The sequence below is a fragment of the Frigoribacterium sp. 9N genome, from assembly GCF_902506305.1.
Classification (GTDB): domain Bacteria; phylum Actinomycetota; class Actinomycetes; order Actinomycetales; family Microbacteriaceae; genus Frigoribacterium.
Map to the genome: position 1 here is coordinate 1,585,384 of NZ_LR733392.1, position 55,768 is coordinate 1,641,151.

A 55,768-nucleotide genomic window follows, 5' to 3' on the forward strand; every position below is an offset into this window, starting at 1 on the left:
GCCACCACCACCCAACCGCCCTCGACCCCGCAGGCCCCCGCGGCGCTGCGGGCCGGCGATCGACTCCCCGTGGCGGGTCGCTCGCTCGTCGTCCTGCGTGCCACGGCCGAGGAAGAACTGTGACCCGACACGAACCGACCATGCACCCGCGCTCGACGTACCGCCTGCAGGTGCGCGCCTCCTTCGATCTCGACGCGGCAGCCGAGCTGGTGCCCTACCTTCGCGACCTCGGTGCCGACTGGGTCTACCTGTCCCCGATCCTCGCCGCCGAACCGGGCAGCGACCACGGGTACGACGTCGTCGACCACAGCCAGGTCGACCCCGAGCGGGGCGGCGCCGAGGGGCTCGACGAGCTGTCGACCCGCGCCCACGCCGCAGGACTCGGCGTCCTGGTCGACATCGTGCCGAACCACGTCGGCGTCGCCACCCCGAAGGCGAGCGTCTGGTGGTGGGACCTCCTGACCCACGGCCGCGCATCCCGCTACGCCGACGCGTTCGACGTCGACTGGGCCGCCGGCGGCGACAAGGTGCTGCTGCCGGTGCTCGGCGAGCCCGCCGCGGCGGACGGCTCGATCGAGGGCCTCACGGTCGACGGCGACGAGCTGCAGTACTACGACAACGTCTACCCGATCGCCCCGGGCACGAGCTCGCCCGGCGACGACGCCGCCACCGTGCACTCGCGGCAGCACTACGAGCTCGTGCACTGGAAGCGCGCCGACACCGACCTGAACTACCGCCGCTTCTTCGCGGTCAACACCCTCGCGGGCATCCGCGTCGAGGACGAGGGAGTCTTCGCCGAGTCCCACGCCGAGATCGGCCGCTGGTTCTCGGAGGGCCTGGTCGACGGCCTCCGCGTCGACCACCCGGACGGACTGGCCGACCCGAAGGGCTACCTCGACCTGCTCGCGGCCCTGACGGGTGACGCCCACGTGCTCGTCGAGAAGATCCTCGAGGGGGACGAGCGCCTGCCCGAGGACTGGGCGACGGCCGGCACGACGGGCTACGACGCCCTCGCCGACCTCGACCGCCTCTTCGTCGACCCGAACGGCGCACCCGCCCTCGACGCCCTCGACGCGCGCCTGCGCCGGGCCCGCGGCGTGGACGCCGACGAGCACGCCGCCGGGGCGGACGAGACCACCGGCGACGAGCCCGTCGACTGGCACGAGATGATCCTCGGCACGAAGCGCGGCATCGCCGACGGCATCCTCGGCAGCGAGATCAACCGCCTCGCCCGGCTGATCGCCGAGGGCGACACCGTCGACCCGTCCGTGGTCGACGCGCTGGCCGAGCTCGCCGCAGCCTTCCCCGTGTACCGCAGCTACCTGCCGCAGGGTGCCGAGTGGCTGACCGAGGCCGCCGAGGTCGCCACGACCCACCGCCCCGACCTGGCCGACGCCGTCGGACGCGTCGTCGCCGTGCTGCGCGACGAGTCGCACCCCGCCTCCGTGCGCTTCCAGCAGACGAGCGGCATGGTCATGGCCAAGGGCGTGGAGGACACCGCCTTCTACCGCTACAGCCGACTGGCCACGCTGACCGAGGTGGGCGCCGATCCGAGCGAGTTCTCCGTCACGCCGGACGAGTTCCACGCGCGTCAGCAGGTCCGCCTCGCCGAGCGTCCCTTCGGCATGACGACCCTCTCCACGCACGACACCAAGCGCAGCGCCGACGTGCGCGCCCGCGTCTCGGTGCTGGCCGAGGTCGCCACCGAGTGGGCGGCGACCCTCGAACGCCTGCGCGAGCTGGCCCCGGTCGGCGACGGCCCGTTCGAGAACATCCTCTGGCAGACGATCGTCGGCTCGTGGCCCGCGTCGCGCGAGCGCCTGCACGCCTACGCCGAGAAGGCGTCCCGCGAGGCGAGCACGTCGACCACGTGGACCGACCGCACCGACGAGGCCGAGGCCTTCGAAGGGCGGATGCACGCCGCCGTCGACTCCGCGTTCGACGACGACGAGGTGCGTCACGAGGTCGAGCGCATCGTCGACGTGCTGCGTGCACCCGGTTACAGCAACTCCCTCGGCGTCGCGCTGATGCAGCTGACCGGCCCCGGCAGCCCCGACGTCTACCAGGGCGGCGAGCTGTGGGACTTCTCGCTCGTCGACCCCGACAACCGACGCGAGGTCGACTTCGCCCTCCGCCGGCGCCTCCTGGACGAGGTCCGCGGCGGCGCGACGCCCGCGATCGACGACACCGGTGCCGCCAAGCTCGTGGTGACGCACCACGCCCTGACGCTGCGCCGCGACCGACCCGACCTGTTCACGCGCTACGCCGCGTTGCCGGTCTTCGGCGAGCAGGCCGCGTCGGCCGTCGCCGTGGACCGCGGCGGGGCGCTCGCGATCGCGACCCGCCTCCCCGTGGCCCTCGAGCAGGCCGGCGGCTGGGACGACACCGTGGTCCTGACCGCAGGAGGCGCGTACCGCGACGTGCTCACCGGCCGTCGGCACGAGGGCGGTCGCGTCCGACTGGCCGACGTGCTCGACACGTACCCCGTCGCCCTGCTGATCCCCGCAGAGGACTGACCCCGTCGGGTCGCGCCCCGTCGCGCCCGACTACCGTCGCCCCCGGGCGAGACGTCACGACATGCCGCTCACCTCTCGACGTGAGCGGCATGTCGTGCCTTCTCGACCCCCTCCCCCGCCCCTTCCGAACCCGAGGAGACCGATGAGCGTCTACGACGTCTGGGCCCCGAAAGCGACCACCGTCCACCTGCACCTCGACGGCGAGCTGCTGCCGCTGTCCGCCGAGCCCGACACGGGCTGGTGGCGCGCCCCCGCCGACCTCGACCGGGGCCCGGGGCACCGCTACGGCTTCGTACTCGACGGCGGCGACTCCCCCGAGGGCGAGACGCCGCTGCCCGACCCCCGCTCGCGTCGCCAGCCCGACGGCGTGCACGGCCTGAGCGAGACCTACGACCCGGGCGCCTTCGCGTGGACCGACGACGCGTGGACCGGCCGCCAGCTGGCGGGTTCGGTCGTCTACGAGCTGCACGTCGGCACCTTCACGCCCGGGGGCACGCTCGACTCGGCGATCGAGAAGCTGCCCCACCTGGTCGACCTCGGCGTCGACCTGGTCGAACTGCTGCCGGTGAACGGCGTCAACGGCCGTTGGAACTGGGGCTACGACGGCGTGGACTGGTTCACGGTGACCGACAACTACGGCGGCCCCGAGGCGTACCAGCGCTTCGTGGACGCCGCGCACGCGGCGGGTCTCGGCGTCGTGCAGGACGTCGTGTACAACCACCTCGGCCCGTCGGGCAACTACCTGCCGCTGTTCGGGCCGTACCTGTCGAGCAAGCACGCGAACACCTGGGGCGACAACGTCAACCTCGACGACGACGGCGCCCACGAGGTGCGCGAGTTCATCCTCGACAACACGGCGATGTGGCTCGACGACTACCACGTCGACGGCCTGCGCCTCGACGCCGTGCACGCCCTCAAGGACGACAGCGAGGTCCACCTGCTGCAGGAGCTCGCCGAGCGGACCGCCGCGCTCAGCAGCCACCTGCGTCGGCCGCTCTCGCTGATCGCCGAGAGCGACCTGAACGACCCGCGCCTCGTCACGCCGCGCGACGGCGGCGGCTTCGGCCCCGACCACCGCCAGGGCTACGGCCTCGACGCGCAGTGGAGCGACGACTTCCACCACGCCGTGCACGTCGCCCTGACCGGCGAGACGACGGGCTACTACGCCGACTTCGAGCCGCTCGGCGCCCTGGCCAAGGTGCTGACCAAGGGCTTCTTCCACGACGGCACCTGGTCGTCGTTCCGCGAGGCGACGCACGGGTACCCGGTCGACACCGAGCACATGCCGACCTGGCGCCTCGTCGTGGCCAACCAGAACCACGACCAGATCGGCAACCGGGCGATCGGCGACCGCCTGGCCGCGACGCTCGACGACGGGCAGCTGATCATCGCCGCGGCCCTGACCCTGGCCGGTCCGTACACGCCGATGCTCTTCATGGGCGAGGAGTGGGGCGCCTCGACCCCGTGGCAGTTCTTCACCTCGCACCCCGAGCACGACCTCGGCGAGGCGACGGCGAAGGGCCGCATCGAGGAGTTCGCGAAGATGGGCTGGGACGAGTCGTCCGTGCCCGACCCGCAGGCGCCCTCGACGTTCGAGGACAGCAAGCTCGACTGGTCCGAGCTCGAGACCGGCCGCCACGCAGTGCTGCTCGACGCGTACCGCCGTCTGGGGGCGCTGCGCCGCAGCGAGCCCGCCCTGACCGACCCCCGCTTCGGCGAGACGGGCGTCGAGTACGACGGCGACGCCCGCTGGCTCGTGCTGACGCGCGGTGACCTGAGGATCGCGATCAACCTCGCCGACCAGGAGGCGCGGGTCGCGGTGAGCGCCGAGACCGTCCTGTTCGCCAGCGACGCCTCGATCGCCGCGGGGTCGAGCCTGCTGCTCCCGGCGCACTCGGTCGCGATCGTCCGCTGACGCGGGCACGGCCGACGCGGGCCCGACCGGGGCCACGACAGATGACGCGCGCCCGGGGCTGACCACCCCGGGCGCGCGCGTGCCGCCTCCCTGCTAGCGCGTCGACACGCCGCCACGCACGGGCCCGACCCGGTGCGAGGTCGCGCGGACGCTCGGCAGGCGACGGTGTCGCACGACCAACTCGACGACGGCGCGGGACCGTCGACGCAGACCCCACAGGGTCACCTTGGTCAGCGACTCCCGGACGATCGAGCCGCTCATCTTCGAGGCGCCGTGGATGCGCTCGGTGAACGTGATCGGAGTCTCGACGACCCGCAGGCCCGCCTGCAGCGCGCGCCAGAGCAGGTCGACCTGGAAGCAGTACCCCCGCGACTCGACCCGGTCGAGGTCGATCCGGCGCAGCGCGGACGAGCGGAACACCCGGAACCCACCGGTCGTGTCGGCCACGCGGATGCCCAGGGCTCCCCGCGTGTACCAGCTGCCGCCACGGCTGAGCAGCTCCCGGCGGAGGGGCCAGTTCTCGACGGCGCCGCCGGGCACCCACCGTGAGCCGAGCACGAGGTCGTTCTCGCGCAGCAGCTCGAGCATGCCGGGCAGGTACTCGGGGTGGTGCGAGCCGTCGGCGTCCATCTCGACGAGGGCGTCGTAGCCTCGCTCCAGCCCCCAGGCGAAGCCGGCGAGGTAGGCGGCGCCGAGGCCGGCCTTCTCGGTGCGGTGCATCACGTGCACGCGGGGATCGCGGTCGGCGTAGGCGTCGGCCAGCTCTCCGGTGCCGTCGGGCGAGCCGTCGTCGACGACGAGCACGTCGACCGCGGCGCCGGAGGCGAGGGTGCGCCCCACGATCCAGTCGAGGTTCTCGCGCTCGTTGAAGGTCGGGATGATGACGAGGGCGTCGTTCATGGTGGGGTCCTTTCCCGTCGGGTGGGAGTCGGAGGTGTCGGGTGTCGGGTGTCGTGTATCGGGTGTCGGAGGCGTCGGTCGGGCGTCAGCTCACGAGGCCACGAGGTCCGCGAACACGATGAGGTTGTCGACGTAGTGCCCGGTCGACCGGTCGAAGGTGCCGTCGCAGGTGATCAGCCGGAGGCCGGGGGTCGGACTGGCCCCGTAGACGTCGCTCGTCGGGAACGTCGCCTTCGGGGTGCGCTCGCTGCCCGTGACGCGGAAGGTCTCGACCGAGCCGGTCGACAGCGTCACCTGCACCTCGTCGCCGGGCACGAGCTTCGCGAGGTCGACGAACACCGCGGGGGCATCACCCGAGTCGACGTGTCCGGCGATCACGGCTGGCCCGACCGCCCCGGGCACGACGCCGTCCTGGTACCACCCGGCCGACAGCCACTCCTTCGGAGGGTCGAGCTCGCCCTTGGCGCCGAGGCCGAGGTCTTCGAGGCCGGAGTCGACCCCGATCGAGGGGATCTGCAGGCGGACCGGCGTCGCGTCGGCCGGGGGCGAGGTGTACGACGGGGCTGCCGGGTCCTGGAAGGCACCGGCCGCTCCGCTCGCCGCATCCGGCGTCGCACCGGTGGTGGCGGGGGCCGTGGCGACGGAGCCGGGTGCATCCGCGTCGGGCCGGGCGGCGACCGCGGCCACCGTCACGCCACCGGCCACGAGGACGACGGCGGCGACCGCGGCGAGGACCGCCGCGCGGTGACCGGCGACGAACGTCGAGAGGCTCATCCGTTCACCACCAGGGGGGTGCAGGCGCCGAGACTCGAACCCTCGAGTTGCAGGGCGGCGAGCGCCGCCCAGGCGCTGCCGTAGTAGGTCGGCGTCGACTGTGACAGGGAGTCGGCGGTCCGCAGGTCGGCCGTCGCCCGTTCGTGCTGGCCGTCGCTGGCCTCGGCGGCGGCACGGGCGGCGTAGGCGAGGGGGCTCTGGTCCGAACCGACCGACTGCCCGCCGAGGTCGAGCTGCATGGGCAGCTCGTCGTAGCGCTGCAGCACGGAGGCCATCGACGCCGAGAGCGCCACGTCCTCGGGCTGGCACGACTCGGCGTAGCGCAGGGCGAGCCGACCGGCGTCGTAGCTGTACTGCACGGTGCCCGACGACCCGTCGGCGCTCGGCAGCGGGACCGTCGTGCCGTCCTGCTGCACCTGGGCCCAGTCGCTCGGGAGGGCCGTCGAGGCGAGGATGTTCGTGGTCACGGCTCGCGAGCCGGTCTCGAGCTCGGCCCATCGGGGGTCGCCGCTGGCCTCGCCGAGCTGCGCGAAGGTGGCGGGCGACGCGTACGAGGGGTTGTACGACCACGGGCCGGAGCCCATCGCCCACGGTCCGGGCAGCAGGATGCGGCCGACGTCGGTCGAGACCGTCATCTCGTCGAGCACGTCGGTGCCGAGGTCGACGCCCTCGGTCGTGAGGTCGGAGCGGTCGAAGGTCGAGCCGGCGAGCACGAGGGCCCGCGCCGCGTCGACGTCGGCGTCGCTGGCCGGCATGTCGTCGACGACCTCGCCGTCCTTCCACTGCCAGGCCAGCAGGCCGTCCGGGCGCACCAGATTGCTCTTCGTCCAGTCCCAGATCGCATCGAAACGGTCCTCGTCGCCCACTCCGACGGCGACGAGCATCCCGTAGGCCTGCCCTTCGCTGACGGTGTCGTCGCCCTGGTCGCGACGCACGACGCGGCCGTCGTCGTCGACGTACCCGTCGAGGAAGTCCTTGCCGATCTCGGCGGCCGTTCGGGCCTGAGGAGTGGCCGTACCCGTCCCGGGGGTGCCGGTCGCGTCCGCGCCCGCCTGGTCCGTCGACGGGCCGCCGGCCCCTCCGACGACGAGGGAGGCGATGCCGGCGGTGATGGCGAGGGCCACCACGACGGCCGCTGCGAGCAGCGCCTTCGTCTTCTTCGTCATGTCGTTCTCTTCTCCTGCTCGGTGCTGCGGTCGGTCGACCCGGTCGACGCTCTGGACGCGATCGGGGCCGGGGAGGCGCGGTGCGACGGGTCGCTCACCGCGCCTCCTCGTCCTGTCGGGTGGTGCCGGGCGTCAGGCCCCGAACCAGCCGAGCACGGTGGCCCAGAGGCCCTTGGTCTCGCTCTTCTGCGGGTGCTCGGCGAGGTAGCCGCCACCGGTCTGGACGCCACCGACGGGCGCCTGCGCCGTGGCCGCGCTGTCGACGACCGGGACGACGGTCAGACCGCCGGTCGAGTTGTCGAGCACGAACAGCGTGTTGATGCTGCCCGCCGCGAGGTCGACGTCGCTCGTGCCGGTCACCTTCTTGCCGGTCAGGTCGAGGGTCCAGGGGCCGGCCGCGACCTGCGCGTAGCCGCTGGCGCTGCCGAAGGGCGCGTCCTCGGCGATGGTGGTGCCCGTGCTCGTCGCGACCGTCACGGTCTTGCTGACGTTCGCGGCCTGCACGAGGCGGACCTTGGCCTGGCCGTCGGCCGGGGCCGTCAGGTCGTCCGTGAAGACCTGGGTCTTCAGGTCGTCGTTCGGGCCGTAGGCGACGGCGGTGATCGGCTGGCCGCTGTCGACCGTGATGTTCGACGTGATGACCGGCTTGGCACTGGTGGGTGCGTCCGCGGCCGTCATCGAGACCACGTAGGTGCCCGCGGCCAGCGCCTGGTAGGGGCTGACCTGGCCGTAGGTGACGTCGTCGAGGTCCATGACGACCTGCCCTCCCTTGAGCGAGGTCAGCGTGACGTCGACGGCCTTCGTGTCGGGCGAGAGGTGGCCGACGCGGACCCAGCCGTCCCCGTCGGCGGCGTGCGCGGGCGACGTGCCCACGAGGGCGCCGGCGAGGGCGACCCCGGTGGCGGCGGTGAGGGCGAGCACCGTCGCGAGACGGCGGCGTCGGGACGGGACGCCGGTGACGGCGGCGGGTGCGGTGGTGGTGCGTGAGAGGGAAGCCACGATGGCTGGTCCTTTCCGGTCGGGTGTCCCACCCGGGACGGGTGGGACGCGGTGAGGAGGTGCCGGCGCCCGTGGAGGACGGACGCCGGCGTGGCGATCAGTTCGAGAGGACGCCCGTCGGTGCGACGGCCGAGAAGGTGACGCGCAGTCCGTCGCCCGAGGGGACGACCGACTCGGGGACGTAGACGCTGCCCAGGCCCTCGAGCGTGGTCTGCACCTCGTCGACCGACTGACCACCCTGCGGGGTGACGTCGAACTGCCGGAACAGGGCGTCCTGTTCGCCCGGCAGGGCCGCGGGGTCGGCGACCGAGATCGGCCCGAGGGCGGCGAGCTGACCGAGCACGATGATCGCGCGCGGGTCGAGGCGGCCGTCCGAGAGCGCCGTCGACAGGGTCGACGAGATCTGCAGGTTCGGGTTCTGGGCGAGTTCGGCACCGGCCTGCGAACGGGCCGACGCGGCGTCGTCCGCCTCGGTCTGCGCCTGCGCGGCCCCCTGGCTGTCGATCTGCCGGACGTTGACCTGCTGGTCGCCGTCGCCGAACGAGGCGATCACGGTCGAGTTCGCGAGGGCCTCGCGGATCTCGGGCGAGGTCGGCCCCGAGGTGCGGACCGACTCGGTCTCGAAGAGGTAGTCCGAGTCGCGCCAGCCGTTCGGCGACTGCGCCTGGACGGCACCGTCGGTGTCGATCTTGTAGAACCAGATCACGTTGTCGCGGGCGAAGCCGGCCTTGACGAGGTCGACCCAGACCGCGTCGTCGACCAGCAGGCGGCTGTCCTTCGGCACGTTCGTCTCGACCCAGCTCTCGGCGTTGCGCATGGGCGCGTCGAGGTCGCTGTCCAGGAAGCCGCGCAACTGCACGGCCCAGAGCGGGACGATCGCCACGACGGCCGCGAGGGTGAGGGCGAGCCAGGCCACCGAACCGGTGCGGGACGCCGCGGTCGAGAGCGCGCCGGCCCGACGGGCACGGAACGCCCGGACCGCATGGTCGGTGACGGCCGCGACGAGCAGCGCCGCGAACGGCAGCAGCATGATCACGTAGGGCACCGGCAGGTAGCCGCCGGGACGGAACATGAAGGCGATCAGGAACACCATCATCACGCCGAGCGGGCGCAGCCTCTTGACGAAGACCGCGACGACCGAGGCCAGCGTGCCGAGCACGATGAGCACCTGGTCGAGCTGCCACCACTGCGACACGGTCGCGAAGAAGAGGCTGCCGGTGTCGAACACCGAGCCGCTCGCCTCACGGGTCGCGAGCTGGAACTGGATGCCCTCGAGCAGGCTCACCCTGCCGGCACCGGGCAGCAGCTCGCCCTTCACCGCGGCGAGCGCGACGTAGCCGAGGCCGACGAGCACGAGCAGGCTGCCCGCGATCGACAACGTGTACCGACGGGTCGACTTGTCGGCCCCGCGCCACATGATCCAGGCCAGGAAGGGCAGCGCCAGCAGGTACGTCTCCTTCGAGAGCACCGCGATGCCGAACGAGAGGGACGCCGCCGCGAAGCCGGCGAGCTGGTAGCGCTTGCTCAGGGCGAAGACGAACGCGGCCAGGAGCCACGGGGTGGCGACGTTGTCGAGGTAGACCGTGCGGTGGAACTGCAGGGCCAGCGGCGACACGGCGAACACGAGACCGGCCACGGCGGCCGCGGGACGGCTGAGGCCGAGCTTGCGGCCGAGCAGCCAGACGAGGGCCACCGAGACGACCGTGAAGAACAGCATCGCCTCGCGAGCGGCGAGCACGGCGACGTCGTACCGCGAGAAGGCGCCGGTCAGGGCCGTGTAGGCCGAGATCTGCAGCCAACCGACCGGCGGGTGGTCGTACCAGTAGGTGTAGTGGGTGATCTCGCCGAGGTTCTGGATGGCCCAGGCCTGGGCGGCGTAGGTGCCCTCGTCGTCGATGCGTTGCGGCGAGCCGTCCATGTTGAAGGCCATGACGACCGCGGCGATGGCGAAGACGGGCAGCAGCCAGGCGAGGCTCGCGCCGTGTCGACGCAACCACGACGCGGGCCGGGCGCCCCGCGGGTCCTTCGTGGGGACCACGCGTGTTCCCGGTCCGTTCGACACCGTGGTGTCGGCCGCGCGGGGGCGGTTCAGCGTGCTGGTCATCGGTCACCTCCGGTCATGGCCAGGGCGGGCTCCGTCGAGGAGGCGCGGGGCGCCTCCTGCGGTTCGGTCGCGACCTCGTCGCGGTGCGCGCCGGTGTGCTCGGTCTTCTCCCAGGCGTTGAGGCCGCGCAGCTGGCGGAAGACCGCCCGGACCGCGGCGAGCGCGAGGAAGATCTGGTACGGCAGCAGTCCCCAGACGAGGCGGAAGTAGTCCCGGGCCCGGACCTTCTGGCCGTAGACCCGCCCGAACTCGCGCAGGCCGGTGAACTCGACGGCCAACAGCACGAGCGTCGGCGCCAGGGGCACGAACGACACGAGTGCGATGGCGGTCGGCACCTTCGTGGTCAGGATCAGGACGATCGAGACGGGGATGAGCAGACCGGTGGCGGCCTGGATGAACGGCATGGTCAGCAGGTAGCGGGCCATGAGGCGCTGGCGCAGGCGGGGCAGCTTCTTCCACTCGCCCTTGCCGTAGACCTGCATGAAGCCCTGGTTCCAGCGGGTGCGCTGCTTGAGCAGCGACACGAAGGTGCCGGGGGTCTCCTCGCGGGTGACGACCTCGGGGCTGTAGGCCACGACGACCTTGGCCCCGGCGCTCGAGAGGCGGACGCCGAGCTCGCAGTCCTCGGCGAGGCACTCGGCGTCCCAGCCCTCGGACCAGTCGAGCCAGTCCTTGCGCACGAAGACGGTGTTGCCGCCGAGCGGGATGAACTTCTCCTTGGCGTGGAAGTGCAGGCGCGACCGGAACCAGAAGTAGTACTCGAGCACGTTCCGCAGGCTCCACCAGCTGCTCTGGAAGTTCATCAGCTGAACGCCGCCCTGCACCACGTCGGCGTCGGTCTCGGTGAACCGGGAGTCGACGAGCGTCAGGAGGCGGGGGTGCACCTCGTCCTCGGCGTCGAACACGCCGACGATCTCGCCGCGCGACGACTGGAGGGCCAGGTTCAGCGCCTTGGGCTTGTTCTTCGGCACGCTCGAGTCGACCACCACGCGGATCAGCTCGGGGTGACGGGCGGCCGCCTCACGGGCGACCCGCTCGGTGCCGGGGTCGTCGTGGCCGACGATCGCGATGATCTCGAAATCGGGGTGGTCCTGCTGGGCGAGGCGGTCGAGGGTCTGGCCCATGACCTCCTCCTCGTGCCGGCCGGGCACGAGCAGGGTGAACGAGTGGGCGGCGTCGAGGGGGTTCTCGCTGAACTGGCTGTCGTCGAGGTTGTCCTTCGACCGCCAGGCGTGCAGCATCCACCAGAGGGTCGACACGGCGACCGCGGTCAGCAGGATCGTCACGACGATCAGCGACGAGTAGCCGATCCACTCGAGGGGCGACCAGTCGGGTAGCTGGAAGCCGATCATCGAGTCGGCGGCACCGGTCGAGCCACGGTTCGGGACGAACTGCGACGGGTCGGCGGGGGCTTGCGGGGTGAGCAACGGGGCGGGTTCGCCCGCTGCGAGATGTGATGTCGGGATCTGGGTCGGGTCAGTCGACACAGGATCACTCTCCAGTCAGGGGGTCGGGTGCAGGTGGGCCTGCGAGGTGGTCTTCGGGATGGGGTCGTCGGTCGGCCGGGGGCTGATGACGGTGGCGAGCGCGGCCGACGGGTCGGGGGTGTCGGCCGTGGTGGTGACCGCGGGCGAGCCGCGGAAGACGAGGTGGCGGTAGGCCAGGTAGCGGAAGGCGGTCCCGAGGACGAGACCGACCCCGTTGGCCGCGACGTTGTCGGCGAGCTGGCTCGTGAAGCCCAGCAGGTAGTGCGAGACGAAGAGGCAGGCCGAGGCGATCAGCAAGCCGCCCACGTTGACGAGGCCGAAGGTGACGGCCTCACGGACGACGGCCTGGTTGCGTCCTTCCCGGAAGGTCAGGTACCGGTTGCCGAGCCAGGCGACGGCCGTCGCGACGATCACCGAGACGACCTTGGCCCCGATGGGCTTGTCGTCGAGCAGGGTGGCGCGCAGCAGGTTGTACACGCCGACGTCGACGACGAAGGCGATCCCGCCCACGGCGCCGAACGTCGCGAGCTCCTTCACCCGTGCGACGAGGCGCAGGGGTGGCGTCGGGTTCGTCGTGGCGGCACGGTCGGGACGTGCCCCCTGGACGGGGGACTCTGGTTCGGGCATGACACCGGTTCGGGGGACGTCGCCGGATCGGTTTGGTCGGGGTACGCAGATCTGGGCCAACTGCCAGACAGGCGACATCTGCCGGTCATCCGACGGCGGATTCGTCGAGCCCGACGGGTCGCCCGGCGAGGACCGGGGCGCTCGTCGAGGGGCCGACGACCCGCGGGCGGACGATCGCGAGTTCCGCCGCGACCGCCGTGACGACCGCGCAGAGGGTGACCAGCCGGTCCGGCACCGAACCGACGACGACCAGGAGGCGCTCCCGGCTCGTCGCGCGCCGCCCCTGTTCCGCAGCCGCCTCCGTCGTGGCCCCGACGTCGAGGAGCTGCGAGAGCATCCAGGGCAGCACCGGGAGCGCCGCGAGCGCGACGACGAGGACGGGTGCACCGACCAGGACCGTCGAGGCGACCGTCGTGGCCGTGAGGACCGTCACGGCGGCGTCGACCAGCGGCTCGGTGAGGACGCCGAGGGCGCGGCGCCGCGCGCCCGGCCGGAGCCGACGCCAGTCGCCCTGCCCCAGAACCTGCAGGCAGCCGCGGACCCACGTCGCCCGGGCACGGGCCAGGTCGCGGAGCCCACCCGGCGACCGCTCGACCGTGGTCGCCTCGGCCGAGGTCGCGATGACGATCCGGGCACCGGCCGCCGTCATGCGCACGCCGAGGGCCAGGCCCGCCTCGACGCGGGAGGCGTCCCAGCCCCCCGCCCAGGCGAGCCACGCGTGACGCACGAAGAGCGTGCTGTCCGACAGCGGCACGAAGCCGGCGCGACCGTGGGAGCGGACCACCGACCGGGACCACCACCAGCGGTCGACGGTCGACCGGGGCGTCCACCAGGGGGTCGCCGCGAGCGCCGGGCGGCTGGCGTGCTGGACCGCGTCGGCGTCCGTGCGGGTCAGCACCGAGTCGACCAGGGCGAAGAGGCGGGGGTGCGGCCGGTCGCCCGCGGAGAAGACGCCGACGATGCCGTCACCGTCGGGGGCGAGTTCGTCCGCGAGGGAGGAGGCGGCCACGGGCGTCCGCCCGGCGAGCGGGCCGGTCCTGACGATCCGGACCCGCTCCGGGTGACGCCGAACGGCCGAGGCGGCGACGTCGAGGGTCAGGGCGTCGTCCGCGTCGACGGCCACGAGGACGCGCACGTCGGGGTGCCGCTGCCGGGCCAGCAGGTCGAGCGTCACGGCCAGGCCGGCCGGCCCGTGCGCGGGCACCAGGGCCGTGAACGCGTGCGCCGGGGGCAGCACCGGGCCGTCGAGGTCGCCGTGGCCGAGCTCCTCCTGCTCGCGGACGAGGTAGAGCCTGCGCACGATGCGACCGACGGTGACGGTCAGGACCAGCGCGACGAGCACGGCCAGCAGCACCGTGCCGGCCCACTGCAGGCTCGACCAGTCCGTCCACGGCAGGGCGGCCGAGACGTCCTCCCCCGGGACGGAGGGCAGGCCGCCCCGGTTCGGCACGAACGGTGTCGGCGTCGCGGGCAGCGTCGGCGTCAGGACGGGGCCGGGCGCCGCGAAGGCGGGTGCGGAGGTCACGGTGGTGATCCAGTCAGGTCGGGGCAGCGGGAGCCTCGGACGTCCGATCCCGCAGGGGACCGCGACGTCCGACGGATCGTGTCCCCCAGCCGGGGGACATGATCTGATGAATCGTCACTGTACGCCCCCTCAGTCGACCGCACGGGCCTTCGCCGCGTCCCCTGCGACGCGTAGCGTGGGGTCATGGAATTCAGACACCTCGGCGACAGCGGACTCAAGATCTCGGAGATCACCTACGGCAACTGGCTGACGCACGCGTCCCAGGTCGAGAACGACGTGGCGACGCAGTGCGTCCGTGCGGCCCTCGACGCCGGCATCTCGACCTTCGACACCGCCGACGCGTACGCGAACACCGCGGCCGAACAGGTCCTCGGCGACGCCCTCAAGAGTGAGCGACGCGAGGGACTCGAGATCTTCACGAAGGTCTACTGGCCCACCGGCCCTCGCGGGCACAACGACGTCGGCCTCAGCCGCAAGCACGTGCTCGAGTCGATCGACGGATCGCTCCGTCGCCTCGGCACGGACTACGTCGACCTCTACCAGGCCCACCGCTACGACCACGAGACCCCGCTCGAAGAGACCATGCAGGCGTTCGCCGACGTGGTCCGCGCCGGCAAGGCGCTCTACATCGGCGTCAGCGAGTGGACCGCCGAGCAGATCCGGGCGGGCCACGAGCTCGCCGTGAAGCACGGCGTGCAGCTGATCTCGAACCAGCCCCAGTACTCGATGCTCTGGCGCGTCATCGAGTCCGACGTCGTGCCGGCGAGCAAGCAGCACGGCCTCGGCCAGATCGTCTGGTCGCCCGTCGCCCAGGGCGTCCTGACCGGCAAGTACAAGCCCGGAGCCGAGCTGCCCGCGGGCAGCCGGGCGACGGACGACAAGGGAGGCGCGGACACGATCAAGCGCTTCCTCACCGACGAGGTGCTCACCGGCGTCGCGAAGCTCGAGCCGATCGCCGCCGACCTCGGCCTCTCGATGGCCCAGCTGGCCATCGCGTGGGTGCTGCAGAACGACAACGTCGCCTCCGCGATCATCGGGGCCTCGCGTCCCGAGCAGGTGGCCGACAACGTCAAGGCGGCGGGCGTCACGGTGCCCGCCGACGTCATGGCCCGCATCGACGAGGCGCTCGGCGACCTCGCCGAGAAGGACCCCGGCAAGACGGTCTCCCCCGAGCGCCGCCCGGCCTGACGCCCGTCCGGCCCGACGCCCGTCCGGCCCGACCCGGGCCGGTCCGCAGGACATCCCCTCGACATCGTCCGGACACCCCGGGAATGTTGTCCCGCTGGATGCGCTTGCATATACTCGTACCAGCTTCGATGACACGTCATCGACCTCGACCTCACAGATTCAGGAGAACACCATGACCATCACCGCAGAGAAGATCCCCGCCGGCACCTGGAACCTCGACCCCACCCACAGCGAGGTCTCGTTCAGCGTCCGCCACCTGGCCATCAGCAAGGTCAAGGGCTCGTTCGAGTCCTTCGACGCCTCGCTGGTCACGGCCGAGGACCACACCGCCTCGAAGGTCACCGCCTCGATCGACGTGGCCTCGGTCAACACCAACCAGAAGGACCGCGACGGCCACCTGCAGACCGGTGACTTCTTCCTCGCCGAAGAGCACCCCAAGATGACCTTCGTGTCGACCAGCATCGAGGAGAAGGGCGACGACGCGTTCCTCGTGCACGGCGACCTGACCCTCCGCGGCGTCACCAAGCCCGTCACCCTGAAGAGCGAGTTCGGCGGCCTCGTCGTCGACGGCTACGGCCAGACCAAGCTCGGCTTCTCGGCGACCACCAAGATCGACCGCACCGAGTTCGGCGTCACCTGGAACGCGGCCCTCGAGGCCGGCGGCTTCACGCTGGGCAACGACGTCACCGTCACGCTCGAGATCCAGTTCACGCTCGCCGCGTAGGCACCGGCACCACGAAGGGCCCGCTCTCGCTCGGCGAGGGCGGGCCCTTCCGCGTCATCCCGCGAGGACGCGCCGCAGCACGGCGCGCTCCCCCAGCGTCCAGGCGGCGCTCGTCACGAGGTAGAGGGCGGCCGCGAGCGGGGCGAACGCCGCGAACAAGACGCTGACGAACGGCAGCCAGCGCACCATGCCCGCCATGCCCGGGAGCGCCTCCTGCCCCGGTGCGGCCGACGTGACGGTGACCGCGCCGGTGAAGCGCAGAGTGGCACGCCGGCTCGTCTCGACCACGACGGCGAGCAGCGCGAGCAGCACCAGGTACGGCCAGATCGCCGGGAGTCCCACCGCGAGAGACGCGAACAGGTTGGCGCCGAGGGCGGCTCCGCCGAGGGTGTGCGTCAAGAGGGCGTTGGCGTGCCCGGCGATCTCGGAGTGCGCGAACAGCGAGTAGACCGCCGTGAGCACGGGTGCCTGCGCGAGCGTCGGCAGGCAGCCGGCCAGCGGGGACGCCTTCTCGGACGCGTACAGCGCCATCAGCGCCTTGCTGCGGGCCGCGGGGTCGGTGATCCGGCGGTTCAGGTCGGCGATCGCGGGGGCCAGGCGGCGACGGGCGACCTCGGCGCGCACCTGCGAGACGCCCACGGGCACGAGCACGAGCCGGACGAGCAGGGTGAGCAGCACGACGCCGAGGGCGGCGGCGGACGACCCGGCCACCGGTTCGACGAGCACGCCGAGGGTGGTGACGAGCGACTGCAGACCGCCGAGGACGACGGCGATCGGGGGGAAGGTGGACAGGTCCATGCGGACTCCTCGGTCAGAGAGACGGTGGGTGTCTTCTGGCCGCCGAGGGGCGTCGGGTCGACGCGGGCACGGGTGCGCTCAGGCGGCCGGGACGGCCCGCCCGGGAGCCCGGGACCGCACGTGCCCGCGGGCGTCCGGGTCGCGTCGCCACACGAGGAGGCGCGTGCCGGCTTCTTCACGGAGCGTCACCTCGGGCACCGCCCCGGCCAGCCCGCAGAGCGTGAGCACGACGCGGGCGACGCCGAGCGCGGCCACCGCGGTGGCGGCGCCGAGCAGGCCGACGAGCACGACCGCGGACAGCGGCGCCCCGCCGGACGAGAGCACGGCCTCGACGAACGCCGCGAGGGGCGCCAGCATCGAGAGGCCGAGGGTCATGCCGACGACCCTAGCCGACGGTCCTACCATCGGGGCAGTGCCCTCGGGAACACCGTGCCGTCCCACGCGGTTGACGCCGAGAGCCACCGCCCCGCCCCGAGAGGACTCCCCGATGACCGTCGACTGGATCACCCTGCAGAAGACCGCCCACGACGAGTTTGCCCGTCGCGTCGAGGCCGTGGCCGACTGGGACGCCCCGACCCCGGACACCGAGTGGAAGGTGCGCGACCTCGTGCGTCACGTCACGCGCGAGCAGCAGTGGGTGCCGCTGCTGCTCGAGGGCGGCGACCCCTCCGAGGCGGAGAACTCCATCGAGCCGCTCGGCGACGACCTCGTCGAGGCCTGGCACCGGTGGTCCGGTGCCGCCACCGCCGCCTGGAGCGCGGCCGACCCCCACGCCGAGGTGCGGTTGAGCGCCGACGTCGTGCCCGTCCACGAGTACCTCGCCGAGCAGGTCGCCGACGTGACGATCCACACCTGGGACCTCGCCCGTGCCGTGGGGACCGACGAAGAGCTGGACGACGCGCTCGTCGAGGCCGTCTGGGGCGTGTTCGCGCCGCAGAAGGACGCCCTCGAGGCCTCGGGCCTGTTCGCGTCCCCCGTCCCGGTCGACGACGACGCGCCGCTGCGCATCCGCCTGCTCGCCCTCACCGGTCGCGACGCCCGCTGAGCCGTCCGCCCACCCGGTGGGCGTCCTCGGCGACCCGACCCGCGCCTCCCGGGGGTTCATCACCCGGCCCTGCCAAGGTGGGGGCATGACCGCCCCGATCGATCGCCCGTGGCTGCACAGCTACGCCCCCGACGTCCCCGCCGACATCGAGCCCGTGACGGGCAGCCTCGTCGACCTCATCGACGACGCCGTGTCGACGTACCGGCAGAAGCCGGCCCTCGAGTTCTTCGGCCGCGAGACGAGCTACCGCGACCTGGGCGACCAGGTCGCCCGCGCGGCAGAGGGCCTCAGGAGGCTCGGCGTGGGTCGCGGCGACCGGGTCGCCCTGATCCTGCCGAACAGCCCGCAGCACGTGGTGGCGTTCTACGCGGTGCTGCGCCTGGGCGCGGTCGTGGTCGAGCACAACCCGCTCTACACCGACCGTGAGCTGCGCCACCTCTTCGAGGACCACGGCGCCACGATCGCCATCGCCTGGGACAAGTTGGTCGACCGACTGCGCTCCCTGCCCGCCGACATCGGCTTCTCGACCGTGGTCTCGGTCGACGTGACGAAGGGCATGCCCCTCGGCACGCGCCTCGCCCTCAAGCTGCCGGTGCCCGCCGCGAAGAAGAGCCGCGCGGCCCTCACCGACGGAGCCGAGGGCGACGTCACCTGGCAGGGGCTGCTCGCGAACCGTCCGCTGCGCAAGAAGCACCCCCGACCCGACGTCGACGACATCGCCCTGCTGCAGTACACCAGCGGCACCACGGGCTCGCCCAAGGGCGCGATCCTCACCCACCGCAACCTCCGCAGCAACGCTGCGCAGGGTCGCGCCTGGGTGCCGGGCCTCGTCGACGGCGACGAGACGGTCTACGGCGTGCTGCCCTTCTTCCACGCCTACGGCCTCACGCTCTGCCTGACGTTCGCGATGAGCATCGGGGCGCGCCTCGTCCTCTTCCCCAAGTTCGACGTCGACCTCGTGCTGAAGGCCGCGAAGAAGCACCCGCCGACCTTCCTGCCGGCCGTGCCGCCGATCTACCAGCGCCTCGCCGACGCGGCCCGCGAGCGCGGCGTCGACCTGTCGTCGGCACGGTTCGCGATCTCGGGCGCGATGAACCTGCCGAGCGCCGTCGTCCAGGCCTGGGAGGGCGTCACGGGCGGCATGCTGGTCGAGGGGTTCGGACTGACCGAGACCTCGCCCGTCGCCCTCGGCAACCCGATCGGCCCGACCCGTCGCGTCGGCACCGTGGGCGTGCCGTTCCCGTCGACCGAGGCCCTGGTCGTCGACCGCGACGACCCCGATCCGAGCCGCCCGGTCGTCGCCGGGGCCGCCGGAGAACTGCTGCTGCGGGGCCCCCAGGTGTTCCGCGGCTACTGGAACCGACCCGACGAGACCGCCGAGGCATTCCTCGAGGGCGGCTGGTTCCGTACCGGCGACATCGTCACGATGAGCGCCGACGGGTACGTCACGATCGTCGACCGCATCAAGGAGCTCATCGTCACGGGTGGCTTCAACGTCGCCCCCTCCGAGGTCGAGGAGGCGGTCCGCAACGCCCCCGGCGTGGCCGAGGTGGCCGTGGTCGGCCTGCCCCGGTCGGGCGGCGGCGAGGACGTGGTGGCGGCCGTCGTGCTCGAGCCGGGTGCCGCGTTCGACGCCGAGGCCATCCGCGACGCCTCACGCGGCCAGCTGGCGGCCTACAAGGTGCCGCGGCGGGTCGTCCGGCTCGACGAGTTGCCCAAGTCGCTGATCGGCAAGGTGCTGCGGCGCGAGGTGCGCGACCGGCTCATCGCCGCGGGCTGACCCTCCGGGCGGGTTCTGCCGACGGGGCCCCGTCGGCGGGTCCGGTCGGCGTGTCCGGTCTGCGGGTCCGGTCTGCGGGTCCGGTCGGCGTGTCCGGTCGGCGTGGTCAGAGGCCCCGCCACCGGTCGACCGGCCAGCTGACCACGAACGCCCGCCCGATCACGTCGTCGACGGGCACGAAGCCCGCGTAGGGCCCGGTCTGGTGTGCGCGGGAGTCCGCCGACCGGTCGCGGTTGTCGCCGAGCACCCAGAGCGCCCCCTCGGGCACGGTCACGTCGAAGTCGGTCGCCGAGGCGCGGGGTCCGCCGTCGGCGAGCGTGAGGTACGGCTCGTCGAGGGCCAGGCCGTTGACGAGCACGTGGCCGTCCGCGTCGCAGCAGCTGACGTGGTCGCCCGGCAGGCCGATGACGCGCTTGACGAGGTCCTGACCGGCGTCGTCGCCGTAGCCGAGCCACCCGCCCGGGTCCTCGAAGACGACGATGTCGCCGCGGTGCAACGGCAGGAGTCCGGGTGCCAGCTCGTTGACGATGATCCGGTCGCCGATCATCAGCGTCCGTTCCATCGATCCCGACGGGATGGAGAAGCTGCGCACGAGGAAGGTCCGCACGCCCCAGGACAGCAACAGCCCGACCAGGACGATCGCGAGCAACTCGAGCAGCCACCGGCCCGTGGGGTTCCGGCGGATCCCGGAGGCGCGGGTCCCCTCGCCCTCGTCGGTCACGTCCGCGAGGGGGCTGCTGTCGGTCACCGGCTCATCCTGTCAGCGCGTGCCCGCGCCCGCCCTCCCCGGTCAGGGGGCCGTGGGGCCACGGTCCCGCTGCCCCGGGTCGTCCGTCAGGCCGCCGTCCACCCGAGGCGGTCGAGCCGGGCGAGGGCGTGCTCCTCGGCGACGGGTCGCTTGCCGAGGACTCCCCCGACGCCCGCGAGCATGGCCTGCGCCGGCGCCCGGGTCGGGATGCCGATCGGGCCGACGTGCGGCGCGCGCAGCCCGAGCAACTCGCGGAAGCGCGGCTGCAGCGTGCCCACCGCGCCGTTGAAGAGCACGGGATAACCGACCTTGAGAGCGGGGAAGAGCGGCGGTCGCTTGATGAATTTGACGACGTCGTCGGTGCGCGCGGTGCGCTCGAGCACGCCCCGGCGGTCGAAGTCCATGAGCTGTGACTGCATCTCGGCGACGCTGCGCGGCGGGTTCGGCACGCCCATCAGCTCGCCGGCCGTCGCCCACTCGCGGACGTAGGCGTCGGGCCCCCCGGGGATCGGCTCTCGGCCCCACTCGAGGTAGGCGGCGAGGAACGAGTCGGCGAAGGCCATGTGCACCCAGCTGAGCAGCTCCGGGTCGTTGGCGGCGTAGTTGTGGGTCACGCCGTTCCGGTCGTCGTACGTGCCGACGACCTTCGTGTGCAGGCGTGACACCCAGTTCGACGCGTGGGTGGCGGCCTCGCGGCTGCCGTACGAGACGGTGTAGATCCAGCGGATGGTGCCGGCGAGACGGCCGAGCGGGTCCTCGCGGAAACGCGAGTGGTCGTGGACGCCGGCGAGCGCCCCCGGGTGCAGCGCCTGGACGAGCAGTGCCCGCACGCCGGCGGGGATGGTCGACATGGCGCCGTGCACGGCCCACACCGCCGAGCCCGGCAGGAAGAACCCCTCGTCGTCGCCATTCTCGAGGTCGGTGACCCACTCGGGCGTGCCCGTGTACTGACCGTTGAAGGTGTACTGCAGGCGGGCGCGGAGGGGTTCGGTCAGTGCGGGCATGCCTCGATCATGCGCCGCGGTGGCTGGACGCTCGCAGCGGACGCACGCCGCGCCTCCTGCGTCCCGGGGAGGGGCAGGAGGCGCGGCGTGCGACTCGGGGTGGGTCTCAGTTCCCGTGGGCCTCGATCGAGACGGGCTGCCACTCGTTCCAGGTCGCCAGACGCGACTCGTAGTCCTTCGTGGCGATCTCGAGCGGCGCCTTGCCGAAGAAGACGCGCAGCGGCGGCTCGTCGGCGTCGACGACCGTGAGGATCGCGGAACGGGTGGCCGTGGGGTCGCCGGGGTCGGCGGCCGAGGGACGCTTCGACGCGGCCTCACGGACGTCGGCGTAGGCCTCGAGTTCGTCGCTGCGCGAGGCGGAGGGGCCCGACCAGTCGGTCGAGTAGCCGCCGGGCTCGACGAGGGTCACCTTGATGCCGAAGCCCGCGACCTCCTGGGCCAGCGACTGGCTGAAGCCCTCGAGCCCCCATTTCGAGGCGTGGTAGATGCCGACCGTCGGGAAGGCGCTGATGCCGCCGATGCTCGACACCTGGACGATGTGACCCGAGCCCTGCTCGCGCATGATCGGGAGCGCCGCCTGTGACACCCAGAGGGCGCCGAAGAGGTTCGTCTCGAGCTGGGCACGGGCCTCGTCCTCGGTGATCTCCTCGATCATGCCGAAGTGGCCGAAGCCGGCGTTGTTCACGACGACGTCCAGCCGTCCGAAGTGCTCGGCGGCCTTCTGCACCGCGGCGACGTCGGCCGCACGGTCGTTGACGTCGAGCTGGAGGGGCAGGAAGGAGTCGCCGTACGCGTCCACGAGGGGTGTGACGTCGTCGATCTTCCGTGCGGTGCCCGCGACCATGTCGCCGCGTTCGAGGGCCGCCTCGGCCCACTCACGGCCGAAGCCCTTGGATGCACCGGTGATGAACCAGACCTTGCTCACGATGTGTCGTTCCTCTCTTCGTGATGTCGAGGACCATGCTGCGCCGCGCCTCCTCGTCCGCGGTCAGGTTGCCAGCCGGCACCGAGCCCACGGGGTACGCCCGGCGGTCGATAGAGTGGCCCGGTGACCACCGACAGCGCTCGTCCCTGGCTCGACTCCTACGCACCCGGCGTGCCGCACGACCTCGAACCGGTCGACGGCTCGCTGCTCGACCTGGTCGAGGCCTCCGCGGCGCGGTACCCCAGGGCGGTGGCGCTCGAGTTCTTCGGGGCGACGACCACCTATTCCGAGCTCGTCGACCAGATCGCGCGGGCGGCCGAGGGGCTGCGCAAGCTCGGGGTCGGCCACGGCGACACCGTCGCGATCGTGTTGCCGAACGGTCCGCAGCACGTCGTCGCGTTCTACGCGGTGCTGCGCCTCGGCGCGATCGTCGTCGAGCACAACCCGCTCTACACGCCGCGCGAGCTGCGTCACCAGTTCGAGGACCACGGCGCCAAGGTGGCCATCGCCTGGAACAAGGTGGTCGAGACCATCCAGGCCTTCCCCGACGACGTGGCCGTCGATCACCTCGTCTCGGTCGACGTCACCCGGGCGATGCCGTTCACCACGCGGGCGGCCCTGGCCCTGCCGATCAAGAAGGCCCGCCAGTCCCGTGAGCGCCTCACGACGACCGTGACGGGCACCACGCCGTGGGAGAAGGTCGTCGGCTCGTCCCGCATCAAGGCGAGGCACCCGCGACCGGCCACCGACGACCTGGCGGTCATCCAGTACACGAGCGGCACCACGGGCGCGCCCAAGGGTGCCCAGCTGACGCACCACAACCTCCTGTCGAACGCCGCGCAGGCCCAGGCCTGGGTGCCGACGATCGAGCGCGGCACCTGCGTCGTCTACGCGGTGCTGCCGATGTTCCACGCGTACGGCCTGACGCTCTGCCTCACCTTCGCGATGAGCATGGGCGCCCGACTCGTGCTCTTCCCGGCCTTCGACCCGGCGCTGGTGCTCAAGGTCATGAAGAAGCACCCGCCGACCTTCCTGCCCGCGGTCCCCCCGATCTACGCCCGTCTGCAGAAGGCCGCCGACGACGCCGGCGTCTCGCTGAAGGGCGTCGACGTCGCGATCTCGGGGGCCATGCCGCTCTCGGCCGACGTCGTCGAGCCGTGGGAGGCCGAGTCCGGCGGCTGGTTGGTCGAGGGCTACGGGCTCTCCGAGTGCTCGCCCGTCCTCATGGCCAACCCCGTCGGTCCGACGCGCCGCGCCGGCACGGTCGGTCTGCCCCTGCCGGGCACCGAGGTGCGCGTCGTCGACCCCGAGAACCCCACGGTCGACGTGGCGGCCGGTGAACGCGGCGAGCTGATCGTCCGTGGCCCGCAGGTCTTCAGCGGGTACTACCGCAAGCCGAAAGAATCGGGCGAGGTCTTCGTCGACGGCGACTGGTTCCGCACCGGGGACATCGTCACCATCGACGACGACGGGTTCGTCCGCATCGTCGACCGCATCAAGGAGCTCATCATCACCGGCGGCTTCAACGTCTCGCCGTCCGAGGTCGAAGAGGTCCTGACCCGGTTCGAGGGCGTCGCCGAAGCCGCGGTCGTGGGTCTGCCCACCCCCGGCGGCGAACAGGTGGCCGCCGCGATCGTCGTGAAGCCGGGCGCCCACGTCGACGTCGCGGCCCTGCGCTCGTTCGCGCGCAAGCACCTCACGCCGTACAAGGTGCCGCGGCGCATCGTCGTCGTCGACGACCTCCCCCGGTCGCTCATCGGCAAGGTGTTGCGCCGCAAGGTACGCGACTCGCTGGCCGAGCGCTGAGACCGGACCCGCGCCTCCTCGACCGGACGACGGTCGGCAGGTGCGGGTCGGTCCACCCGCGGCCGCGGCTCAGGAGGCGCGGCTCAGCTGGGCGAGACGCGATCCGTCATGCGACCCTCGGCCAACCAGGCCAGTCGCTGCAGCGCTTCTCTGTTGCGCCAGTGCAGCGGCGGGTCCATCAGGGCCTTCGGCACCAGCCGACCGGGGCCCGCGACGGCGTACTCGGTCATCGTGACGAAGCAGCCGCCCATGCGGTTGCGCACGTCGATCTCGACCCGGGCCTCGCCCATCGGCCAGCCCCTGGCGTGGAACACGGCCCTGACCGGAGGGTCCCATTCGAGGATGGTCGTCACGTCGTCGATGACCAACGGCCAGACCCCGAACGAGTGGTGGACCCTGGCCTCGACGCTCGGCCAGGTCAGTTCGACCTCGCGGATGCGCGCCGACCCGACGACCCAGCTCGTGAAGAGCCACCCGTCGCTCAGCACATCGAAGACGTCGTGGGGTGAGGCCTCGATGAAGCGGTGCGTGGTGCTCATCCGTCGATCCTGGCATGGTCCCCGCGCGCCGCGCACCCCGTTGACGCGCCCCTGCCGCCGTGGATCAGATCGGGCGTCGGGCACCTCCCCCGTCGGGAGTCGACGCGATCAGGAGTCGACGCCGAGGTACGGCAGCCGGTCGATGCCGAACTCGTGCTTCAGGGCGCTGCGCGCGGCGTAGGCGCCACCCAGTCCGTGCACCGAGGGGCCCGGCGGGGTCGAGGACGAGCACAGGTAGAGGCCAGGCGTCGGCGTGCGCCACGGTTCGGTCGACAGCGTCGGCCGTGCCGCCAGCTGCCAGACGCTCGGGGCCCCGGCGGCGATGTCGCCGCCGATGTAGTTGGGGTCGTGCGCTTCGAGGTCGACCGCCGTCCGGCTGTTCGTGGCCAGGATCGTGTCACGGAACCCCGGCGCGAAGCGCTCGATGCCGGCGATGACGGTCTCGGTCTGGTCGACCGTGGACCCGCGCGGCACGTGCGTGTACGCCCACAGGGCCTGCTGACCGTCGGGGGCGCGCGTGCCGTCGACCACGCCCGCCTGGGCCACCAGGACGTACGGCGTGCGGGCGTGTCGACCCGAGGCGACGTCGTGCTCGCCCGAGGCGATCTCGGCCCGCGTCCCTCCGAGGTGCAGCGTGGGGCTGCGCCGGGCCTCGTCGTTCGCCCAGGGCACCGGCCCCGACAGCGCGAAGTCGACCTTGGCCGCCGCGTTCCCGTACCGGAAGCGCCGCAGGGCGCGCTCGTACCGGTCGGGCAGACGACTGCCCGCGATGTCGGCCAGGGCACGGGCGCTCGTGTCGAAGATCGTGGCCTTCGCCCTCGGCAGCTCGTCGATCGACGTGACGTCCACGCCCGTCGTGATGGTGCCTCCGTGGGCCAGGACGTCGTCGGCCATCGCGTCGACGATCGACTGGCTGCCACCGGTCGGCACCGGCCAGCCCCGGGCGTGCGCGTGCACGGCCAGGACGAGCCCGGCGGCCGAGGTCGACAGGCTCGGCATCGGGCGGATCGCGTGGGCCATCACCCCGGCGAGCATGGCAGGGGCCTCGTCACCCGAGAACCCGGCGTTCCACCAGGGGCCGCTCTGTGACAGGGCGGCCAGACCGAAGCGCGCGAGGGTCACCGGGTCGTCCGGCACCCGGACGAGCTCGCGCATCGTGAACTTCGCCATGCGGGGCTCGGTCTCGACCAGACCCCGGAGGAGGCGCGCCCAGGCGGCCCCGTCGGCACCGAGTCCGTCCGCCGTCCGGTCGAGGTCACGGTAGGCGATGCCGGCACGTCCGCCGTCGAGCGGGTGGGCGTACGAGATGTCGGGGACCGTCAGCTCGATCCGGCGGTCGAGTTGGAACCGCTGGAAGAACCCCGACGCGAGGGCCATGGGGTGCACGGCCGAACAGATGTCGTGGCGGAAGCCCGGCAGGGTCGCCTCCTGGGTGCGCGCTCCCCCACCGATCGTATCGGCCCGTTCGACGACCTCGACGCGGAGACCGGCCCGAGCGAGCACCACGGCCGCCGCGAGACCGTTGGGCCCCGCACCGACGACGACCGCGTCCACCTCGGGCGCGGCGCTCATGCCCGACGCCCGCGGGTCACCCGACCCACCACGGCGGCGGTGGCGGCCGCGGACGCCCCCACCACGGCCCCCACGGTCAGGGCGCGGTTGCGGGTGTACCAGACCTGCGGACTCGTGGTGCGCGCGCGGTCGCTGAAGATGCCGCGAGCCCCGTGGTCACCGGCCGTGGGCTCGTAGAGGTTGTCGGGCAGCATGGGCTCGTTCTTGTCGGGAGCCTGCTGGCCGGAGTACCCGCTCTTGGCGAGGTAGACGTCGAGGAAGTTCGCGACGAACCGGTTGCCGAGCACCGTCATGACGGTGGGCTCGCCGAGCCAGGTCCGGCGACGCGGCTTGTCGGCGACGTCGGCGATCGCCCGGGCCCCGACCTCGGGTTCGAAGATGGGCGGCACGGGCTGTGGGTGCTCGGGCAGGGTCGAGCGCACCCAGTTGAACTGGATGGTGTTGAGGGCCGGCATGTCGACCGTGCTGATCCGCACCGAGCTCTTGTTGTGGATCAACTCGGTCGTCACCGACTCGGTGAAGCCCTGGACGGCGTGCTTCGCGCCGCAGTACGAGGCCTGGAGCGGGATGCCTCGGTGGGCGAGCGCCGATCCCACCTGGATGACCTGCCCGCGGTCGCGGGGCACCATGCGTGACAGGGCCGCACGAGTGCCGTTGACGAAGCCGAAGTAGTTGACGGCCGTGGCCCGCTCGAAGTCGTCGGGGTCCGTCTCGAGGAACTCGCCGAACACACCGACCATGGCGTCGTTGACCCAGAGGTCGATCGGCCCGAGCTCGGCCTCGACGCGATCGGCGGCCGACTCGACCTGGGCGCGATCGGCCACGTCGGTCGAGATGCCCAGCGCGCGGCGACCGGCGGCCTCGACGTCCCGGACGGCCCCGTCGAGGCCGTCCTGTCCCCGAGCGAGGATCGCGACGTCCCATCCGCGCGCGGCGAGCTCTCGGACGGTGGCCCGGCCGAGTCCCGCGGACCCTCCGGTGACGACGGCGGTTCTCGTGCTGGTCATGGTGCCCCCTCGGGCCTATAGGCGGATCGTGGACGGACCCCCGACGCTAGTCCGCGACCGGAGGTCCGTCCCGGGGGTGATGCCCAGGTGTCAGATGTCGAAGCCTCCGCCGAAGTCCCCTCCCCCGAAGTCGCCGCCGCCGTCGCTCGCCGTCTCGGTGCCGGCGTCGGCACCGCCGTCCGCGCCGCCGTCGCCCTCGGAGCCCTGGTCGCCGCCGGCGTCGTCACCCGCGCCTCCGTCCGCCGTCGCCCCGGCGTCGGGCAGGAACGCGCTCATCAAGGTCGACCCGATGACGTAACCGGCCACCGTGCCCAGGATCGACCCGCCGATGATCGAACCCATGCCGGGGCCCTGACGGAGGGGCTGGCCGTTCGGCCCGACCTGCTGCCGTCCGTCCGTGCCGCCGCCGAGGGTGCGCTCGAGGGTCCCGGGTCGTCGCAGTTCGGACCGGGTGGCGGCCTGGGCGAGCGAGCCGGCGTCGTCGCCGCGCGGTGCCTCGCCGGGGCTCGACTCGGCCGTCAGCTGGTCGAAGACGAGACGGCGTTGTTCGGGGCTGAGCTTCGCGAACGCCTCGGCGTGCACCTGCTCGATGGTCTCGGGCGGGGCGGTCTTCAGCAGATAGCGGTACCGCTCGACGGCGATCTCGTCGTCACTGCGGGCCGGGCCGGTGCCGGCCGACGAGGCCGGGACCGGCGGCTGCTGGCCGTAGCCCTGCTGGCCGTACCCCTGCTGGTCGTACCCCTGCTGCGGGGCGGCGGGCTGCTCGTAGCTCTGCTGCCCGTACCGGTAGCCCTGCGGAGCGGAGGGCTGCTGCGGCTGGCCCTGCTGCGGCTCGCGGCCGAGGAGGCGGTCGAGGAATCCCATGGTGGTGTCCTGTCGGATCGTGTGCTCGGTGCCGCGCGCGGGGCGCGACGTCGGTCTGCCCACCACGGTACGGATCGTCCCGGCCCGCCGCCTGGACGGCCACGGAACGTCAGCCGCGAACGTCCTGATCGACGGCGTCACGCGACGCGTCGTCGACGCCGGCTCGACGGCGGCGCACCGACCGGACGACGAGGAACACCACGACGCCCGCGATGGCGGCGTACACGACGTAGTCCAGGTACTTCGCGTACCGGTCGATGAGCTCGTACTGGGTGCCGAGGGCGGCGCCCAACCCGATCAACAGCCCGTTCCAGAGGCCGCTGCCCACGATCGTGAAGACCGAGAAGACCAGCAGGGGCATGCGCTCGGCACCGGCGGGAAGCGAGATGAGGCTGCGCACGCCCGGGATGAACCGGCCGAAGAACACCGCGGACCGCCCGTGGCGCTCGAACCAGCCGGCCGCCTTCTCGAAGTCGTGGCGGTCGACCAGCGGCAGCTTGGCCAGCCACCGGATGCTGCGGTCGAGGCCGAGACCGGCCCCGAGCCCGTAGAGGACCAGGGCGCCCAGGTAGGCGCCGAGGGTGCTCAGCGCGATCAACAGCACGATGTTCATCGACCCGGCGCCGGCCAGGAACCCGGCCAGCGGCAGGATGACCTCGCTGGGGATCGGCGGGAACACGGTCTCGACGAAGGTCAGCAGGGCGACGCCCCACTCGCCGAGGGCGTCGATGACGCGGGCGGCGAACCCGACGAGGCCGTCGAGGTCGGCGACGACGTCCTGGCTCGAGGACGAGGAGGCGCGGAGGACGAGGGCTGTCGAGGTCATGGGTCCCAGGTGGTCGGTCGGGCGCTCGGGGGCGCAACGGATCGGCAGCCCCGAGTATGGCGGGGCAGCCTGCGCGTCCGCCCACAACGCCCGGGTGGGCTGCGCCTGACGGGGATCACCGCATCGCTTGCTACATTGACCTGTGTCGGCTTGGTTTCCGACGCCGGACACACTCACGAAACAGGACCCCAATGGGATCGCTCATCTACGGAACCTCGGGCATCGAGGTCGAGTTCGAGGACCGCGTGCTCGAACACCTCCAGATCGTCATCGCCACCAAGCTGCGTCGCCGCGAGTCGTTCTTCTTCTCGTGGCGCGACACGCAGAAGGTCGGTGACGGTCGCAGCAGCATCTGGCTGGACGCCGGCATCCCGCTCTACTTCAAGTACTCCGGCGGCCGGGTGCCGTCGATCAACCGTGACTGGCTCACCGAGCTGACGGCCTCGTCGAACAGCTCGTCCGGCCTCGTCCTCACCGACGAGCCCAGTCTCGACAACAGCGCCAAACGACGCGGCTGACCCGCGCCTCCCCCCTTTCGAGGCGTTGACCCGGTTCGGGTCCGTTCCGTACCGTGGGCCCGACGGCGACGGAGGGGGCGGTCATGCAGGGTGCTAGGCGCGCGAGCGCGGGCCGACTCGCGATCGCCACGATGGTGACGGCCGGCCTGGTCGCGGCCCTCGTGACGGCCCAGGCCCCCGTCGCGGCGCGGGCCTCGGACGCCGTCCTCTCGCAGGGACGCAGTGCGGGGGCCTCCTCGGTCGCCTCACGGTCCACCCCGGCAGCGGCCGCGGTGGACGGCGACGGGCGGGCGGGTTGGAGGAGCGCGCGGGCGGGCTCGCAGTGGTTGCAGGTCAGCATCGGACCGCAGGTCGATGTGTCGCAGGTCTCGCTGCGGTGGGGTGACGCCCCGGCGACGGCCTACGAGGTCCAGATCGCGTCGACCGGCAAGACCTGGCGCACGCTGGCGTCGACGACCCGGGGTGACGGCGGCACGGACACGTACGACGTGGCCGGGACGGGGAGGCACGTCCGGGTGCTCGCGACGGTCTCGGCCACGGGCACGGGGTACTCGCTGTCCGAACTGACGGTGCGTGGGTCCCGGACCGGGTCGTCGTCCGCCACCCCGGGCGTCCGACTCGCCGGTGGTGCCGGCTCGTGGCACCTCGAGGTCGACGGGCGGCCCTTCACGGTCGAGGGGGTCACCTACGGCGCCCCGGCCGCCGAGGCGGCCACCCACTTCCCCGACATCGCCTCGATGGGCGCCAACACGGTCCGCACCTGGGGCACCGACACGGGCTCGGGGCGCCTCTTCGACGCCGCGTCGGCGTCCGGTCTCCATGTCGTCGCCGGCCTGTGGCTCGACCACGGCGTCGACTACGTCGGCGACACCGCCTACAAGACGGCCACCCTGGCGAGCATCCGCTCGACCGTGGCCGCCTACCGGGATCGGCCGAGCCTCCTGGCCTGGGACGTGGGCAACGAGGTGATGCTGGGGCAGGGCGAGACCCAACGGGTCGCCTACGCCCGCTTCGTCGACGAGGTCGCCCGGACGATCCACTCGATCGACCCGGGCCACCCCGTCACCTCGACCGACGCCTGGATCGGCGCCCTCTCGTACTACGAGGAGCACGCTCCGTCGCTCGACTTCTACTCGGTCAACTCGTACGGCGGTGTCGGGTACCTCGAGGACGGGTGGATCTCCGGCGGGTACACCAAGCCCTACCTGGTGACCGAGACCGGTCCGGCCGGCTCGTGGGAGGTCCCCGACGACGCGAACGGCATCCCGCTCGAACCCGGCGACGAGGCCAAGGCCCGGGCCTACACCGCCGCGTGGCAGGCCGTCCTGTCCCATCCCGGCGTCGCCCTCGGGGCCACCGTCTTCAACTACGGCCTCGAGAACGACGAGCCCGGCGTCTGGTTGAACCTCCGGACCGACGGTCTCCGTCGGCTGTCGTACTTCGCGGTCCAACGCGCCTACGGCGGGGAGGCGCCCACCAACACGTCGCCCGTCGTGCGCTCCATGACGCTGTCCCCGGCCTCGGGAGTGCGCCCGGGCACACCCGTCACGCTGACGACCTCGGTGACCGACCCCGACGGCGACCCCGTGACCTACCGGGTCTACGCCACGAGCCGGTACGTCGACGGGGACGAGTCCCTCCGGCCGTTGCCGGCGACCACCACGGGACCGGGGACCATGACGGTGCAGGCCCCGTCCCGCCCCGGGGTGTGGAAGATCTACGTCTACGCGCTCGACGGCCGGGGCAACGTGGGCATCGAGGCCCGCTCGGTCCGCGTCGTCTGAGGTCCCCGCGTCAGCCGCGGACGAGGGCGGCGACCGCTCGCCACCCCACGACGAACACGCCGAGCACGACGACGGTCACGACGACGAAGCTGACCTGCACACCCTGACCGCTCACCACACGGAGCAGCACGCCGATCACGGCGGTGGAGACCCAGACGACCGCTCCCGAGCGGACGGCCGACAGCGGCCAGCGGACGCCGGTCACGCTCGCCCAGCCGACGACCGAGCCGACCACGAACGGCCACAGCGTGCCGAGCAGGCCGGGCAGGTCGAGACCTTCGGCGTGGCTGCGACGGCCGATGACGACGAAGGCCAGGACCGCGACGAGGTCGACGACGATCGGCCACCAGGCCGGGCCGACCTCCCGCCGCCGGGTCGTCGGGGACGAGGTCGGGCTGGGGCGGGTCATCTCGGTGTCCTCTCGTGACGTCGGCACGCGCCGCGGACCGGGTCGCTCGGGTTCAGCGCGACCGCGGCTGCTCGAGTGCGCGCGACAACTCTGCCAGCAGTTCGTCGACCTGGGGGGCCACGAGGCGGTCGATGGCCTCGGCGATGCGCGGACGGTGCTGCACCAGGGCCAGGCACAGGCTCGTGCCGACGGACTCGGCGTGGTCGCCCGCCAGGGTGATCTCGTGTCGCAGTGCGGCCTTGGCCTCGTCCGAGTACTCGGGCTCGGGCTCGGGTCGCGGGGCCGGACCCGGTCGGTGTTCCGATCCGGCGGCCGGACGAGGATCGTCGAGCAGGGGCGCGTCGGTCGGCATCGCCGAATCGGGGGGCAGCAGCCAGCCGTCGAGGTCGTCGGGGTCGAACGGCGCGGCAGCGACGTCGGCCTCGGACGTGGAGTCCGTGGACCCGCCCACGACGGTCGGGTCGGGCGGGATGATGCCGGCGTCCGCCGGCATCCCCGCGAGCCCGGCGAGCGTGAAGAGGAACGGCTGGCCCGGTTCGGGTTCGGGGTCGAGATCGAGACCCTGGAACTCGGGGTCGAGACCCTGCTCGGGTCGGTACCCCCGCGCCTCCTGGGCCTCGGCGAGTCGCAGCTCGCGCGTGACGAGCGGGAGGTTGCGGGCCGTGTACTCGTCGACGTCGTCGTCGACGATCTGCCGCATCCGGTTCAGCAGCGCGTGCTGCACGGCGTGCGGCACGTCGTGGTCGAACCCGGCGGCGGTGGCGACGGGCGAGCCGAGGCACACCCGACACGGTCGCGTGCGACCGCGGGCGGTGCCGATGTGCCACCGGGGCAGCCAGCGCAGCCAGGCGTCGACGGCAGAGCTCACGCTTCCCTCGATCTGCTCGGCCATGCCTCGAATCTAGGGCGAAAAGCGGCCGGGACGCCGACACGCCCGGGCGATTCCCGGGGATCGAGGTGTCCGAGCAGCCCGCGGAGCCGACGGCGGTGCACGACTCGGGCCGCGTCACCCTCGTCGACGCCGGGACTCAGCCCGACGTGACGAAGTCGATGAGTTCCTCGACCCGGCCGAGCACCGACGGCTCGAGGTCGGCATAGCTCCGCACGCGCGACAGGATGTGCTGCCAGGCCCGCGCGATGTCCGCCTGGTCCTCGTGCGGCCAGCCCATGGCCTCGCACACGCCGTGCTTCCACTCGACGGATCGGGGCACGACCGGCCAGGCCTCGACACCGAGCCGCCCGGGCTTGACGGCCTGCCAGACGTCGACGAACGGGTGCCCGACCACCAACACGTGGCGGCCGAGCGGACTGCGGGCGATGCCCTCGGCGACCCGGCTCTCTTTCGAGCCCGGCACCAGGTGGTCGACGAGCACGCCGACGCGTCGCTCGGGCCCCGGCCGGAAGTCGCGGAGCACGTCGGCCAGGTGGTCGACGCCCTCGAGGTACTCGACGACGACGCCCTCGACCCGCAGGTCGGAGCCCCAGACCTTCTCGACCAGCTCGGCGTCGTGCCGCCCCTCGACGAAGATGCGACTCTGACGGGCGACCCGGGCCTTGGCCCCCTCGACGGCGAACGAGCCGGACGCCGTGCGCGCCCGACCCTGAGGCGCCGCCCGCGGCACCCGCAGCGCGACGGGGGCGCCGTCGATCGAGAACGAGCCCGACATCGGGAAGGCCCGCACCCGGCCCTTCCAGTCCTCGAGCTCGACGGTGCCGGCCTCGACGCGGACGATCGCGCCCGTGAAGCCCGACCGGACCTCTTCCACCACGAGGTCGCGGACCGCGTCGGTCGGCGTCGGCGCCGACTTCGTCGAGCGCTTCCAGTCGCCGGCGAGCACGTCGGCACCGTACCGGTCGTCATCCACGGGGGCCTCCGGAGCGTGGTCGGGGTTGGTAGGGGCGGGGTGGGCCCTTTCGCGGGCCGTCGGCGGGTGCGGTCTCGGGACGCCCGGACGTGCGGCCCGGCCGGGGGGACGGAGCAGGAGGCGCGGTGCCGCTCCGTGGAGTCGCCTCGGTCGGGCGCTGGCTCACCTTCGGCGGACGCGCCGCCGACGCGTCGGGCTTCGGGAGCGCGACGCGGGTGGAGGACGGTGACGACGCGACCCGCGCCTCGCGGTCGGATGCGGCCGTGCGGACCGCGACGCCCGCCGGGGTCGGCGTGAAGCCGACCGTGAACACCCAGGTCAGACCACCCAGGACGAAGAGCACGAACGCGGCCGACACGGCCGCGGGCAGCCACCAGGCCGCGAGGGGCCCGCCCTGCGAGACGAGGGCCAGGACGAACAGCGCCGCGACGAACCACAGGGAGGCGCTGGTCGCCACCGCGAGGTAGCGCTGATACCGGCGCCTCATCTCGGCCCGGTTGGCCGGGTTCTTCCAGAAGGCGGCGTGCGGGACGAGCACGTGGCGGGCGGGCGTGACCGCGAGGAACAGAGCCGACACCGACCAGGTCACGACGATGCCGACCACGAGCACGGCGCCGAGGAGGACGAGGTCGTCACGGCTCGCCGCGAACGCCGACCCACCCGTCTCGCTGAGGTGGACCATCACGACCCGGCCGGGCAGGACGCGCGAGGCCACCGCGAGCGTCACGAGCACGCCGACGAGGGCGACGGCCACGGGCACGGCGGGGCGCAGACGCGCGACGAGGTTCATCGTGCGCCGCTCCCTGCCGCGGCCGTGGTCACGTCGATCAGGCCTGCGCCCGCTCGAGCACCAGCTCGCGGACGCGCGCGGCGTCCGCCTGCCCCTTCATGGCCTTCATGACGGCGCCGATGACGGCACCGGCGGCCTGGACCTTGCCGTCGCGGATCTTCGCCAGCACGTCGGGCTGACCGGCCAGGGCCTCGTCGATGGCGGCGATGAGCGCGCCGTCGTCCGAGACGACCTTCAGCCCGCGGGCCTCGACGACCTCGGACGGGCTGCCCTCGCCGGCGACGACGCCCTCGAGCACCTGACGGGCCAGTCGGTCGGTCAGCTCGCCGCTCTCGACGAGCGCGATGAGTTCGCTGACGTGCAGGGGCGACACGAGGCTCGAGGCCTCGACACCCTGCGCGTTGGCGAGGCGGGCGATCTCGCCGGTCCACCACTTGCGTGCGGCCTGGGGTGAGGCACCCGCGGCGACGGTCTCGACGAGCTCGGTGAGCAGGCCGGAGTTCACGACGTCCTGGAACTCGAGGTCGGCGAACCCCCACTCGGACTTGAGCCGGCGACGCTGGGCGACCGGCGCCTCGGGAAGGGCCAGACGCAGTTCTTCGACGAGCTCGCGAGGAGGGACGACGGGCAGCAGGTCGGGCTCGGGGAAGTACCGGTAGTCGTCGGCGTCGCTCTTGGGGCGGCCCGCCGAGGTGCGACCGGTGTCTTCGTGCCAGTGGCGCGTCTCTTGCGTGATGGTGCCGCCCGCGGCGAGGATCGCGGCCTGACGCTGGATCTCGTAGCGGACCGCGCGCTCGACCGAACGGAACGAGTTGACGTTCTTGGTCTCGGTGCGGGTGCCGAGCTTCTCCTGCCCGTGCGGACGCAGGGAGACGTTCGCGTCGCAGCGCAGGTTGCCGCGCTCCATGCGGGCCTCGCTGACGCCGAGGGCCCGCACGATGTCACGGATGGTCGACACGTAGGCCGCACCCAGCTCGGGGCCCTTGGCGCCCGCGCCGATGATCGGCTTGGTGACGATCTCGACGAGCGGGATCCCGGCGCGGTTGTAGTCGACGAGGGAGTACTCGGCGCCCTGGATGCGACCGGTCGACCCGCCGACGTGCGTCAGCTTGCCGGCGTCCTCTTCCATGTGGGCGCGCTCGATCGGGATCGCGAAGACGGTCCCGTCCGGCAGCTCGACCTCGACCTCGCCCTCGAACGCGATGGGTTCGTCGAACTGGCTGACCTGGTAGTTCTTGGGGTTGTCGGGGTAGAAGTAGTTCTTGCGGGCGAAGCGCGAGCTCTCGGCGATCGAGCAGCCCAGGGCCAAGCCGAGGCTGATCGAGTAGCGCACGGCCTGCTCGTTGACCACCGGCAGCGACCCGGGCAGACCCAGGTCGACCGGGGTGACGTTCGTGTTGGGCTCGCCACCGAAGAAGTTCGGGGCGTCCGAGAACATCTTGGTCTTGGTCGCGAGCTCGACGTGGACCTCGAAGCCGAGGACGACCTCGAACTGCTCGAGGGCCTTCTCGTAGTCCATCAGGTCTGCCTTGGCCATCAGATGACTCCCTCGGTGGCGGCGGTCTGCTCGGTCGCGCTCAGGTCGGGCGCGCGCGAGATGAGCGTGTGGCCCCAGCCCTGCTCGAGCAGCTGCTCGAGGGCGGCACCGTAGGTGTAGAGGCGGGCGTCGCCGCGCGCGGGGGCCATGAACTGCAACCCCGTCGGCAGCCCGTCCTCGGCGGCCAGGCCCATCGGCACCGTGATGCCGGGGATGCCGGCCAGGTTGGCCGGGATCGTCGTGATGTCGTTGAGGTACATGGCCAGCGGATCGTCGATCTTCTCGCCGAGCCGGAACGCCGTGGTGGGCGCCGACGGCGAGACGAGGACGTCGACCTGGTCGAACGCCGCCGCGAAGTCGCGCTGCACGAGGGTGCGCACCTTCTGCGCGCTGCCGTAGTAGGCGTCGTAGTAGCCCGCGCTCAGCGCGTAGGTGCCGAGGATGATGCGGCGCTTCACCTCGGGGCCGAAGCCGGCCTCGCGGGTGGCGGCCATGACGTCCTCGACGGTGCCGCCTCCCTCGGGGACGACCCGCAGGCCGAAGCGCACCGAGTCGAACTTGGCGAGGTTGCTCGACGCCTCGGCCGGCAGGATCAGGTAGTAGGCGCTGATCGCGTGCTCGAAGCTCGGGGCCGAGATCTCGACGATCTCGGCACCGGCCGCGCTCATGAGGTCGAGGGCCTCGGCGAAGCGGGCCTTGACGCCGGCCTGGAAGCCCTCGCCGTTCAGCTCGCGGACGACTCCGATGCGGACGCCCTGCAGGGCCCCGCCGGCGAGACCGGTGCGGGCCGCCTCGGTGAACGAGGGCCAGGCGTCGCGCAGCGAGGTGGAGTCGCGGGGGTCGTGCCCGGTGATGACGTCGTGCAGCATGGCACTGTCGAGCACCGTGCGACTGACCGGGCCGACCTGGTCGAGCGAGCTGGCCAGGGCGATCGCGCCGTAGCGGCTGACCGACCCGTAGGTCGGCTTGACCCCGACGGTGCCGGTGACGGCACCGGGCTGGCGGATGGACCCGCCGGTGTCGCTGCCCAGGGCGAGGGGCGCCTCGAAGGCGGCGACGGCGGCCGCAGAGCCGCCACCCGAGCCACCGGGGATGCGGTCGAGCGACCAGGGGTTGTGCGTGGGTCCGTAGGCCGAGAACTCGGTCGACGAGCCCATCGCGAACTCGTCCATGTTGGTCTTGCCGAGGGGGACGAGGTCGGCCGCGCGCAGCTTGGCGACGACGGTGGCGTCGTACGGCGGCACCCAACCCTCGAGGATCTTGCTGCCGGAGGTCGACGGCATGTCGATCGTGCAGAGGACGTCCTTGATGGCGATCGGGACGCCGGCGAGCGGGCCGAGGGCCTCGCCCGCGGCGCGGCGGCGGTCGACGTCGGCCGCCGTGTCGAGTGCGGCCGTGCTGACGTGCAGGAAGGCGTGGACGTCCCCGTCGACCGCCTCGATGCGGTCGAGGTGGGCGCGCGTGACGTCGACCGACGACACGTCGCCGGCGGCGAGGCGGGTCGACAGCTCGGCGGCGGACAGGTGGACGAGCGAGGTGGTGTCGGTCATGGCTACTGCTCTTCTCCCAGGATCGCGCTCACCCGGAAGCGCGAGCCGTCGTGGTCGGGGGCGCCGGACAGGGCCTGCTCGGCCGTGAGCGTCTGGCCCACGACGTCGGGCCGGAACACGTTCTCGAGCGGGATCGGGTGGCTGGTCGCCGGGACGTCGTCGGTCGCGACCTCTCGGACCTTGGCGACGCTGTCGACGATGTGGCCGAGTTCCGCGGTCATCGTGTCGATCTCGGCCTCGGTGAGGGCGATGCGGGCGAGACCGGCGAGGTGCTGCACCTGCTCGCGCGTGATTTCGGACATGCTTCTCTCTCACGTGGTCGTGCGGGGGTACCGCGGCGGCGGTACCGCACGATTCTACGGGGCGGCACCGACGCGCGGGGTCGTGGTGGGTCGCGGCGTCGGACCCTCAGTCGCGGAAGTAGACGTCCTGCGGCCGCACGAGCGTGAGGGCGGGCGCCTCCGGACCGCCCTCGCCCGGTTGGCCGGTGCGACCGTCGACGAGTGCGCCGTGCCCGAGCCCGATGAGGGCCAGGCTGCGCATCGACTCGGTGCCGGCCCGGAAGTAGTCGTTGTGGCCGAGGGCGGAGGCCAGGGCGTGTCCCGTCACCGCGTCGGCTCCACCGCTCAGGTGCAGCACGACGGCGCCGAAGGCGCCCGTCGCCGGGTCGGCCCCGAAGAAGCCGCTCCCTGCCACGGGATCGAAGCTGCCGGCGGCGGCGTACACGTCGTGACCGCGGACCGCGAGCTCCCCGGCGTCGGAGACGACGCTGCCGGGCGATCCGAGCAGCACCAGCGAGTCGACCGACACGCGTCCGGACGACAGGGCGATCGTCGCCGTCGTCGAGCCGTACGAGTGCGCCATGACCGACACCCGCGGCTCGTCGTCCGCCCGGGCCGCGTCGAGCCCGTCGAGCGCGTCCACGAGGTGGGACGCACCCTGCCGAGCGAGGCCGAGGTCGTAGAAGTTGGTCAGGTCGGGCGTCTGGTAGCCCATCCAGGCCACGACGGCGACGGTCGGCACGGGGCCGGGGCCACCGCGGCCCAGCAACGTCGCCCAGGTGGCCTGCTCGTCGTGGAGGGCGCCGGCGGTGTTGGTCCAGTCCACGAGCTGGTCCGACACCGTGAACAGCATGCCGGGGACGAGCACGCTGACGTCGTCGGCGGTGTCGAGGTCGCCGACGGTGACGGCCGCGCGTCCGGGCAGGACCGTATCGAGCGCCACGAGGTGTCGGTCGGCCGCCCCGGCGAAGGGGACGTCGTTCGTCGCCCCGTCGAGCGTCGCCCGCACCTGCTGGAGCATGGCCAGACGACGGGCGTCACCCGGCTCCTCGTCGTCCGAACCGATCCGCTGCGAGACGGCGACCGTCGCGTACCGCAGGAGCTGCCGGTTGGCGGTGTCGCGCACCGAGTACGGGACGCCCTCGAGGTTGCCGACGACGCCCGGCACGCTGCGCGCGAGGACCGCCTGCCGACCGTCGCCCAGCCCGGACCACCAGGCGGCCGTGACCTCGGGTGCGACCTGCTCACCGAGCGCCGCCGTCAGCGCCGTCGCGTCGTCACCGTCGGCGTCGAGGGTGTCGGCGAAGCGCTCGACCCCGGCCGAGGAGGCACGGGCCAGCTGGTCGAGGCAGGCCTCGGCCGAGAAGGCGGTCGCCTCGACCTCCCGGCAGCCGTCGAGCTCGGGCACGGCACGACCGTCCCGTACCGGTGCGACCCCCGGGACGTTGCCCGGCGACGCCCCGACGAGTGGCCCGGTGGCCGGGCGGTCGAGCGTCACGTCGGTCGCCGACGGCACGGTCGGAGCGTCGGCCACCCCGGCGAGGTGCACCGAGGCAGAAAGCATTGCTGCAGCGAGGAACAGCACGTCGGGTCTTCCCCCTAGTCACGTGCCTGTACCCCGGCTCCCTACTGCTGGAGAGCGACACGTCCTCACATCCTAGGAAACGAAAGTGCCCCTGACCAGGGAAATCATGATTCCGGCGCCTCCTCGTCCCCCACCTGGGGGACAACGAGAGCCGCCGGGCCCTCCTTAAGGAGGACAGCGAATTGCTCCGCGTCGATGATCCGTACCCCGAGTTGCTCGGCCTTCGTCAACTTCGATCCGGCGCCGGGTCCGGCCGCGACGAAGTCCGTCTTCTTGCTGACGCTGCTCGCCGCCTTGCCGCCGGCCTCGACGATGGCCTCGAGTGCGCCCTCGCGCGTGAACCCCTCGAGGCTCCCGGTCGCCACGACCGTCACGCCCGAGAGCACGCCACCCGCCGCCTCGGCGGCACCCGGTCCGGGATGACCGGGTGTGGCGAACTGCACTCCCGCCGCCGTCCACCGATCGATGATCTCGACGTGCCAGTCGACGTCGAACCAGGCGAGCAGCGCATCGGCGATGATGCCGCCCACGCCGTCGACGGCCGCGAGCTCGTCCCGCGAGGCGGCTCGGATGGCGTCGAGCGAGCCGAAGTGGTTGGCCAGCGCCCGGGCCGCGACCGGCCCGACGTGTCGGATGCTCAGACCGACCAGGAACCGCCACAGCGGGCTGGTCTTCGCCTTCTCGAGGTTCGCGAGCATCTCGATCGCCGTCTTGGACGGCACCGAGGTCTCGTCACCCGAGAACTCGGTGGCCGAGGGGTCGAAGGCGCCGTCGCGCTTGGCGCGCTTCCGGCGGAACGGGGTGACGAGTTTCGGCTGCCCGTCGGCCTCGAGCTTCTGCATGCCGGTCTCGGTGTCGCGGACGACGACCCGTACGGGGAAGATGTCGGCCATCGTCAGGCTGAAGAGGCCGGCCTCGGTGCGCAGGGGCGGCGTGGCCGGCTCGACGGGCTGCGTCAGCGCGGCCGCCGCGACCTCGCCGAGGCCTTCGACGTCGAGCGAGCCGCGGGACGCGATGTGCTCGACGCGTCCGCGGACCTGGGCAGGGCAGCTCTCGGCGTTGGGACAGCGCAGGTCGATGTCGCCCTCTTTGGCGGGCTTGAGCGGGGTGCCGCACTCGGGGCAGTCGACGGGCATGACGAACTCGCGTTCGGTGCCGTCGCGCAGCTCGATGACCGGGCCGAGCACCTCGGGGATGACGTCGCCCGCCTTGCGCAGCACGACGGTGTCGCCGATCAGCACGCCCTTCGCCTTGACGACCTGCTGGTTGTGCAGGGTCGCCTGGCGCACCTCGCTGCCGGCGACCTCGACCTTGTCCATGACGGCGAACGGCGTCGCTCGGCCCGTGCGTCCGACGCTGACGACGATGTCGAGCAGCGTCGTGTTGACCTCTTCGGGCGGGTACTTGAACGCCGTCGCCCACCGGGGAGCCCGGCTCGTGGCCCCGAGCTCTTCGTGCAGGGCGAGGTCGTCGACCTTGACGACGATGCCGTCGATCTGGTGCTCGACCGACGAGCGCCGCACCCCGTAGTCGTGGATGAAGGCCTCGACCTCGTCGACGGTGTCGAAGACGCGGTAGTGGGTCGAGATGGGCAGGCCCCACCCACCCAGCAGGTCGTAGACCTCGGATTGCGACCGGACCTCGGTCGCCCGCTCGAGTTCGCGGACCGGCCACGCGCCGATGCCGTGCACGAGCATCCGCAGGCGGCGCAGGCGTGCGTGCATCAACTCGCGCTTCTCGGGGCTCTTGCCCTCTTCTTTCTGACGCAGCGAGCCGGCGGCGGCGTTGCGGGGGTTCGCGAAGACGCGTTCTCCCGCCTCGCGCTGCTGGGCGTTGAGTTCGTCGAACTCGCTGACCGGGAAGAAGATCTCGCCTCGCACCTCGACCAGCGGCGGGTGGCCGGTGCCCTCGAGCCGTTCGGGGATCGTGCCCATGGCGAGCACGTTGCCGGTCACGTCCTCGCCGACGACGCCGTCGCCACGGGTGGCGGCGGTGACGAGCACGCCGTCCTCGTACCGCAGGTTGATCGCCAGGCCGTCGATCTTCAGTTCGGTGAGGAACCGCACGCGTTCGGTCCCGGCGTCGCGCTGGACCTTGCCCGCCCACTCGGCGAGCTCGTCGTCGCTGAACACGTTGTCGAGGCTGAGCATGCGCTCGGCGTGCTCGACCGGGGCGAACTGCGTGGTCTCGGCCCGGCCACCGACCGTCTGCGTGGGGCTGTCGGGCTTCTGCAGCTCGGGGTGAGCCCGCTCGAGGGAGTCGAGGCGTCGCACGAGGCCGTCGTAGTCGGCGTCGGAGACGGTCGAGCCGTTGCCCTCGTAGTACTGGTCACGCAGCTCGAGGATGCGGGTCGTCAGACGTTCGGCCTCGTCTCGCGCCTGGGACAGGTCGTCGGGGACGCCGTCGGTCTCGACCGCGGGCCCGGAGGCGGAGGCGTCGTCGCCGGTCTCGCTCATCGTGGTCGCCTCAGACGGTGACGACTGCGGGCACGGGCACGGCGCTGACCGTGCGGTCGATCGTGCACTGACCGAGGACGCGGGTGCCGACGTAGACGACGGCGGTCTGCCCGGGGGCGACGCCGTTGAGGGGTTCGCGAGGTGTGATCACGAGTTCTTTCTTACCCTCGACCTCCGACACCCGCGCGACCGCGGGTACGGGGTCGGCGTGGGCACGGATCTGCACGTCGCAGTCGAACGCGACCGTCGGGTCGACCGGGGCGAGCCCGGCCCAGGTGTACGAGCCGCCGGCGATCTCGGCGATGTCGAGGGCCTCCTTCGGTCCGACGACGACCGTGTTGTCGACCGGTCGCACCTCGAGCACGAAGCGCGGCTTCCCGTCGTCGGACGGGAAGCCGATGTTGAGGCCCTTCCGCTGGCCGACCGTGAAGGCGTGCGCCCCTTCGTGCGACCCGACCACGGCACCGCTGCGATCGAGGATCTCACCCGTCTCGGCACCGACCCGCTCGGCGAGCCACCCGCGGGTGTCGCCGTCGGGGATGAAGCAGATGTCGTGGCTGTCGGGCTTGGACGCCACGCTGAAGCCGCGCTCGGCGGCCTCGGCCCGCACCTCGGCCTTGGAGGGCGTCGCCCCGAGCGGGAACATCGAGTGCGCGAGCTGCTCGGCGGTGAGCACGCCCAGCACGTACGACTGGTCCTTCGCCCAGGCGGAGGCGCGGTGCAGCTCTCGGTTGCCCCGGTCGTCGGTGACGATGGTCGCGTAGTGACCCGTGCAGACCGCGTCGAAGCCGAGCGCGAGCGCCTTCTCGAGCAGGGCGGCGAACTTGATGCGCTCGTTGCAGCGCATGCAGGGGTTGGGCGTGCGGCCTGCGGTGTACTCGGCGACGAAGTCGTCGACGACGTCGAGCTTGAAGCGCTCGGAGAAGTCCCACACGTAGTAGGGGATGCCGATCTTGTTGGCGGCGCGCTGGGCGTCCATCGAGTCCTCGATGGTGCAGCAGCCACGGCTGCCCGTGCGGAGCGTCCCCGGCATCCGGCTGAGCGCCAGGTGCACGCCCACCACGTCGTGGCCCGCCTCGACCGCCCTCGCCGCGGCCACCGCCGAGTCGACTCCACCACTCATCGCTGCCAAGACCTTCATCCGACAAGTGTACGCAGCGGGCCTAGGGTGGCGAGCGACATGTCTTCCTCCTCCCCCGCCTTCAGCATGCGGTCGGTGGCCTTCGCGGCGTTCCTGCCCGCGGCGCTCTTCGCCATCGGCGAGGGGGCCATCATCCCGATCATCCCCGTCGTGGCGAGCGAGCTCGGTGCCTCGCTCCCCTTCGCCGGCTTCGTCGCCGCGCTCATCCTCGTCGGCGAGCTGATCGGCGACATCCCGAGCGGATGGCTCGTCAGCCGCATCGGCGAGCGCACCGCGATGATCGGTGCCTCGCTCGTGAGCATCGGCGGACTCGTCACCTGTCTGCTGGCGCCGAACGAGATCGTCCTCGCCGTCGGCGTGCTGGTGATCGGCCTCGCGACCGCGGTCTTCGCCCTCGCACGGCACGCCTTCATGACCAGCTTCGTGCCCGTCGAGATCCGCGCCAGGGCGCTCTCGAGCCTCGGCGGAGTCTTCCGACTCGGCTACTTCGTCGGCCCGTTCCTCTCGGCCGGGGTCATCGAGTTGACCGGGTCCGTGCAATCGGCGTTCGTCGTCCACATCGTCGGCTGCCTGGGCGCGGCGATCGCGCTGCTCGTCCTGCGCGACCCGTCGGCTGCTTTCGGCGTCCGGCCCGGCAGCGGCACGGAGGACGGCGCCGACCTCGTCGCCCGGGAGGCACACGGCCTCTTCGCGACCCTCTGGCGTCATCGAGGCGTGCTGCTGAAGCTCGGCAGCGGGGCGGCCCTGATCGGCGCCATGCGTTCCGGTCGCCAGGTCATGCTGCCCCTCTGGGCCGTCAGCATCGGCCTCGGGGCGTCCGAGACCGCGATCATCATCGGCATCGCCGGCGCCGTGGACTTCGCGCTCTTCTACACGAGCGGACAGATCATGGACCGCTTCGGGCGCCTCTGGAGCGCCGTCCCCTGCATGGTGGGCCTCGGACTCTCGTACCTCGCCCTGTCGGTCACGCACGACCTCGACGCGAGGGTCGGATGGTTCGTCGCCGTCGCGATCCTGATGTCCCTGGCCAACGGCGTCGGCAGCGGGATCCTCATGACGCTCGGTGCCGACCTGGCCGACAAAGGCGACCCCGCCCCCTTCCTCGGCGCCTGGCGCTTCACCGGCGACGCGGGCAGCGCTGCGGCGCCCCTGCTCATCTCCGGGGTGACCGCGGTCGTGTCGATCTCGCTCGCCAGCGGGGTGATGGGCGTCCTCGGCCTCGTGGGTGCGGCGATCCTCGTGCGCTACGTGCCCCGCTACTCACCGCACGTGCCGCGCTCGCAGCGCTAGCGCCTCCTCGTCCCCGTTCCCGCCGAGGGTCGCCGTCGGTACACTCGGTGCTGCCGCGGGAGTGGTGGAATTGGCAGACACGCAGGATTTAGGTTCCTGTGCTTTCGAGCGTGAGGGTTCAAGTCCCTTCTCCCGCACACAGAGCGCCGTGACGACGTGCCCCCTCCCGCCAGGGTTCACGTCCCTTCTCCCGCACAGATGACGACTTCGACGTGCTCCCTCCCGCCAGGGTTCACGTCCCTCCACCCGCACGGGTACCCTGAGCGAGACCGGCAGGCCGGCCACCACGACCGGAGAACACCCGATGCTGCCCCTCGTCTCCATCCCCTGGTTGAACCCCGAGTACCTGCTCACGTCCTTCGGACCGTGGGCCGTGCTCGGCGTCTGCCTGCTCGTCTTCGCCGAGACGGGCCTGCTGATCGGCTTCCTGTTCCCGGGTGACACGCTGTTGATCATCACGGGCATCCTCGCCGCGACGAACCCCGGCGCCCTCGGCCTGCCGATCTGGCTGATCGCGATCTTCATCAGCATCGCCGCGTTCGCCGGCGGCGAGCTCGGCTACCTCATCGGCCACAAGGTCGGCCCCCGCATCTTCGAGCGGAAGGAGAGCGGGCTGTTCAGCGTCGCGAACGTCAACCGCACGAACGCCTTCTTCGAGCGGTTCGGCCCGATGGCCGTCATCATCGCCCGGTTCGTCCCGGTGATCCGCACCTTCGCGCCGATCATGGCCGGAGTCGGCCACATGAGCTACCGGCGGTACTCGCTGTTCAACGCCGTCGGCGCCGTCGTCTGGGGCATGGGCATCACGTTGGCGGGCTTCGGCATCGGGCACATCCCGCCCGTCGCGGACTTCGTCAGCTCGTACATCGACCTCATCCTGCTCGGGGCCGTGCTGGCGACGGTGATCCCCATCGCGATCCACTACTTCCACGGGGTGCACCAGGCCAAGAAAGCCGAGGCCTCGGGCGAGGTCGAGACGCCGCAGGTGTCGTCCGCGCCGCACGACGCCTGACCACCGCGGGCACCCAGTCGCCCGTCGGCCGATGGCCGAGGGCCCCGAGGAGGCGCGCGCGGCTCAGTCCGCGAGCGCGGCCACCCGGGGCGCGATCGCCCGGAACGCCCGGGAGCGATGGCTCACGGCGTTCTTCTCGTCCGCGGTGAGCTCGGCCGAGCTGCGGCTCTCGCCTTCGGGGCGGAACACGGGGTCGTAACCGTGCCCGTTCGAGCCGACCCGCGCCTCCAGCACCTCGCCGTGCCATTCGCCGTACTCGACGTGCTCGACCCACGTGCTCGCCTCGGGCGGCCCGTCGGGCCCCTCGGCGCCGACTGCCGGCGGCACGACGAGGGCGGCGGCGCACGAGAACCAGGCCGAGCGGTCGTCGGCACCGGCGAGCTCGGTCAGCAGCTTGTCGATGTTGTCGTCCGCGTCGCGAGTGCCGGCGTAGCGCGCCGAGTGGATGCCGGGAGCCCCGCCCAGGGCCGCCGCCGAGATCCCGCTGTCGTCGGCGAGGGCGGGCAGCCCGGTGTGACGTGCTGCCGCACGCGCCTTGATCAGGGCGTTGGCCGCGAAGCTGTCGCCGTCCTCGACCGGCTCGGGGCCGTCGTAGGCGACCAGCTCGACGCCCGGCGCCGTCTCGGCGAGCAGCAGCCGGAGCTCGGCCACCTTGCCCTGGTTGTGCGTGGCGATGACGACACGGGTCATCGGCCGAGGGCCTCGCGCTGGAAGCGGCTCAGGTCGACGGCGCCGGCGACGGCGAGGTCGAGCAACGAGTCGAGCTCGCGACGGTCGAACGGCGCGCCCTCGGCCGTGCCCTGCACCTCGACGAACGATCCGCTGCCCGTGACGACGACGTTCATGTCGGTCTCGGCCCGGACGTCCTCGACGTAGGCGAGGTCGAGCATCGGCTCGCCGTCGATGATGCCCACCGAGACGGCGGAGACGCTGTCGGTCAGGGGCGTGGCCTTCTGCCCGACGAACTTCTTCTCGCGCCCCCACTCGATCGCCTGGGCGAGGGCGACGTAGGCACCCGTGATGGCGGCGGTGCGGGTGCCGCCGTCCGCCTGCAGGACGTCGCAGTCGAGGACGATCGTGTTCTCTCCGAGGGCCTTGGTGTCGACCACGGCGCGGAGGCTGCGGCCGATCAGGCGCGAGATCTCGTGCGTGCGACCGCCGATCTTGCCCTTGACGCTCTCGCGGTCGTTGCGCGAGTTGGTGGCCCGGGGCAGCATCGCGTACTCGGCCGTGACCCAGCCCTTGCCCTTGCCGGTCAGCCAGCGGGGCACGCCGTTCGTGAAGGACGCCGTGCAGAGCACCTTCGTGCCACCGAAGGTGATGAGGGCGCTGCCCTCGGCGTGGGCGCTCCACCCGGTCTCGATCGTGACGGGGCGCAGGTCGGTCGTGCTGCGCCCGTCGGCGCGGACGGTCGTGCTCGTGGTGTCGGTCATGGTGCCTTCTCTCGGCTGGGGATGGACGGTGGCGGGCGGGGTCGTCGACCCCACGGGCGCAGGAGGCGCGGGTCAGGTCCGCTCGACGGTGCGGCGGCCCGGGGGCAACTCGATCGCCCCCGTCTCGAGGTGCCCGACGCGCGAGACCTCGGGACCCAGGAACCGGCGGGCCAGGCGCAGGAACGACTTCTCGTCGGGCCCGGTCGCCTCGAACTCGTGGTGCGGCTCGCCCCGGTCGGTGCGCTCGAGCCCGTGCTGGACGAGGGTGCGGTAGACGTCGGCTGCCGTCTCTTCCGCGCTGGACACGAGACGGACGTCGGGGCCCACGACGTACTGGACGGCGGCCGACATGAGGGGGTAGTGCGTGCAGCCCAGGACGAGGGTGTCGATGCCGGCGTCGCGCAGCGGGGCGAGGTACCCCTCGGCGACTGCCCGCAGCTCGGGGCTCGACGTGTCGCCCGCCTCGACGAACTCGACGAAGCGGGGACAGGCCTGCGTGATCAGCTCGAGACCCGCGGCCGCCGCGAACGCGTCCTCGTAGGCACGCGAGTTGATCGTGCCCTCGGTGCCGATGACGCCGATGCGGCCGTTGCGCGTCTGCTGCACCGCCGCGCGCACGGCGGGCTGGATCACCTCGACGACGGGGATGCCCGCGCCGATCGTGTACCGCTCCCGGGCGTCGCGCAGCACCGCGGACGAGGCGGTGTTGCAGGCGATGACCAGCAACTTGACGCCCTGGGCGACGAGGTCGTCCATCACGGCGAGGGCGTAGCCGCGCACCTGGGCGATCGGCTTCGGCCCGTACGGCGAATGGGCCGTGTCGCCGACGTACCGGATCGACTCGTGGGGCAGCTGGTCGATGATCGCCCTCGACACGGTCAGCCCGCCGACGCCGCTGTCGAAGACTCCGATGGGTGCGTCCGTCACGACCACGAAGCCTACCCGGCGCGAGCCGCGACCCCCTCGACGACCGGGCGAGCCTAGGCTGGCGGGGTGACCAGCGCGCTGTTGACCGACCGGTATGAGCTCACCATGGTGGAGGCCGCCCTCAAGGCGGGCACGGCCCACCGCGACAGCGTGTTCGAGGTGTTCGCGCGACGCCTGCCCGAGGGGCGGCGCTACGGCATCGTCGCGGGCACCGGTCGGTTCCTCGAGCTGCTCGCCGACTTCCGTTTCGGCGACGACGAGGTGGCCTGGCTGCGCGAGGCGGGGGTCGTGGACGCGACGACCGCCGACTGGCTGGCCGACTACCGGTTCTCGGGCGACATCTGGGGTTACGCCGAGGGCGAGGTCTACCTGCCGGGGTCGCCGCTGCTGGTCATCCAGTCGACGTTCGCCGAGGCCGTGCTGCTCGAGACCCTGGCGCTGAGCGTCTTCAACTACGACTCGGCCGTGGCCAGCGCGGCGGCGCGCATGGTCTCGGCCGCAGACGGTCGCCCGCTCGCCGAGATGGGCTCACGGCGGACGGGCGAACGCAGCGCCGTGGCCGCGGCCCGGGCCGCCTACATCGCGGGCTTCGGTGCCACGAGCAACCTCGAGGCCGGCCGGTCGTGGGGCGTCCCGACGATGGGCACCGCCGCCCACGCGTTCACCCTGTTGCACGACACCGAGGAGGACGCCTTCCGCGCCCAGGTCGACACCTTGGGGCCGGGCACCACCCTGCTCGTCGACACCTACGACATCCCCGAAGCCGTGGCCACGGCCGTCCGGGTCGCCGGGCCGTCGCTCGGGGCCGTGCGCATCGACAGCGGCGACCTGCCGTCGCTGGTGGGCCAGGTCCGCACTCAGCTCGACGAGCTCGGCGCGACGGCGGCGAAGATCACCGTCACGAACGACCTGGACGAGTACACGATCGCCGCCCTGCGCGCGGCCCCGGTCGACTCGTTCGGCGTCGGCACCTCGGTCGTCTCGGGATCGGGCCACCCGGCCGCCGGCATGGTCTTCAAACTGGTCGCCCGTCGCGGCGACGACGGCGAGTGGGTCTCCGTGGCGAAGAAGTCGGCCGACAAGGCCTCCGTGGGTGGACGGAAGTCCCCCGTGCGCGTCATCGTGGACGGGGTCGCCACCCGCGAACTCATCCGCGTCGGGTCGTCGGAGACGGCGTCCGGTGAACGGTCGCTGCACGTCCCGCTCGTCACGGCCGGCGAGATCGACGCCCGGCACACCGGGCCGGAGGGTGTCGCTCGCGCGCGCCTCCACCGGGCCGCGGCCGTGGCCGAGCTACCCGACCAGGCACTACGGCTGGGTCGTGGCGAGCCTGTCGTGCCGACCGTCTACGCCTGATCAGGCGCCGACGTCACTCGGACGTCATCTTCTCGTAGATCTCCCTGCAGGTCGGGCACACCGGGAACTTCTCGGGGTCGCGACCGGGCGTCCATTTCTTGCCACAGAGCGCCTTGACGGGCTTGCCGCTCAGCGCGGACTCCATGATCTTGTCCTTCTTCACGTAGTGCGAGAAGCGCTCGTGGTCGCCCGGGTCGATCGCCTCGTCGTTCAGGAGCTTCTCGAGCTCGCGGTCCATGACGTCGAGGCCGCCGCCCGTCTGCGTGTCAGTCATGCAGACATCGTACGTCGACCTCGTCTCAGCTGCGGAGGGCGAACGCCAGCAGCTCGGGAGCCCGGCGCGAGAAGACCCGGGCACCCAGGGCGACACCCGCGACCAGCACGACGAGTCCGATGCCGACGCCGAGGACCAGCGCCCACGTGCCGCCCGCGGGGTAGCCCGTGATGAGCCCGCGACCGGCGAACCAGAGGGCGGGTGCGGTGGCGAGGACGGCTCCCCCGATCATGACGGTCTGGGCCCAGGCCGCGGTCGCGCCGTTCGACTGCGGCTGCTGGAACGGGTCGTCGTGCGGTCGGACCGTGGCGTACGGCAGGAGGGCCGACACCAGGCTCGAGAGACCGAGGCCGCTGAGGAGGAAGCCGGCGCTGACCCCCAGCTCGGACGGCAGGGCCTGCCAGTCGCCGAACAACCAGGTGGCGACGACCGAGCCGAGCACCACGAGCGGGACGCCGATCAGCAGAGGAGGCGCGAGTCGCCCCACCCGGTCCGCCAGACCCCGCGTGTCGGACGCCACGTGCATCCAGAGCGCCGTGCTGTCGTAGGCCACGTCGTTGTGCGGCAGGAACCCCAGTATCAGGCACATGATCGGCACCGGGACGAGGGCCAGCCAGTTCCAGCTGACACCCGCGATGCCGAGGGGGACGACGAGCAACGGAAGGAACGGGATGATGACGAGCGACATGCGGTAGCGGGCGTCGCGCATCCAGTAGGTGAGGCTGCGGCCCGCCACGGCCCCGGTCGGCGAGGCCCTGACGTACTCGAACCACCCGAGTCCGTCGCCGTCGTCGACTTCCTCGGGCTCGGGTCGGTCGACGAACGCGCGCGCGACGAGTGCCCGCCAGGCGAGCCAGAGCGCCACGAGCGTGACGGCGGCGATGGCGACGTCGGCCACGACGCGACCGGTCTGACCTGCGGCGACGTGACCGGGGAGCGCCAGCGCGGCTCCGAAGGGCGTCCAGGCGAGGGCGTCCGCGACGACGCCGGTGCCCGAACGGCCGGGCAGCGAGAGACGGACGAGGTCGACGATCACGGGCACGGCGAGCAGCACGACGAGCACGGCACCGACGAGTGCGAGTTCGCGACCGCGTCGGGAGGTCAGGACGACGCTGTTCAGCGTGGAGGCCACGAGGGCCAGCAACAGCGCGGTGACGCCGGCGACGAGTGCCCCCACGAAGGCGACGGCGGCGACGCCGGTGCCCTCGCCCCAGGCCCGGACGTATCCGGTCGAGAGGACGAGCAGGGCCAGCGTGGGGAGTCCGACCGCGGCACCGAGCGCGAGTCCGATCGCCGCCCGCCCCTCGGGCACGCCGAGGACGGCGAGGCGGCGGGGGTCGCTCCAGGCAGGACGGACGGTCGCGAAGGGGACGACGGCGAATCCGACCAGCAAGAGGGCTCCCCCGCCGACCGCGAGGGCGCGCACGTCGTCGAGGGGCGCATCACGCAGGCCGCTCACGAGGCTCGCGACCGCGATGGTCGCGATCAACACGGCCAGCACGGACGCGACGGCGACGGTCAGTCGGCGGGGCCCGAAGCGGACCGTGTTGCCGATCGTCTGGAGCCTCAGTCGGAGAAGTTCTGCAACCATTCCATGCCCTCCGTGACCGCGCGCCCGCCGGCGAGCTCGACGAACCGCTGCTCGAGGGAGCGTCCGGCCCGCACCTCGTCGACCGTGCCGCTGGCGAGCACGTGGCCGTCGACGATCACCGCGACGCTGTCGCAGATGCGCTCGACGAGGTCCATGCTGTGGCTCGAGAGCAGCACCGTCCCGCCCCCGGCCACGTAGCGCTGCAGGACGTCCGTCACGGTCGCGGCCGAGACGGGGTCGACCGATTCGAAGGGCTCGTCGAGGACGAGGACCCGGGGCGAGTGGATGATCGCGGCGGCCAGGGCGATCTTCTTCGTCATGCCCACGGAGTAGTCGCTGACGAGACGACCGAGCGCGTCGTGGAGCCCGAACGCGGTGGCGAGGTCGGAGGAGCGCTTGCGCGCCGTCACGCCGTCGAGCCCCCGCAGGGTCGCGGAGTAGTAGAGGAGCTGGGCACCCGTCAGCCGGTCGAAGAGCCGCAGGCGGTCGGGGAGGACGCCGAGGCTTCGCTTCGCTGCGGCCGGGTCGCGCCAGACGTCGGCCCCGAGGACGGTCACGGTGCCGGCGTCGGGACGCAGGAGACCGGTCACGATCGACAGGGTCGTCGTCTTGCCGGCCCCGTTCGGACCGACGATGCCGTAGAACGACCCGGCCCGCACCTCGAGGTCGACGTTCTCGACGGCGACCGTGCCGCCGTAGCGCTTCATGAGCCCCGAGATCGACAGCACGACGGGCGCCTCGACGTCGACCTGACGGGTCGGTCGGACGTCGCCCTCGCTGTCGAGGGCCTCGGCGGCCTCGACGTCGTCGGCCTCGGTCTCGGCCTCGGGGACCTCGACGGTGGCCTCGTCGTCCGGGGCGGTCGCGCCGGCGGTCGTCGGTGCGTCGGCGGCGAGCGCGTCGTCCGGGGCGACCGCCGATTCCTCCTCGGCCGTCAGGGCGTCGCCGAAGTAGTCGTCGGCCGAGACGGGGACGACGACCGTACCGTCCGTCGTGGCACCCGCGTCGGCGAGTTCGGCGACGACCTCTTCTTCCGCGGCCTTGGCCGCCGCCTCGGCCCGGGCGCGCGCGTTCGCGGCACGGGTCGCCGCTGCCTTCTTGGCCGCCGCCGACCGGTCGGCGGCGGTGCGCTGAGAGGGTTTGCGGGGCGACGCGGGCTTCCGGGGTGCCGGGGGCTTGCGCGCGGTCGACGACTTCGTCACCGGGACGCGGGGCGTCGCGGCCTCCGTCGACTCAGCCGTCCCCTCGGCCACGTCCCCCGCGGTCGTCGAGTCGTCGTCCACTGTGTTCTCCCCCTGGTCGGACGCGCCCACCGCTCCGACCGTGTCGTCACCCGGTGTCGAGTCGGGGGCGATGTCACCCACTTCGTCCTCGCGCCGTCCAGCCATCGCCCCACCGTACCAAGGCCGCGACGCCGACCGGTCGACGGGTGACTCATATCACGAAACGGACACGCTTCGGGCACGGTCCCTGGCCGCTCCTGGCCCCATCGGGTAGTCTGCAACAGCACGACGACGTGTCCAGATCGATGCTCCGCGGTGAACACCGCTCGAACACGAGGCGAATCGCACCCAGAGACGGGTCCGGTCCGCACCGCCGGGGCCACCGCAGAGCCCGTCCCGCATGGGCTCGCCCCTTGTGAGGAGACCAGCGTGAGCAAGAACGACACGAACCACCGCCAGCAGATCGTCATCCTGGCCGCCGGGCTCGGCAGCCGCCTTGGCCGCTCGTTGCCCAAGGCACTGACCGAGCTCAACGACGGCCGCACCATCATGCAGCAGCAGTTCGACAACATCCGGGCCGCCTTCGGGCCCGACGCCCGGGTGACCGTCGTCGTGGGCTACAAGTTCGAGCACATCGTCGAGGCGTTCCCGTCGGCCTCGTTCGTCTACAACGAGATGTACGACCAGACCAACACGTCGAAGAGCCTGCTCCGCGCCCTGCGGGCCAGCGCCTCCGGTGGCGTCCTGTGGATGAACGGCGACGTCGTCTTCGACCCCACGGCCCTGACTCGCGCGGCCCGCCTGGTCCGCGACGACCAGTCGTTCGTCACCGTCAACACCTCGAAGGTGTCCGACGAAGAGGTCAAGTACACGACCGACGCCGAGGGCTACATCGCCGAGTTGTCGAAGCAGGTCAAGGGTGGTCTGGGCGAGGCCGTCGGCATCAACTTCGTGTCGAAGGCCGACAAGGCGACGCTTATGCACCAGCTCTCGAAGGTCGACAACCAGGACTACTTCGAGCGTGGCATCGAACTGGCCATCGGCCAGGACGGGCTACGCTTTGAGCCCGTGGACATCTCCGACCTCTACGCCGTCGAGGTCGACTTCGCCGAAGACCTCGAGCGCGCGAACCTGTTCGTCTGAACCGAGCCGTCTCCCGACGGCTGCGCGCCGGTGCCTGGTGTCCTGAACGAGAAGGACGTCCGTGAGCACTGACCTGGCCGAACGGCCCCGTCGTAGCGGCTTCGCGCGGTACCGACAGACGCTGTGGCTGCTGACGAGCCGCGACCTCAAGGTCCGGTACTCGACGTCGAAGCTCGGCTACTTCTGGTCGATCCTCGACCCGCTCGTCATGTCGGGCATCTACTTCTTCGTCTTCTCGGTCGTGTTCAAGCGGTCGGTCGGCGACGAGCCGTACATCGTCTTCCTGCTCTCGGGCCTCCTGCCCTGGATGTGGTTCAACGGGGCGGTGTCCGACAGCACCCGGGCGTTCATCCGCGAGGCGAAGCTCGTCCGGTCGACCAAGATCCCCCGGACGATCTGGGTGTTCCGGCTCGTCGGCTCGAAGGGAATCGAGTTCACCCTCAGCCTTCCCGTCCTGGCCTTGTTCGCCGTCGTGGGCGGCGCGCACCTGCAGTGGCAGGTGGTGTTCTTCCCCTTGGCCATGGTCATGCAGACCGTGCTCGTCGCCGGGGTGGGGCTGATCGTCGCGCCGCTCGTCGTGTTCTTCCGCGACCTGGAGCGCGCCACGAAGCTCGCCCTCCGGTTCGCCTTCTACGCCTCGCCCATCATCTACGGCACCCAGGACCTCCCCGAGAGCCTCCACCTGCTGGCGGCGTTCAACCCGCTGAGCGGCATCTTCGGCCTCTACCGGTCGGCGTTCTTCCCGGAGCAGTTCGACCTCACCGAGGTGCTCGTCGGTGGAGGCGTGTGCGTCGTGGTCCTGGCGGTCGGGCTGCTCGTCTTCCGAGCCAGCGAACGTGCCGTCCTGAAGGAGATCTGATGACCGTCACCGGACCTCGCCCCGTGATCCGCGTCGACGGGGTCGGAATCCGCTTCCGCCGCAACCGACGTGGCCGACGGTCGTTCAAGGACCTCTTCGCCGACAGCGGCAGGCGGTCGCGGCCGGGCGAGTTCTGGGCGTTGCGCGACATCAGCTTCGAGGTGCAGCCGGGCGAGGCCATCGGCGTCGTGGGACGCAACGGCCAGGGCAAGTCCACGTTGCTGAAGCTGGTGGCCGAGGTGATCCTGCCCGACACCGGCACCGTCGAGGTGACGGGCGGCGTCGCGCCGCTCATCGAGATCACCGGTGGCTTCGTCGCCGACCTCACCGTCCGGGAGAACGTGTACCTGACCGCCGGCCTGCACGGCATGTCCCGCCCCGAGATCGACCGGCGATTCGACGAGATCATCGAGTTCGCCGAGATCGGCGACTTCGTCGACACGCCCTACAAACACCTCTCGAGCGGCATGAAGGTCCGCATCGCCTTCGCCGTCATCTCTCGGCTCGAGGAGCCCGTCGTGCTGGTCGACGAGGTGCTCGCCGTGGGCGACAAGGCGTTCCGTGAGAAGTGCTACGCCCGGATCGGCGAGATGCTCGCCGACGGTCGGACGCTCTTCCTCGTGTCGCACAACGAACGCGACCTCAAACGGTTCTGCCGACGGGGCCTCTACCTCGACAAGGGCGCCCTGGTGTTCGACGGCCCACTCGACGACGCCCTGGCCCGGTACGCCACCGATCACCCTCCCCGCCCCTCGGCGTAGGGTCGAGGCGTGCCCGAACGCAGTCAGCCCCACAGCCCCGACCACGACGCCTCGACGGCGGACGGACGACTCGTCGCCCGTGACGCCGGGAACTCGACGGAGTACCACTACCAGACGTCCGCGCCCGACAGGTCCGAGGACACCGCCTGGGTGCGCCGTCTCGACAAGCTGCTGGCCGTCCAACGTCCGGTGGTCGTCAAGCACGTCGCCACGCTGCGCCGTCGGCACAAGAAGGCGACACCACAGAAGCTGATCACCATCCTCGAACGCGAGTACCTCGCCGCGGTGACGACCGGCGGGGCCGCCGTCGGGGCCAGCGCCGTGATCCCCGGTGTCGGCTGGGGCGTGTCGTTGGCCCTCTCGGGTGTCGAGACCGCGGGCTTCCTCGAGGCGAGCGCCCTCTTCGCGCAGTCCGTGACCGAGGTCCACGGCATCGCCGTCTCGGACCCCGACCGCGCCCGGGCCCTCGTCATGGCGATGCTGCTCGGCGGCCCGGGTGCCAGCCTCGTCCGACAGTTCGCGGGCGAGGCCATGGGGACGGCCCCGGCCAGGACCGCGTTCTGGGGTGAGCTCGTGACCTCGAAACTCCCCAAGGCGGCCATGAGTGGCCTGACCGACACGATCCGCAAGCAGTTCATCCGACGGTTCGCGGCGTCGCAGGGGGCTTCGGTCCTCGGCAGGGCCCTCCCGTTCGGCATCGGTGCCGTCGTGGGAGGGACGGGCAACCACCTCCTCGGACGCAAGGTCGTCACGACGGCCCGCACGGCGTTCGGTGCGGCCCCTGCCGAATTCCCCCTCGACCTGTCGCTCTGACCGTTCCCCTCGCCAGGGCGACCCGGCGTCCGCGAGGCGGCCACGCGGGCCTCGCGTGAGGCGGCGACCCGTCCCGCGACGGGTCCTCCCCAGTCAGCCGTCGTCCACAAGAACGCGCGTCGACCCGCGTCGGTCGCTCCTAGGGTCGACGACATGACGACCTCGACCCTTGCCTACACCGTTCCCTTCAGCCTCGACCGCTCCCGCGCACCCCGCGTCTACCGGCTGGTCAACGACTCCCCCGAGACCGTGACCGGCGTCAGGGTCACCCTGGTGGGCACCGGGCTCCTCGTCCCCGTCGCGACCACCCGTCTCGACCCCGACCACTCCG

At 72.0% G+C, this 55,768-nt stretch carries 51 protein-coding genes and 1 tRNA gene (1 of these 52 cut by a window edge); 18 read left to right on the forward strand and 34 right to left on the reverse strand.

The window, feature by feature from the left end; all coding sequences use genetic code 11:
* The first annotated feature begins 140 nt into the window (after positions 1-140).
* Together treY and treZ are read left to right on the forward strand one after the other, a co-directional pair.
* Complete coding sequence (gene treY, locus ARTHRO9V_RS10490; RefSeq protein ID WP_159828656.1) at positions 141-2,516, forward strand: malto-oligosyltrehalose synthase; 2,376 nt, start codon at positions 141-143, stop codon at positions 2,514-2,516.
* Positions 2,517-2,658: 142 nt separating this feature from the next.
* Positions 2,659-4,431 carry a malto-oligosyltrehalose trehalohydrolase gene (treZ, locus tag ARTHRO9V_RS10495; RefSeq protein ID WP_159826978.1) on the forward strand — a complete coding sequence of 591 codons (1,773 nt, stop codon included), beginning with the start codon at positions 2,659-2,661 and terminating at the stop codon, positions 4,429-4,431.
* 93 nt (positions 4,432-4,524) lie between these two features.
* On the opposite strand, the gene ARTHRO9V_RS10500 is transcribed toward treZ, so the two are convergent.
* From ARTHRO9V_RS10500 to ARTHRO9V_RS10535, 8 genes are all read right to left on the reverse strand, one after another.
* Complete coding sequence (locus ARTHRO9V_RS10500; protein ID WP_056048503.1) at positions 4,525-5,331, reverse strand: polyprenol monophosphomannose synthase; 807 nt, start codon at positions 5,329-5,331, stop codon at positions 4,525-4,527.
* A 90-nt stretch (positions 5,332-5,421) separates the two neighbouring features.
* Positions 5,422-6,105 carry a class F sortase gene (locus ARTHRO9V_RS10505; protein ID WP_159826981.1) on the reverse strand — a complete coding sequence of 228 codons (684 nt, stop codon included), beginning with the start codon at positions 6,103-6,105 and terminating at the stop codon, positions 5,422-5,424.
* Positions 6,102-7,271, reverse strand: coding sequence for a glycosyl hydrolase family 8 (locus tag ARTHRO9V_RS10510; protein ID WP_159826984.1), 1,170 nt, complete (start codon positions 7,269-7,271; stop codon positions 6,102-6,104). Before ARTHRO9V_RS10510 ends, ARTHRO9V_RS10505 begins: the two co-directional genes overlap by 4 nt.
* Positions 7,272-7,403: 132 nt before the next feature.
* Positions 7,404-8,270 (reverse strand): DUF4397 domain-containing protein, encoded by an 867-nt coding sequence (locus ARTHRO9V_RS10515; protein ID WP_056048509.1) that lies wholly within the window; start codon positions 8,268-8,270, stop codon positions 7,404-7,406.
* 97 nt (positions 8,271-8,367) lie between these two features.
* Positions 8,368-10,374 (reverse strand): glycosyltransferase family 39 protein, encoded by a 2,007-nt coding sequence (locus ARTHRO9V_RS10520; RefSeq protein ID WP_159826987.1) that lies wholly within the window; start codon positions 10,372-10,374, stop codon positions 8,368-8,370.
* Positions 10,371-11,861, reverse strand: a complete 1,491-nt coding sequence (locus ARTHRO9V_RS10525; protein WP_233568480.1) for a glycosyltransferase — start codon at positions 11,859-11,861, stop codon at positions 10,371-10,373. The genes ARTHRO9V_RS10520 and ARTHRO9V_RS10525 overlap by 4 nt, the downstream gene beginning before the upstream one ends.
* A gap of 15 nt (positions 11,862-11,876) precedes the next feature.
* Entirely contained in the window at positions 11,877-12,488 is a 612-nt protein-coding gene (locus tag ARTHRO9V_RS10530) for a GtrA family protein (protein WP_159826990.1), read from the reverse strand.
* A gap of 85 nt (positions 12,489-12,573) precedes the next feature.
* Positions 12,574-14,013 carry a glycosyltransferase gene (locus ARTHRO9V_RS10535; protein ID WP_159826993.1) on the reverse strand — a complete coding sequence of 480 codons (1,440 nt, stop codon included), beginning with the start codon at positions 14,011-14,013 and terminating at the stop codon, positions 12,574-12,576.
* A gap of 183 nt (positions 14,014-14,196) precedes the next feature.
* Between ARTHRO9V_RS10535 and ARTHRO9V_RS10540 the strand changes: the two genes are divergently transcribed.
* Entirely contained in the window at positions 14,197-15,201 is a 1,005-nt protein-coding gene (locus ARTHRO9V_RS10540) for an aldo/keto reductase family protein (protein ID WP_159826996.1), read from the forward strand.
* 172 nt (positions 15,202-15,373) lie between these two features.
* Entirely contained in the window at positions 15,374-15,925 is a 552-nt protein-coding gene (locus ARTHRO9V_RS10545) for a YceI family protein (protein ID WP_054144994.1), read from the forward strand.
* Positions 15,926-15,979: 54 nt separating this feature from the next.
* Here ARTHRO9V_RS10545 and yidC read toward each other — a convergent pair whose 3' ends face one another.
* Both yidC and ARTHRO9V_RS10555 read right to left on the reverse strand, forming a co-directional pair.
* Positions 15,980-16,723, reverse strand: a complete 744-nt coding sequence (gene yidC / locus ARTHRO9V_RS10550) for a membrane protein insertase YidC (protein ID WP_159826999.1) — start codon at positions 16,721-16,723, stop codon at positions 15,980-15,982.
* Positions 16,724-16,801: 78 nt separating this feature from the next.
* Positions 16,802-17,098, reverse strand: a complete 297-nt coding sequence (locus tag ARTHRO9V_RS10555; protein WP_056048521.1) for a DUF6412 domain-containing protein — start codon at positions 17,096-17,098, stop codon at positions 16,802-16,804.
* Between the two features lie 112 nt (positions 17,099-17,210).
* On the opposite strand from ARTHRO9V_RS10555, the gene ARTHRO9V_RS10560 reads away from it, so the two are divergent.
* On the forward strand, positions 17,211-17,768 hold the full coding sequence (locus ARTHRO9V_RS10560) for a TIGR03086 family metal-binding protein (protein WP_056048524.1): 558 nt from the start codon (positions 17,211-17,213) through the stop codon (positions 17,766-17,768).
* 85 nt (positions 17,769-17,853) lie between these two features.
* A complete protein-coding gene (locus ARTHRO9V_RS10565) occupies positions 17,854-19,548 on the forward strand; it encodes a long-chain-fatty-acid--CoA ligase (RefSeq protein ID WP_159827002.1) in 1,695 nt (564 codons plus the stop codon).
* A 106-nt stretch (positions 19,549-19,654) separates the two neighbouring features.
* Here ARTHRO9V_RS10565 and lepB read toward each other — a convergent pair whose 3' ends face one another.
* The 3 genes from lepB to ARTHRO9V_RS10580 all read right to left on the reverse strand — a co-directional run bounded on the left by lepB (position 19,655) and on the right by ARTHRO9V_RS10580 (position 22,225).
* Positions 19,655-20,296: a signal peptidase I gene (gene lepB, locus ARTHRO9V_RS10570; RefSeq protein ID WP_236557027.1), complete on the reverse strand. Its 642-nt coding sequence runs from the start codon at positions 20,294-20,296 to the stop codon at positions 19,655-19,657.
* A gap of 86 nt (positions 20,297-20,382) precedes the next feature.
* The gene (locus ARTHRO9V_RS10575) at positions 20,383-21,300 is read right to left on the reverse strand and encodes an oxygenase MpaB family protein (protein WP_159827005.1); all 918 of its coding nucleotides are present in this window, start codon (positions 21,298-21,300) and stop codon (positions 20,383-20,385) included.
* A gap of 106 nt (positions 21,301-21,406) precedes the next feature.
* The gene (locus ARTHRO9V_RS10580; RefSeq protein WP_200412293.1) at positions 21,407-22,225 is read right to left on the reverse strand and encodes an SDR family oxidoreductase; all 819 of its coding nucleotides are present in this window, start codon (positions 22,223-22,225) and stop codon (positions 21,407-21,409) included.
* Positions 22,226-22,348: 123 nt separating this feature from the next.
* Here ARTHRO9V_RS10580 and ARTHRO9V_RS10585 point away from each other — a divergent pair, with 123 nt between their 5' ends.
* Positions 22,349-24,031: a long-chain-fatty-acid--CoA ligase gene (locus ARTHRO9V_RS10585; RefSeq protein ID WP_123571517.1), complete on the forward strand. Its 1,683-nt coding sequence runs from the start codon at positions 22,349-22,351 to the stop codon at positions 24,029-24,031.
* Positions 24,032-24,114: 83 nt separating this feature from the next.
* On the opposite strand, the gene ARTHRO9V_RS10590 is transcribed toward ARTHRO9V_RS10585, so the two are convergent.
* The 5 genes from ARTHRO9V_RS10590 to ARTHRO9V_RS10610 all read right to left on the reverse strand — a co-directional run bounded on the left by ARTHRO9V_RS10590 (position 24,115) and on the right by ARTHRO9V_RS10610 (position 28,839).
* On the reverse strand, positions 24,115-24,570 hold the full coding sequence (locus ARTHRO9V_RS10590; RefSeq protein WP_056048541.1) for an SRPBCC family protein: 456 nt from the start codon (positions 24,568-24,570) through the stop codon (positions 24,115-24,117).
* Positions 24,571-24,678: 108 nt separating this feature from the next.
* Positions 24,679-26,142 (reverse strand): NAD(P)/FAD-dependent oxidoreductase, encoded by a 1,464-nt coding sequence (locus tag ARTHRO9V_RS10595; protein WP_159827008.1) that lies wholly within the window; start codon positions 26,140-26,142, stop codon positions 24,679-24,681.
* Complete coding sequence (locus ARTHRO9V_RS10600) at positions 26,139-27,149, reverse strand: SDR family oxidoreductase (RefSeq protein WP_159827011.1); 1,011 nt, start codon at positions 27,147-27,149, stop codon at positions 26,139-26,141. Before ARTHRO9V_RS10600 ends, ARTHRO9V_RS10595 begins: the two co-directional genes overlap by 4 nt.
* A gap of 90 nt (positions 27,150-27,239) precedes the next feature.
* A complete protein-coding gene (locus ARTHRO9V_RS10605) occupies positions 27,240-28,013 on the reverse strand; it encodes a hypothetical protein (RefSeq protein WP_159827014.1) in 774 nt (257 codons plus the stop codon).
* Positions 28,014-28,122: 109 nt separating this feature from the next.
* Complete coding sequence (locus ARTHRO9V_RS10610) at positions 28,123-28,839, reverse strand: DedA family protein (protein WP_123571520.1); 717 nt, start codon at positions 28,837-28,839, stop codon at positions 28,123-28,125.
* A gap of 191 nt (positions 28,840-29,030) precedes the next feature.
* On the opposite strand from ARTHRO9V_RS10610, the gene ARTHRO9V_RS10615 reads away from it, so the two are divergent.
* Together ARTHRO9V_RS10615 and ARTHRO9V_RS10620 are read left to right on the forward strand one after the other, a co-directional pair.
* Positions 29,031-29,357 (forward strand): hypothetical protein, encoded by a 327-nt coding sequence (locus ARTHRO9V_RS10615; RefSeq protein ID WP_056048554.1) that lies wholly within the window; start codon positions 29,031-29,033, stop codon positions 29,355-29,357.
* A gap of 83 nt (positions 29,358-29,440) precedes the next feature.
* Positions 29,441-31,141, forward strand: coding sequence for a discoidin domain-containing protein (locus ARTHRO9V_RS10620; RefSeq protein ID WP_159827017.1), 1,701 nt, complete (start codon positions 29,441-29,443; stop codon positions 31,139-31,141).
* A 10-nt stretch (positions 31,142-31,151) separates the two neighbouring features.
* Here ARTHRO9V_RS10620 and ARTHRO9V_RS10625 read toward each other — a convergent pair whose 3' ends face one another.
* The 10 genes from ARTHRO9V_RS10625 to mnmA all read right to left on the reverse strand — a co-directional run bounded on the left by ARTHRO9V_RS10625 (position 31,152) and on the right by mnmA (position 42,755).
* The gene (locus tag ARTHRO9V_RS10625) at positions 31,152-31,550 is read right to left on the reverse strand and encodes a DUF3054 domain-containing protein (RefSeq protein ID WP_159827020.1); all 399 of its coding nucleotides are present in this window, start codon (positions 31,548-31,550) and stop codon (positions 31,152-31,154) included.
* A 52-nt stretch (positions 31,551-31,602) separates the two neighbouring features.
* The gene (locus ARTHRO9V_RS10630; RefSeq protein WP_159827023.1) at positions 31,603-32,442 is read right to left on the reverse strand and encodes a spermidine/putrescine ABC transporter substrate-binding protein; all 840 of its coding nucleotides are present in this window, start codon (positions 32,440-32,442) and stop codon (positions 31,603-31,605) included.
* A 136-nt stretch (positions 32,443-32,578) separates the two neighbouring features.
* Positions 32,579-33,415: a DUF3097 domain-containing protein gene (locus ARTHRO9V_RS10635; RefSeq protein WP_201298934.1), complete on the reverse strand. Its 837-nt coding sequence runs from the start codon at positions 33,413-33,415 to the stop codon at positions 32,579-32,581.
* Complete coding sequence (locus ARTHRO9V_RS10640) at positions 33,408-34,205, reverse strand: hypothetical protein (RefSeq protein ID WP_159827026.1); 798 nt, start codon at positions 34,203-34,205, stop codon at positions 33,408-33,410. The genes ARTHRO9V_RS10635 and ARTHRO9V_RS10640 overlap by 8 nt, the downstream gene beginning before the upstream one ends.
* A 37-nt stretch (positions 34,206-34,242) precedes the next feature.
* Positions 34,243-35,742, reverse strand: coding sequence for an Asp-tRNA(Asn)/Glu-tRNA(Gln) amidotransferase subunit GatB (gene gatB / locus ARTHRO9V_RS10645; RefSeq protein ID WP_056048565.1), 1,500 nt, complete (start codon positions 35,740-35,742; stop codon positions 34,243-34,245).
* Positions 35,742-37,292 (reverse strand): Asp-tRNA(Asn)/Glu-tRNA(Gln) amidotransferase subunit GatA, encoded by a 1,551-nt coding sequence (gene gatA / locus ARTHRO9V_RS10650; RefSeq protein ID WP_159827029.1) that lies wholly within the window; start codon positions 37,290-37,292, stop codon positions 35,742-35,744. The genes gatB and gatA overlap by 1 nt, the downstream gene beginning before the upstream one ends.
* A 2-nt stretch (positions 37,293-37,294) precedes the next feature.
* Positions 37,295-37,594, reverse strand: coding sequence for an Asp-tRNA(Asn)/Glu-tRNA(Gln) amidotransferase subunit GatC (gatC, locus tag ARTHRO9V_RS10655; RefSeq protein ID WP_159827032.1), 300 nt, complete (start codon positions 37,592-37,594; stop codon positions 37,295-37,297).
* A gap of 106 nt (positions 37,595-37,700) precedes the next feature.
* Complete coding sequence (locus ARTHRO9V_RS10660; protein WP_159827034.1) at positions 37,701-39,137, reverse strand: alpha/beta hydrolase; 1,437 nt, start codon at positions 39,135-39,137, stop codon at positions 37,701-37,703.
* 125 nt (positions 39,138-39,262) lie between these two features.
* On the reverse strand, positions 39,263-41,614 hold the full coding sequence (gene ligA / locus ARTHRO9V_RS10665) for an NAD-dependent DNA ligase LigA (RefSeq protein WP_159827036.1): 2,352 nt from the start codon (positions 41,612-41,614) through the stop codon (positions 39,263-39,265).
* 10 nt (positions 41,615-41,624) lie between these two features.
* Positions 41,625-42,755 carry a tRNA 2-thiouridine(34) synthase MnmA gene (mnmA, locus tag ARTHRO9V_RS10670; RefSeq protein WP_123571527.1) on the reverse strand — a complete coding sequence of 377 codons (1,131 nt, stop codon included), beginning with the start codon at positions 42,753-42,755 and terminating at the stop codon, positions 41,625-41,627.
* Between the two features lie 39 nt (positions 42,756-42,794).
* Here mnmA and ARTHRO9V_RS10675 point away from each other — a divergent pair, with 39 nt between their 5' ends.
* The 3 genes from ARTHRO9V_RS10675 to ARTHRO9V_RS10685 all read left to right on the forward strand — a co-directional run bounded on the left by ARTHRO9V_RS10675 (position 42,795) and on the right by ARTHRO9V_RS10685 (position 45,057).
* Positions 42,795-44,045, forward strand: a complete 1,251-nt coding sequence (locus tag ARTHRO9V_RS10675) for an MFS transporter (RefSeq protein ID WP_159827039.1) — start codon at positions 42,795-42,797, stop codon at positions 44,043-44,045.
* Between the two features lie 55 nt (positions 44,046-44,100).
* Positions 44,101-44,182 (forward strand) — tRNA-Leu (locus tag ARTHRO9V_RS10680).
* A 167-nt stretch (positions 44,183-44,349) separates the two neighbouring features.
* Complete coding sequence (locus tag ARTHRO9V_RS10685; protein ID WP_056048583.1) at positions 44,350-45,057, forward strand: DedA family protein; 708 nt, start codon at positions 44,350-44,352, stop codon at positions 45,055-45,057.
* 63 nt (positions 45,058-45,120) lie between these two features.
* Here the strand turns inward: ARTHRO9V_RS10685 and ARTHRO9V_RS10690 are convergent, their stop codons facing one another.
* The 3 genes from ARTHRO9V_RS10690 to murI form a co-directional block, all read right to left on the reverse strand.
* Entirely contained in the window at positions 45,121-45,747 is a 627-nt protein-coding gene (locus ARTHRO9V_RS10690) for a non-canonical purine NTP pyrophosphatase (protein WP_159827042.1), read from the reverse strand.
* On the reverse strand, positions 45,744-46,490 hold the full coding sequence (rph, locus tag ARTHRO9V_RS10695; protein ID WP_043595412.1) for a ribonuclease PH: 747 nt from the start codon (positions 46,488-46,490) through the stop codon (positions 45,744-45,746). Before rph ends, ARTHRO9V_RS10690 begins: the two co-directional genes overlap by 4 nt.
* 72 nt (positions 46,491-46,562) lie before the next feature.
* Positions 46,563-47,417: a glutamate racemase gene (gene murI, locus ARTHRO9V_RS10700; RefSeq protein ID WP_056049161.1), complete on the reverse strand. Its 855-nt coding sequence runs from the start codon at positions 47,415-47,417 to the stop codon at positions 46,563-46,565.
* Positions 47,418-47,522: 105 nt separating this feature from the next.
* Here murI and ARTHRO9V_RS10705 point away from each other — a divergent pair, with 105 nt between their 5' ends.
* A complete protein-coding gene (locus ARTHRO9V_RS10705; protein ID WP_207114073.1) occupies positions 47,523-48,773 on the forward strand; it encodes a nicotinate phosphoribosyltransferase in 1,251 nt (416 codons plus the stop codon).
* 13 nt (positions 48,774-48,786) lie between these two features.
* Here the strand turns inward: ARTHRO9V_RS10705 and ARTHRO9V_RS10710 are convergent, their stop codons facing one another.
* From ARTHRO9V_RS10710 to ARTHRO9V_RS10720, 3 genes are read right to left on the reverse strand one after another with little or no spacing between them, the layout of a single operon-like run.
* Positions 48,787-49,047, reverse strand: coding sequence for a DUF3039 domain-containing protein (locus ARTHRO9V_RS10710; RefSeq protein WP_056048588.1), 261 nt, complete (start codon positions 49,045-49,047; stop codon positions 48,787-48,789).
* A gap of 25 nt (positions 49,048-49,072) precedes the next feature.
* Complete coding sequence (locus ARTHRO9V_RS10715) at positions 49,073-50,638, reverse strand: ABC transporter permease (RefSeq protein WP_159827045.1); 1,566 nt, start codon at positions 50,636-50,638, stop codon at positions 49,073-49,075.
* Positions 50,614-52,026 carry an ABC transporter ATP-binding protein gene (locus tag ARTHRO9V_RS10720; RefSeq protein WP_123571532.1) on the reverse strand — a complete coding sequence of 471 codons (1,413 nt, stop codon included), beginning with the start codon at positions 52,024-52,026 and terminating at the stop codon, positions 50,614-50,616. Before ARTHRO9V_RS10720 ends, ARTHRO9V_RS10715 begins: the two co-directional genes overlap by 25 nt.
* 264 nt (positions 52,027-52,290) lie before the next feature.
* Here ARTHRO9V_RS10720 and ARTHRO9V_RS10725 point away from each other — a divergent pair, with 264 nt between their 5' ends.
* From ARTHRO9V_RS10725 to ARTHRO9V_RS10745, 5 genes are all read left to right on the forward strand, one after another.
* On the forward strand, positions 52,291-53,004 hold the full coding sequence (locus ARTHRO9V_RS10725; protein ID WP_159827048.1) for an NTP transferase domain-containing protein: 714 nt from the start codon (positions 52,291-52,293) through the stop codon (positions 53,002-53,004).
* A gap of 61 nt (positions 53,005-53,065) precedes the next feature.
* Entirely contained in the window at positions 53,066-53,863 is a 798-nt protein-coding gene (locus ARTHRO9V_RS10730; protein WP_173152684.1) for an ABC transporter permease, read from the forward strand.
* Positions 53,863-54,624, forward strand: coding sequence for an ABC transporter ATP-binding protein (locus ARTHRO9V_RS10735; protein WP_159827051.1), 762 nt, complete (start codon positions 53,863-53,865; stop codon positions 54,622-54,624). The genes ARTHRO9V_RS10730 and ARTHRO9V_RS10735 overlap by 1 nt, the downstream gene beginning before the upstream one ends.
* A 9-nt stretch (positions 54,625-54,633) precedes the next feature.
* On the forward strand, positions 54,634-55,437 hold the full coding sequence (locus ARTHRO9V_RS10740; protein WP_235452818.1) for an EcsC family protein: 804 nt from the start codon (positions 54,634-54,636) through the stop codon (positions 55,435-55,437).
* A gap of 153 nt (positions 55,438-55,590) precedes the next feature.
* On the forward strand, positions 55,591-55,768 hold the 5' portion of the coding sequence (locus ARTHRO9V_RS10745) for a hypothetical protein (RefSeq protein ID WP_056048599.1). The gene runs 104 nt beyond the window's last position; the window shows 178 of its 282 coding nt (coding positions 1-178); its start codon is at positions 55,591-55,593; the stop codon falls past the right edge of the window.

Excerpts from the sequence above, each read along its gene's own strand:
- ARTHRO9V_RS10510 (WP_159826984.1), bottom strand. The coding sequence starts at position 7,271 with ATGACGAAGAAGACGAAGGCGCTGCTCGCAGCGGCCGTCGTGGTGGCC.
- ARTHRO9V_RS10605 (WP_159827014.1), bottom strand. The coding sequence starts at position 28,013 with ATGGGATTCCTCGACCGCCTCCTCGGCCGCGAGCCGCAGCAGGGCCAG.
- yidC (WP_159826999.1), bottom strand. The coding sequence starts at position 16,723 with ATGGACCTGTCCACCTTCCCCCCGATCGCCGTCGTCCTCGGCGGTCTG.
- ARTHRO9V_RS10595 (WP_159827008.1), bottom strand. The coding sequence starts at position 26,142 with ATGAGCGCCGCGCCCGAGGTGGACGCGGTCGTCGTCGGTGCGGGGCCC.
- ARTHRO9V_RS10640 (WP_159827026.1), bottom strand. The coding sequence starts at position 34,205 with ATGAACCTCGTCGCGCGTCTGCGCCCCGCCGTGCCCGTGGCCGTCGCC.
- ARTHRO9V_RS10710 (WP_056048588.1), bottom strand. The coding sequence starts at position 49,047 with ATGACTGACACGCAGACGGGCGGCGGCCTCGACGTCATGGACCGCGAG.
- ARTHRO9V_RS10705 (WP_207114073.1), top strand. The coding sequence starts at position 47,523 with ATGGTGGAGGCCGCCCTCAAGGCGGGCACGGCCCACCGCGACAGCGTG.
- ARTHRO9V_RS10625 (WP_159827020.1), bottom strand. The coding sequence starts at position 31,550 with ATGACCCGCCCCAGCCCGACCTCGTCCCCGACGACCCGGCGGCGGGAG.
- ARTHRO9V_RS10620 (WP_159827017.1), top strand. The coding sequence starts at position 29,441 with ATGCAGGGTGCTAGGCGCGCGAGCGCGGGCCGACTCGCGATCGCCACG.
- ARTHRO9V_RS10590 (WP_056048541.1), bottom strand. The coding sequence starts at position 24,570 with ATGAGCACCACGCACCGCTTCATCGAGGCCTCACCCCACGACGTCTTC.
- ARTHRO9V_RS10675 (WP_159827039.1), top strand. The coding sequence starts at position 42,795 with ATGTCTTCCTCCTCCCCCGCCTTCAGCATGCGGTCGGTGGCCTTCGCG.
- ARTHRO9V_RS10520 (WP_159826987.1), bottom strand. The coding sequence starts at position 10,374 with ATGACCAGCACGCTGAACCGCCCCCGCGCGGCCGACACCACGGTGTCG.
- ARTHRO9V_RS10575 (WP_159827005.1), bottom strand. The coding sequence starts at position 21,300 with ATGCCCGCACTGACCGAACCCCTCCGCGCCCGCCTGCAGTACACCTTC.
- gatB (WP_056048565.1), bottom strand. The coding sequence starts at position 35,742 with ATGGCCAAGGCAGACCTGATGGACTACGAGAAGGCCCTCGAGCAGTTC.
- ARTHRO9V_RS10660 (WP_159827034.1), bottom strand. The coding sequence starts at position 39,137 with ATGCTTTCTGCCTCGGTGCACCTCGCCGGGGTGGCCGACGCTCCGACC.
- ARTHRO9V_RS10685 (WP_056048583.1), top strand. The coding sequence starts at position 44,350 with ATGCTGCCCCTCGTCTCCATCCCCTGGTTGAACCCCGAGTACCTGCTC.
- ARTHRO9V_RS10500 (WP_056048503.1), bottom strand. The coding sequence starts at position 5,331 with ATGAACGACGCCCTCGTCATCATCCCGACCTTCAACGAGCGCGAGAAC.
- ARTHRO9V_RS10720 (WP_123571532.1), bottom strand. The coding sequence starts at position 52,026 with ATGGCTGGACGGCGCGAGGACGAAGTGGGTGACATCGCCCCCGACTCG.
- ARTHRO9V_RS10630 (WP_159827023.1), bottom strand. The coding sequence starts at position 32,442 with ATGGCCGAGCAGATCGAGGGAAGCGTGAGCTCTGCCGTCGACGCCTGG.
- treZ (WP_159826978.1), top strand. The coding sequence starts at position 2,659 with ATGAGCGTCTACGACGTCTGGGCCCCGAAAGCGACCACCGTCCACCTG.
- ligA (WP_159827036.1), bottom strand. The coding sequence starts at position 41,614 with ATGAGCGAGACCGGCGACGACGCCTCCGCCTCCGGGCCCGCGGTCGAG.
- ARTHRO9V_RS10565 (WP_159827002.1), top strand. The coding sequence starts at position 17,854 with ATGACCGCCCCGATCGATCGCCCGTGGCTGCACAGCTACGCCCCCGAC.
- ARTHRO9V_RS10690 (WP_159827042.1), bottom strand. The coding sequence starts at position 45,747 with ATGACCCGTGTCGTCATCGCCACGCACAACCAGGGCAAGGTGGCCGAG.
- ARTHRO9V_RS10505 (WP_159826981.1), bottom strand. The coding sequence starts at position 6,105 with ATGAGCCTCTCGACGTTCGTCGCCGGTCACCGCGCGGCGGTCCTCGCC.
- ARTHRO9V_RS10735 (WP_159827051.1), top strand. The coding sequence starts at position 53,863 with ATGACCGTCACCGGACCTCGCCCCGTGATCCGCGTCGACGGGGTCGGA.
- ARTHRO9V_RS10600 (WP_159827011.1), bottom strand. The coding sequence starts at position 27,149 with ATGACCAGCACGAGAACCGCCGTCGTCACCGGAGGGTCCGCGGGACTC.
- treY (WP_159828656.1), top strand. The coding sequence starts at position 141 with ATGCACCCGCGCTCGACGTACCGCCTGCAGGTGCGCGCCTCCTTCGAT.
- ARTHRO9V_RS10615 (WP_056048554.1), top strand. The coding sequence starts at position 29,031 with ATGGGATCGCTCATCTACGGAACCTCGGGCATCGAGGTCGAGTTCGAG.
- ARTHRO9V_RS10540 (WP_159826996.1), top strand. The coding sequence starts at position 14,197 with ATGGAATTCAGACACCTCGGCGACAGCGGACTCAAGATCTCGGAGATC.
- ARTHRO9V_RS10545 (WP_054144994.1), top strand. The coding sequence starts at position 15,374 with ATGACCATCACCGCAGAGAAGATCCCCGCCGGCACCTGGAACCTCGAC.
- ARTHRO9V_RS10715 (WP_159827045.1), bottom strand. The coding sequence starts at position 50,638 with ATGGTTGCAGAACTTCTCCGACTGAGGCTCCAGACGATCGGCAACACG.
- rph (WP_043595412.1), bottom strand. The coding sequence starts at position 46,490 with ATGACCGACACCACGAGCACGACCGTCCGCGCCGACGGGCGCAGCACG.
- ARTHRO9V_RS10555 (WP_056048521.1), bottom strand. The coding sequence starts at position 17,098 with ATGACCCTCGGCCTCTCGATGCTGGCGCCCCTCGCGGCGTTCGTCGAG.
- ARTHRO9V_RS10530 (WP_159826990.1), bottom strand. The coding sequence starts at position 12,488 with ATGCCCGAACCAGAGTCCCCCGTCCAGGGGGCACGTCCCGACCGTGCC.
- gatC (WP_159827032.1), bottom strand. The coding sequence starts at position 37,594 with ATGTCCGAAATCACGCGCGAGCAGGTGCAGCACCTCGCCGGTCTCGCC.
- mnmA (WP_123571527.1), bottom strand. The coding sequence starts at position 42,755 with ATGAAGGTCTTGGCAGCGATGAGTGGTGGAGTCGACTCGGCGGTGGCC.
- ARTHRO9V_RS10560 (WP_056048524.1), top strand. The coding sequence starts at position 17,211 with ATGACCGTCGACTGGATCACCCTGCAGAAGACCGCCCACGACGAGTTT.
- gatA (WP_159827029.1), bottom strand. The coding sequence starts at position 37,292 with ATGACCGACACCACCTCGCTCGTCCACCTGTCCGCCGCCGAGCTGTCG.
- ARTHRO9V_RS10610 (WP_123571520.1), bottom strand. The coding sequence starts at position 28,839 with ATGACCTCGACAGCCCTCGTCCTCCGCGCCTCCTCGTCCTCGAGCCAG.